Genomic DNA, 57,671 nt, shown 5'->3' on the forward strand with positions numbered 1-57,671 from the left:
TCTCGATGGCCAAGGCCATGCCGGTCTGGCGGATTTCGGCAACGTGAGCATGATCGGCCAGGTGCGCAGTGGCGGTGGCCATGCGCGTGGCCAGGGCCTTGTTGGCCTCGATCACCTTGTCTTGCTGGAAAATGTCCAGGGTCGCCAGCGCCGCAGCGCACGCCAGCGGGTTGCCGGTGTAGCTGTGCGAGTGCAGGAACGCGCGCAGGGTCGGGTAGTCGTCATAGAACGCCTGGTAGACCTTGTCGGTGGTCAGGCAGGCGGCCAGCGGCAGGTAGCCACCGGTCAGGGCCTTGGACAGGCACAGGAAGTCTGGCCGGATGCCGGCCTGTTCGCAGGCGAACATCGTGCCGGTACGGCCAAAGCCCACGGCAATTTCATCGTGGATCAGGTGCACGTCGTAGCGGTCGCAGGCCTCGCGCAGCAGCTTGAGGTACACCGGGTGGTACATGCGCATGCCGCCGGCCCCCTGGATCAGCGGCTCGACGATCACGGCGCTGATCGAGGCGTGGTGCTCGGCCAAGGTCTGCTCCATGGCGGCGAACATGTTGCGCGAGTGCTCTTCCCAGCTCATGCCCTCTGGGCGCAGGTAGCAGTCGGGGCTAGGCACCTTGATCGTGTCCAGCAGCAACGCCTTGTAGGTTTCGGTGAACAGCGGCACATCACCTACCGACATGGCGGCGATGGTTTCGCCGTGGTAGCTGTTGGTCAGGGTGACGAAGCGCTTCTTGTCCGGTTTGCCGACGTTCTGCCAGTAGTGGAAGCTCATCTTCAGCGCTACTTCGATGCAGGACGAGCCGTTGTCGGCGTAGAACACCCGGTCGAGACCGGCCGGGGTCATGGCCACCAGGCGCTCGGACAGCTCGATGACCGGCTGATGGCTGAAACCGGCCAGGATCACGTGCTCCAGTTGGTCGACCTGGTCCTTGATGCGCTGGTTGATGCGCGGGTTGGCGTGGCCGAACACATTGACCCACCAACTGCTCACCGCGTCCAGGTAGCGTTTGCCTTCGAAGTCCTCCAGCCACACGCCTTCGCCGCGCTTGATCGGGATCAGCGGCAGCTGCTCGTGGTCTTTCATCTGGGTGCAGGGGTGCCACAGAACCTTGAGGTCGCGTTGCATCCACTGATCATTGAGGCCCATGGGCACTTCTCCTGGCTTTGCGGCGTGGTTCGACCGCGTAAGCCTAAGCAATGCGGCAAGGCAGGACAACCGCTGCCTTTCAATGGCGGTGGGTGCCGGTCCATTCGAGCCGCCGGATGTGCACGGTACCGGCCTGCGAAGTGGAGATGGTCAGGCGGCGGAAGGGGCCGTCGATCACCTGGTGGTAGGGGTTCGTGGCGATGGGGCCAGGGCGCAGGTCGCGAAACCCGCTGCCTTCCACGGTGAGCCAGTAGAAGTTGCGCGGTATCGGGGTGGCCAGGTCGCAATCTACTCTTTCAGCATCGAACAGCATGTGCAGGTCGTCGCAGAGAAAGTCGCTGACTACGTAGTATTCCAGGCGCAGGCACTCGACTTCCTGGGCGAACACGATTTCCACGTCGCTGTGTTCCCCGATGACCAGTTCGGTACCGTCTTCACCCCTGAACGCTTCATGAAAGCCGGTCCATGAGGTGCTGTTGGAGCGGATACTCAGGCCGGAGGCTGTATGCAGCGTCTTTTTGTGCCACAGAAACTGCCGTTCGACGTGTTGGAAGTGCTCCTCGAAGATCATGCGCATGCCCTCCTGGCGGGGCTTCTGGCCAGTTTCGCCAGCTTCGCCTGCCGCCGTGTGACATGGCTACTGGCAAAAATGTCAGTTGCCAAAAGGACTTGATGTCACTGCGCTGGCAGGGTGGTCGGACCTGACGTATTCTTAACGCATCGTCCCGGGGCATTCCTGCCTCTCCCCGTTTGTAACCTCTGACTCGGAGTCCGCCGACATGGCTGCTGCTTGGGTGCGCCTGTGCGCGTTGGTATTGATTGGTGTCTCCAGCGGCGCCGCGCTGGCTAAGGACAAGACGCCCACGGCGATTGTCGTGGGTGGCGGCCTGGCGGGCCTGACGGCAGCGTACGAGCTGCAGAACAAAGGCTGGCAGGTGACCCTGCTGGAAGCCAAGTCGGGCATGGGCGGGCGTTCTGGCCTGGCCACCAGCGAGTGGATCGGCAATGCCAAGGCGCAACCGGTGCTCAACCAGTACCTTGACCGTTTCAAGCTTGAAACACTGCCGGCACCGGAGTTCGTGCGTACACCCGGTTACCTGATCGACGGTGAGTACTTCAGCGCCGCCGACCTGGCCACCAAGCAACCGGCTACTGCCGAAGCGCTCAAGCGCTACGAGAAAACCCTCGATGACCTGGCCCGTTCGATCGATGACCCGCTGAACCCGCAGGCAACCAGCACGCTGTTCGCCCTCGACCAGATCAACGTCTCCACCTGGCTGGACAAACTGCAACTGCCTGCGACCGCCCGTCAGTTGGTCAACCAGCAGATCCGTACCCGTTACGATGAACCGTCGCGCCTCTCGCTGCTGTATTTCGCCCAGCAGAACCGTGTGTACCGCGGTGTCAGCGACCGTGACCTGCGTGCCGCGCGCCTGCCCGGTGGCAGCCCGGTGCTGGCCCAGGCCTTCGTCAAGCAGCTGAAGACCATCAAGACCAGCTCGCCGGTCACCGCCATCGTCCAGGACAAGGATGGCGTAACGGTAAAAGTCGGCAGCGTCGGCTACCAGGCTGATTACCTGGTCATGGCCGTGCCGCTGCGTGCCCTGGCCAAGATCCAGATGACCCCGGGCCTGGACACTCAGCACGTGGCGGCGCTCAGAGGCACCAACTATGGCTGGCGCGACCAGCTGATGCTCAAGTTCAAGAAGCCCGTGTGGGAAAGCCGCGCGCGCATGTCGGGCGAAATCTTCAGTAACGCCGGCCTCGGCATGCTGTGGATCGAGCCAGCGCTCAAGGGCGGCGCCAACGTGGTGATCAACCTTTCCGGCGACAACGCCCGCTTGCTGCAGGCGTTCGGCGACAAGCAGATGGTCGATCAGGTGCTGATCCGCCTGCATGCGTTCTACCCGCAGGCCCGTGGTGCCTTCACCGGTTACGAGGTCAAGCGCTACAGCACTGACGCCGGTACCGGCGGCGCTTACCTGGCCTATGGCCCGGGGCAGATCAGCAAATACTGGCGCCTGTGGGAGCGCCCGGTGCAGCGCATCACCTTTGCCGGTGAACACACCGATGCCCTGTACCCGGGCACACTGGAAGGCGCCCTGCGCAGTGGCCAGCGTGCGGCCAGCCAAGCACAGGACCTGTTGGCCGGGAAGTCGTTCGACCCCGCCAAGGCGGTGCCGGTTGCGGCGGCAGCTGCAGCAGGTGCAGCTGCGGCCAAGGACAGCAAGGGCGGGTTCTTCTCCAATATGTTTGGTGGTTCGTCCGACAAGGCCGACAAGGCTGATAAACCGCCGGTCAAGGCTGAGCCGAAGCAGGCCGAAGAGTCCAGGCAGGACAAGCCAGGTTTCTTCAAACGCCTGTTTGGCGGGGCGGATACGCCAGAGGTGAAGGCTGAGCCAATCGCCAAGGCAGAGGAAGTGGCGCCGGCACCTGCGCCTGCTCCCCAGGCCGCGCCAGCTCCGGCAGCGCCTGCACCTGTCACCAAGGAAGCGGCAGCCAAGCCTGCGGCAACCAAGGCTGCCCCGGCCAAGCATGCGCCGGCGCGCAAGCCGGCCGAAACGAAGAAGGCAACTGCCAAATCCGAGCCGACCAAGAAACCTGTGGCCAGTAGCCAGGCCAAGGCTGGCTGATTGATCGACAGTGCCGGCCTCTTCGCAGCACAAGGCTGCTCCTACAGGCACCGCATACCCCTGTAGGAGCAGCCTTGTGCTGCGAAGAGGCCTGTACTGGCATCCTCTACTTCCCCGACTATCGTTAATGTTTCCTTAATGGCAAGCTTACAGAATACATATCGGATTTCTCGATAAACCGAAGCAACTTTTTCCGCTTTTCTTCGATACGTTACGCGTTAGTCTGTGCACAGCTTTCACGGGGATACACGCCAACATGCAACTGCGCAATTCACCTTCTCGCTACGGCGTGGTCAGCATCATCCTGCACTGGGGCGTGGCGCTGGCAGTCTTCGGCCTGTTCGGCCTGGGCCTGTGGATGGTCGGCCTCGACTATTACAGCCCTTGGCGCAAAGCCGGCCCGGACCTGCACAAAAGCATCGGCCTGGTGTTGCTGGCGGTGATGCTGCTGCGGGTAGTCTGGCGTTTCATCAGCCCGCCACCACCGGCCCCCGCCAACCATGGCGCAGTCACACGCCTGGCGGCCAAGCTTGGCCACCTGGCCCTGTACCTGGGTCTGTTTGCGGTAATGGCTGCCGGATACCTGATTTCTACCGCCGACGGCGTCGGCATTCCGGTGTTTGGCCTGTTCGAAGTGCCGGCACTGATCAGCGACCTGCCTGACCAGGCAGATGTTGCGGGTGTGATTCATCTTTGGCTGGCCTGGGGCCTGGTGATTTTTGCCGTGCTGCATGCCCTGGCAGCGCTCAAGCACCATTTCATCGACCGTGACGCGACCCTGACTCGAATGTTGGGCCGCAAAGCTTGACTCTCCACCACAATTGCATAGGAAGGAAATAAGGATGTTGAAAAAGACTTTTGCCGCTCTGGCGCTCGGTACCGCTCTGCTTTCCGCCGGCCAGGTCATGGCTGCCGAGTACAAGATCGACAAGGAAGGCCAGCACGCGTTCGTCGACTGGAAAATCAGCCACCTGGGCTACAGCTTCATCCACGGTACCTTCAAGGACTTCGACGGCAACTTCACTTGGGACAGCGCCAAGCCAGAAGCCAGCAAGATCAGCGTCGACCTGAAAACCGCCAGCCTGTGGTCGAACCACGCCGAGCGTGACAAGCACATTGCCAGCGCCGATTTCCTCGACGTGAAGAAGTACCCTGAAGCCAAGTTCGTCTCCACCGCCGTCAAGTCGACTGGCGAAAAGACTGCTGACGTGACCGGCGACCTGACCCTGCACGGCGTGACCAAGCCGGTCACCTTCAAGGCTACCTTCAACGGTGAAGGCAAGGACCCATGGGGCGGTGAGCGCGCTGGTTTCAACGCCACCACTACCCTCAACCTGAACGACTTCGGCATCAAGGGCCCAGGCGCGACTTCGCAGACCCTGGACCTGGATATCAGTGTTGAAGGTGTGAAGCAGAAGTAATCTGCTTTAAGTGAAAGACCGAGGGGGCTGCTTCGCAGCCCGTTCGCGGCACAAGGCCGCTCCTACAGGTATTGCGCAGTATGTAAAATCTGCGCAATACCTGTAGGAGCGGCCTTGTGCCGCGAACGGGCCGCAAAGCGGCCCCCTCATGCTTTCTATCAGCCCTTGCGGGTCAGTAGCGCCGGGCGCTCACCGCGCGGGCGGCTTGGCAGGTCATCCAGTTGCTCAGGTGTCGGGAAACGGTCGAGTTTGGATTCCTTGCGGATGATCACTGGCTGTTTTTCCGGCTGGCGCTGGTTGCTCACGGCCGGCTCTTGCCGGGCAGAATCGTCACGGTTCGGGCGACCACGGCCACCGCCGCCATCACGACGGGCACCGCCACCGTTGTTGGCGCGGGGCGGGCGTTTTTCGCCGCCGGCACTGCCACCATTGCGTTGCTGGCCGCCACTGCGAGCCTGGCCCTGGCCCCCGGTGTTGCTGCGTTGGCCGGTACCCTGGGCTTGGCCAGCACCACCGCCTGGGCGGCGATTGCGGCCCTGGTTCTTGCCTTGGTACGGGCTGACATAGTCGGCACGGTTGCCGAAGTTGTCGACGTCGTCGTCCAGGAATACTTCCGGGTCGCGGTTACCCTGTGCTTTAGGCTCGCTGCTGGCCTGCTGCTGTGGCTGGCGCGGCTTTTTGTCACGCGGTTTACGCGGCTGCTGTTGCTTGTCGCCGCTCTTTTCCTTGTCGGCCGGCTTGTCGGCAGCCTGTGGCTTGGCCCTGCCTTTATCCTTGCCTTTGTCCTTGCGGCCGCCGTTGGAGTCTTTACCCCCTTCGCCACGGGCCTGCTGGTTGCGACCGCCACGGCCGTTGCCCTGCGGGCGCTCGCGTACTTCGGGTTTCTCGGCTTCCACCTGGCTGGCGTCAAAGCCCATCAGGTCGCCGTCCGCGATCTTCTGCCGGGTCACCCGCTCGATGCTCTTGAGCAGCTTTTCTTCATCCGGTGCGACCAGCGAAATGGCCTCGCCCGAACGACCGGCGCGGCCAGTACGACCGATACGGTGTACGTAATCTTCCTCGACATTCGGCAGCTCGAAGTTGACCACGTGGGGCAACTGGTCGATGTCCAGGCCGCGGGCGGCGATGTCGGTGGCGACCAGTACGCGCACGCTGTTGGCCTTGAAGTCGGCCAGGGCCTTGGTGCGGGCGTTCTGGCTCTTGTTGCCGTGAATCGCGGCGGCGGTCAGGCCTTGTTTTTCAAGGTACTCGGCCAGGCGGTTGGCGCCGTGCTTGGTACGGGTGAACACCAATACCTGTTCCCAGGCACCCAGGGTGATCAGGTGTGCCAGCAGCGCACGCTTGTGGCTGGCGGGCAGGCGGTAGACGCGCTGCTCGATACGCTCGACGGTGGTGTTCGGCGGTGTCACCTCGATACGCTCCGGGTTGTGCAGGAGCTTGTCGGCGAGGTCGGTGATGTCCTTGGAGAAGGTGGCCGAGAACAGCAGGTTCTGGCGCTTGGATGGCAGGCGTGCCAGTACCTTCTTGACGTCGTGGATGAAGCCCATGTCGAGCATGCGGTCGGCTTCGTCGAGCACCAGGATTTCCACGTGGGCCAGGTCGACCTTGCCTTGGCCGGCCAGGTCGAGCAGGCGGCCCGGGCAGGCAACCAGCACGTCAACGCCTTTGGCAATCGCCTGGACCTGCGGGTTCATGCCAACGCCGCCAAAGATGCAGGCGCTGACCAGTGGCAGGTCACGGGCATAGACCTTGAAGCTGTCGTGCACCTGGGCTGCCAGCTCGCGGGTCGGGGTCAGGACGAGCACGCGCGGTTGGCGCGGGCCGTGACGCTGCGACTTGTCGGGGTGGCCGGCCGGGAACAGGCGCTCGAGAATCGGCAGGGCGAAGCCGCCGGTTTTACCAGTACCTGTCTGTGCGGCAACCATCAGGTCGCGGCCTTGCAACACGGCGGGAATCGCCCGCTGTTGCACGGGGGTCGGCTGGGTATAGCCCGCAGCCTCGATAGCGCGGACAAGAGCCTCGGAGAGACCGAGGGAAGCAAAGGACATGGGCGATCCTGTTCTCGTGTGGGCTGGGCCCGTTGGGATGTTCTGCCTGGCGCGACGGGCATCGGTGGGATGCGATCGCGTCCGGTCCAGCTGGGCTTTCACTGCACATCCGGGAAACGGAGGGGAACGCCAGGGGGCGTCGGTGCCGATCGGGATGCCTGTTGCGAGGCCGAGCGTCCGGGCGTGAGCCGGGCGGGAAGGCCCGAGTATAACAGAGCTATCGCGCTGTGCTGCTTTCCTGCTGCTCAACGGCGTTGAGAATGTTTCCGATGTCGCCTGTGTACCGGTGGCTTATGGCGGCAAAGGCCGGTTCCTGCTTGAAACGCTGCAGTTCTTCGGCAAAGGCCAGGGCCAGTGTTTCGCGCCCCGGTTTGCGCACCAGCCCCAGGTACTGGGCCTGGCGGTTGATCACCAGCGGCAGTTCCTCGACTTGCTGCTCCATGCCCAGCTGCTGGATCAGGTAATGCCCGACCACGCGGTCGGTGATTGCCAGGTCGATACGGCCCAGCAGCAGTTTGCCGAAGTTGGCTTCCTGTGTCGGCGCCGCTTCACGTCGAAAATGCGTGGCCAGGTTGAACGCAGCGCCATAGGCGTAGCCGGGCGAGGTGCCTACGGTGAGGCCTGTGAGGTCTTCAGGCCCGGCCACGGCATGGCGGCGTGCACGGGCCTGGAACAGCACGAACTCGACCTCCGACAAGGGCTCGGGGGCGTACACCAGATAGGGGCGCCGGGTTTCGCTCTGGAAGATGTCCAGAATGCCGTCGGCCAGACCTTGCTCGATCATTGCCAGGCAGCGCTTCCACGGCAGGAACTGCCATTCCACTTCGACACCCAGGCGTTTTAATACCTCGGTGGTGACTTCGTAGTCGATACCGCGTGGTTGGCCATCGTGCTGATAAATGTAGGGCGCCCAGTCATCGGATACCAGGCGCAGGCGCTCGCCCAGGGCCAACGGGCTCAGGCAGGCGAGCAGCAGGATCCAGAACAGGCGGGCGACGAGTGGCATGGCCGGAGATTACGCGCTCGGCCGAATCAAGGCCAGAGGCCTGATATTCAAAGCGGCCGCGATCTTGTGGGGTAATTGTCCTGCTCAGATACTGATCTGCGGGAGCGGGCATGCCCGCTCCCGCAGGGACGATGTAAGGCAATGGGGTGGCGGGCGTATCAGCCTTGCGATGCTCTGAGCAGATGCACCTCGATCTCTTTGCGCCGTTCGCCCAACGACAGGCGCAACCCCGGGTGGCGCAAGCACTGGCGCAGTTGCTCGGGCTGCATCTGGCCATGACGGGCATTGAGGTTCTCCAGGGCCTTGTCCCACCAGGCCGGCGCGCAGGCGAGGTCGAATTCGTTGGGGTAGGGGTAGCACCCATACAACAGCTCGCGGGCAAACTGGCGTTCGTGGCGCGGCAGGGTCAGGCTCAGCGCCTTGTAGCCCAGGCGGTGCAGGGCAGGCGGCCGTGGTAGCTGGTCATTGACCAAGGCGACGTCGGCCAGCGCCGCCTGGCTCAGCGGGTCATGGCCGTGCTTGCGCAACCAGGCCTGGATCTTGGCGCGGAACTGCGCCTTGCGGCTCCAGTAGTGGTGAATGACATCGGTGCACTCGGCCAGCTCTAGTTTGCGGTAGGCCGCCACCGCCAGGCAGAACTCTTCGAGTGTGTACGCCTCGCGCGCCAGCGGGTGGAACTCGTCCATCATGTCGATGGAACGGTCCAGGGTGCTGGCGTCCGCTGCTGTGAGGCCGATTACCCCAGAGTTGACCAGTGGCATCTGGCAGTCGGCCAGGCCCCGGGCTTGCAATATGGACAGCAGGCTCTTGTACAGCAGGCACTTCTGGTTCGCACCATAGCGTGGGCCGATGGCATTGCACAGCAGCTTGCCAGGGGCCACCCGGGCGAACAGCTGCAGCGGCGATGTGCGGAAGAAGGTGTCGGTGTCGATCAGCACGGCCAGCGGGTGTTGCTGCAGCACTTGGCGCAGCAGTACATGCTTGCTGCGAAAATGATAACCGTGTGGGGCGTTCCATGCCTGGCGCGTGGCTTCGTCCAGCAAGTGGACCGTGACGGGCAGCCTGGCGTAGGGCTGCGGGTTGTCGGTGTATACCTGGATGTCCATGGCTTCGCCTGCTGCCGGCCCCAGGTGGGCGAGGGCGCTGACGATGCTGAAGCAGGCTTCCTGATGGTAGGTTGCCGGACCAAAAGCCAGGTAGACAAGTTGTGGGCGCGATGGCTGGGGATGCTGCATGGCTGGCAAGACCTGTAACCCGGAAATGAATAAGGCTTTAGTCTATGACCAAAGCCTTAATCATTTCTTAAGCAGACTTTGCCAAAAAGTTTCAGCGCGGCAGCTTCAGGTTGTTCCAGATCGCCAGGCTTGGCTCGGCCTGGTTCAAGGTGTAGAAGTGCAGGCCCGGTGCGCCGCCTTGCAGCAGCTGTTCGCACATGCGGGTAATCACTTCTTCGCCAAATGCCTGGATGCTGGCGGTGTCGTCGGCATAGGCTTCCAGCTGCTTGCGGATCCAGCGCGGGATCTCGGCGCCACAGGCGTCGGAGAAGCGCGCCAGCTTGCTGTAGTTGGTGATCGGCATGATGCCGGGTACCACCGGGATGTCCACGCCCAGCTTCTGTGTGCGCTCGACGAAGTAGAAGTAGCTGTCGGCGTTGAAGAAGTACTGGGTGATGGCGCTGTCGGCGCCAGCCTTGACCTTGTGCACGAAGTTGGCCAGGTCGGTTTCGAAATTGCGCGCCTGTGGGTGCATTTCCGGGTAAGCGGCCACTTCCAGGTGGAAGTGGTCAGCTGTTTCCTGGCGGATGAACTCGACCAGGTCACTGGCGTAGCGCAGTTCGCCACTGGCCATGCCCATGCCCGATGGCAGGTCGCCACGCAGGGCGACGATGCGCTTGATGCCGGCAGCCTTGTATTCCGCCAGCAGGGCGCGCAAGTCGTCCTTGGAGTCGCCCACGCACGACAGGTGCGGTGCGGCCGGTACCTTCACTTCGCTTTCCAGCTGCAGCACGGTGTTCAGCGTGCGGTCGCGGGTCGAGCCACCGGCACCGTAGGTGCAGGAGAAGAAGTCCGGGTTGTAGGTGGCCAGCTGGCGGGCGACGCCCATCAGCTTTTCGTGACCGGCGTCGGTCTTGGTCGGGAAGAACTCGAAACTGTAGCGGCGTTCTTGTGACATTACTCGTTCCTCAAGCAGCCTGCTTCAAGCGGCAGGCTGCAAGTAAAAGCCAGGGCGGTGTGGGCCGGCCTGGCTTGGGCATCGTTGCGAAGCGTTGCCTGCGACTACTTAGTAGCGGTAGGCGTGCGGCTTGAACGGGCCCTCGACGGTCACGCCGATGTAGTCGGCTTGCTGCTTGGTCAGCTTGGTAACCACGCCGCCGAAGCCGCGGACCATTTCCAGGGCCACTTCTTCGTCGAGTTTCTTCGGCAGTACTTCAACAGTCAGGCGCTCGGCTTTCTTCTCGGCCGACAGGTCGGCGTACTTCTGCTCGAACAGGAAGATCTGTGCCAGCACCTGGTTGGCGAACGAACCGTCCATGATGCGGCTTGGGTGGCCAGTGGCGTTACCCAGGTTGACCAGACGGCCTTCGGCCAGCAGGATCAGGTAGTCGTCGTTCTGCGGGTCGAAGCTGCCAGCGCCGGTACGGTGGATCTTGTGTACCTGCGGCTTGACCTCTTCCCAGGCCCAGTTCTTGCGCATGAAGGCGGTGTCGATCTCATTGTCGAAGTGGCCGATGTTGCAGACCACGGCACGCTTCTTCAGGGCCTTGAGCATGTTGGCATCGCAGACGTTGACGTTACCGGTGGTGGTGACGATCAGGTCGATCTTGCCCAGCAGGGCCTTGTCGATGCTGGCTTCGGTGCCGTCGTTGATACCGTCGATGAACGGCGAGACCAGCTCGAAGCCGTCCATGCAGGCTTGCATGGCGCAGATCGGGTCAACTTCGGTGACCTTGACGATCATGCCTTCCTGACGCAGGGACTGGGCCGAGCCCTTGCCCACGTCACCGTAGCCGATAACCAGGGCCTGCTTGCCCGACAGCAGGTGGTCGGTACCACGCTTGATGGCATCGTTCAGGCTGTGACGGCAGCCGTACTTGTTGTCGTTCTTGCTCTTGGTGACCGAGTCGTTGACGTTGATCGCCGGGACTTTCAGCTCGCCCTTGGCCAGCATGTCCAGCAGGCGGTGTACGCCGGTGGTGGTCTCTTCGGTCACGCCGTGCACGCGGTCCAGTACCTGCGGGTACTTCTTGTGCAGCAGTTCGGTCAGGTCACCACCGTCGTCGAGGATCATGTTGGCGTCCCATGGCTGGCCATCTTTCAGGATGGTCTGCTCCAGGCACCACTCGTACTCTTCTTCGGTTTCACCTTTCCAGGCGAACACCGGGATACCGGCGGCGGCGATCGAAGCGGCGGCCTGGTCTTGAGTCGAGAAAATGTTGCAGGACGACCAGCGCACTTCGGCACCCAGGGCAACCAGGGTTTCGATCAGCACGGCGGTCTGGATGGTCATGTGGATGCAGCCCAGGATCTTCGCACCCTTGAGCGGTTGCTCGGCCAGGTACTTGCGACGCAGGCCCATCAGCGCAGGCATTTCCGATTCGGCAATAATGGTTTCGCGACGGCCCCAGGCGGCCAGGGAGATGTCGGCGACTTTGTAATCGGTAAAACCAGCAGGCATGTTTGCAGCGCTCATGAGAGCCTCCATTCGTAATGTGCGAATGGGCGCCGTTGTGCGTTAAGCGCTCGCGGGAGCGAGCAACGCCCCATCCGAGCCTGACAGGCCTAGCCTGCTGCAGCGCCCCTCGGACAGGTGGCGGGCATGGCACCGCTGTGGGCAACCATGTAAAACGGCGCAGATTATAGCTGCCCCCGCCGGCTTGCCCAAGGTTTTCCGTCGATTAATCGCGACGATAGTCGATGTTCAATGGAGCGAAGGCAGCCGCTCTGCCATCATTGCTACACGTTAGCCAAGCAGGTCAGGAGTACAGATGAACTTTCACACCCGCAAGTGGGTTAAACCCGAAGACCTCAACCCCAATGGCACCCTGTTCGGTGGCAGCCTGTTGCGCTGGATCGACGAAGAGGCGGCCATCTACGCCATCGTCCAGCTGGGCAACCAGCGCGTCGTGACCAAATACATATCGGAAATCAACTTCGTCAGTGCTTCGCGCCAGGGTGACATCATCGAGCTGGGCATCACTGCCACAGAGTTCGGCCGCACCTCGATCACCCTCAAGTGCGAAGTGCGCAACAAGATCACCCGCAAGAGCATTCTGACCGTCGACAAGATGGTGTTCGTCAATCTCGGTGAAGACGGCTTGCCGGCAGCGCACGGGCGCACCGAGATCAAGTATGTCCAGGACCAGTTCCCGGATTCGGCAGTCGAGTGACGATTTTCTGGGGCCGCAAAGCGGCCCCGGCATTCTCAAGGCTGGGCGCTGACCTTGCGCACCACCCGCCCGATGCTCAAGCCCTGCACCAGGATCGACGACAACACCACGATGTAGGTGATCGACAGCAGCAGGTCACGCTCCGCGCCCAGTGGCAGCGACAGCGCCAGTGCCACCGACACCCCGCCACGCAGGCCGCCCCAGGTCAGCACCCGCACCGTGCCTTTGGGCACCGGGCGCCAGCGGCGCAGCAACACAATGGCCGGGGCCACGGTCAGCAGCCTCGACAGCAGCACCGCCAGCGCCAGCACACTGCCGGCCGCCAGGTGCATCCAGTTGAACGGCAACAGCAGCAGCTCCAGGCCGATCAGCGCGAACAGCAGGGCGTTGAGCATGTCATCGATCAGCTCCCAGAAACCGTCCATGTAGCGACGGGTCATGTCGTTCATCGCCAGGTTGCGGCCCAGGTTGCCGATGATCAGGCCGGCCACCACCATGGCGATCGGCGCAGAGACGTGCAGCTCGTAACACATGGCCGAGCCGCCGATGACCAGCGCCAGGGTCAGCATGACTTCCACCTGGTACTGCTCGATGCTCTTGATCATGCGGTAGGTGGCGTAGCCGATCAGGCCACCAAACACCACGCCGCCTATGGCCTCGCGGGCGAACAGGATCGCCGTGTCGGTCATGCTCGGCGTTTCACCCAGCTGAATGATGCCCAGCAACACGGTGAACACCACCACCGCGGTGCCATCGTTGAACAGCGACTCACCGACGATGGTGGTTTTCAGCGGTTTGGAGGCGTTGGCGGTACGCAGCGCGCCCAGCACGGCAATCGGGTCGGTAGGCGAGATCAGCGCACCGAACAGCAGGCAGTAGATCAGCGGCACTTGCCAGCCGAACATCGCGAATACCCAGTGCGACAGGTAACCGATGACCACGGTGGCAATCAGCACCCCGATTGTCGCGAGCAAACCGATCGGCCAGCGGTAACTGCGCAGATCGCTGAGGTTCACGTGCAGTGCGCCGGCAAACAGCAGGAACGCCAGCATCCAGTGCATCAACAGGTCGTTGAAATCGATCTGGTTCATCAGCCCTTCGACGCGTTCTTCCAGGCCAGGGAAGCCGATCAGGCTCAGGCCCTGCAGCATCAGGGAGAACAGCAGTGCCGTAACCATCACGCCGATGGCGGGGGGCAGGCCGATGAAGCGGTAATTTACATAGGTGAGGAGGGTGGTGAGGCAGATAAACGCGGCAACTAATTCAAGCATCCCGAATCCTGTGACAGTGGCTTCCAAGTCGTTACCCGAATGGCTCGGGCAGTTCTTTGATGACCTGGCGCGGGGTTCGGGACACAAGGTTTGACCCAATTAGTCCAAATCGTTCCCATGTAAGGGGCTGCTGCGCAGCCCAATCGCCGGCAAGCCAGCTCCCACATGTAGGGCATCATCCTTGAAAGCGGCGCGGTCAATGTGGGAGCTGGCTTGCCGGCGATTGGGCCGCACAGCGGCCCCTGAACGCTATATATTCACATCAATAAAAAGCCATTAAGGATAAGAAGGCGTGTTGGCAACATCCCTGGTGCTGGTCGCCGCCTTGCTGCATGCGACCTGGAATACCCTGATCAAATTCAGCGGCGAGCGCTTGCTGGTGATCGCCAGCATGGACACGGTGGCCCTGGTGTTCGCGGTGCTGGCGGTATCCTTCGTCGATGTGCCGCCAGCTGAAATATGGCCCTGGTTGATAGCATCAGCGTTGGCCGAGCAGCTGTACCGCTACCTGCTGATCAAGGCCTACCGCGTGGGCGACCTGGGGCTGGTCTATCCTCTGATGCGCGGGCTGTCGCCGCTGGTGGTGCTGGGGCTGACCCTGGCCTTCGCCGGGGAGTCGCTGAGCCAGCAGCAGATCATCGGTATCCTGTTGATCCCCTGTGGAATGGCCTGCCTGTTGTGGCAGGGCGGCGGCGGTGAGCGGCTGCCCTGGTCGATGTTACCGGTGGTTGCGTTGATTGGCCTGTGCATTGGTTGCTACACCTGGTTCGACGGCCAGGCCGTGCGACTGTGGGGCAAACCATGGGATTACCTGGTGTGGCTGACCCTGCTCAGTGCTTGGCAATTTCCGTTGTTGGCTGGCATAGCGCGGCGGGCGCCGTTTGTACTGTTCTGGCGTACCCAATGGCGCCTGGGGCTGGCGGTAGGGTTCTGCGTATTGTTCAGCTATGCCCTGGTGTTGTGGGCCATGCACCTGGGGTCGGTGGCCGAGGCGGCCGCGTTGCGGGAGTTGAGCGTGATCCTGGTGGTGGTGCTGGGTATGCGCTACCTCAAAGAACCTTTTGGCGGGCCGAGACTCCTAGCTTGCGGGCTGGTCCTGGCAGGCATGCTGGTGATGAAGCTCTAACCCATTATCGAACAAGGAGTCTGAGCATGACCGTTGCCCTGTGGTGCATCCTGATCGCGCTGCTGCTGAACCCGCTGTGTGCCTTGATCGCCAAGGTGGCCAGCGGCCGGTTCGGCCTCAAGGACAATCACGACCCGCGAGCCTTCCTTGATACCTTGTCGGGCTTGCCACGGCGTGCCCATGCGGCGCAGCAGAATGGCTACGAGGCATTCCCGGCGTTTGCGGCTGCGGTGCTGGTGGCGGATATCGTCGGTAATGCCGAGCAGGTGACGCAGGATGTGCTGGGGGTGATGTACATCACCAGCCGCTTGCTTTACATCATCTGCTACCTGGCCGATTGGGCGGCCTTGCGCTCGCTGGTGTGGTTTGCCGGGTTGGCAATTATCGTGTCGTTCTTCGTGGTTTCCATCTGAAACCGCGTTGCCTTCTTCGCGGGCTTGCCCGCGAAGAAGGCAACACCGATCAAGGTACCTTAGGTACCTCAGGTAGTGGCTGGCCTTTAGGCCAGAGCATCCAGATCTGCCCCTGCTGCTTCATGTTCCCCGCCAGCTCGCCGGCTTCCGGCCCGGTGCCCCAGAACAGGTCGGCACGCACTTCACCCGCAATCGCCCCACCAGTGTCCTGCGCACCCACCGGGCGCACCACTGGCGAGCCGTCCGGGCGCGTGGTGGAAAGCCACAACAGGCTGCCCAGCGGAATTACCTTGCGGTCGATCGCCACGCTGTAGCCGGCGGTGAGCGGTACGTTCAAGGAACCGCGCGGGCCTTCGTTGCTGTCCGGGCGGGTGCTGAAGAATACGTAGCTGGGGTTGCTGGCCAGCAGTTCCGGTACGCGCTGCGGGTTGGCCTGGGCCCAGGCATGAATCGCACCCATGCTCACTTCTTCTTTTTTCAACTGGCCCTGCTCCACCAGCCAGCGGCCAATCGGCCGGTAGGGGTGGCCGTTCTGATCGGCGTAGCCCAGACGCAGCTGACGGCCGTCTTCCAGTTGTACCCGGCCCGAACCCTGGATCTGCAGGAATTGCAGGTCCATCGGGTCGGTCAGCCAGGCCAGCACCGGTGCCTTGACGCCGTTACGGTTGATCACTTCGGCAGTGTCGTATGGTTTGAGGACCCGGCCATCGAGCCGACCACGCAGGCGCTTGCCCTTCAGCTCGGGGTATACGCTGGCCAGGTCGACCACGATCATGTCATCCGGGGGGCCGTAAACCGCCACATGGTTGGTCGCCGATTGGCTCAGGCTGCCGGGGTAGACCGGCTCGTAGTAACCGGTAATCAGGCCGTTGGCATTGTTCTCGGCGGAGCGCAGGCCATAAACCTGCAGATTCTGCTCAAGGAAGGTACGCACCTGGGCAGCGCTCGCCGTGTCGCTGCCGGCCGCTTCGCAGGTGGCGGCCCACACCGGGTCGCGCTTGAGCTTCTCACAGCCGCTGCGCCAGGCGTAGAAACCGGCCAGCAGGTCTTCGTCGCTGACTGCGGGGAGGTCTTTCCAGGTGGCCGGGGCGTAGGTGGCGATGGCGTGGGGCTCGGGCTTGGCGCCTTCGCCGCCGTTGCAGCCGGCCAGCAAAGCCAGCACTGGGAGTGTCCAGGCCAGGTGGCGCAGGGCAGATGTCATGTGTGCATTCCTGTCATGGGCGAACATGAAAATTCGCCCCTGTTTTTTATGTGGCTATTGGTGTTTGGCCCTTGGGCAGCGATACTGGCCGCCCATTTGCGTAGGCCGAAGTGAGCGTGATGTTGAAGCGATTGACCGTTGTTTTGCTGGCCGCCCTGGCCCTGAGTGGTTGTGACCGGGTTGACCCGAACTCGCCACTGGGCAAACGCAAGGTGATATTCAAGGACATGCTCAAGACCAGTGAAGACCTGGGCGGCATGCTGCGTGGCCGGTTGCCGTTCGACGGGCTGAAGTTTGCCGACGGTGCGCTGAAGCTGGACAGCCTGTCGCATCAACCCTGGCAGCACTTTCCGCAGGTGCGCGATGGCGGTGACAGTGCCGCGCGCGCAGAGGTATGGGAGCGTCAGGCGCGTTTTCATGACCTGGCCCGGCAGCTGGAAAGCGTCACGGGCGAACTGGTCGATGTCAGCCGCAGCCAGCCGCTGGACGCTGCACAGCTGAAAGCGCCGATGGACAAGGTCGAAGCGGCGTGCAAGGCGTGCCATACCGAGTTTCGTAATCATTGATGGCCTGCTGTGGCCTCATCGCCGGCAAGCCAGCTCCCACAGGTACTGCGCAGTAATTGAAGGCAGTGTGATACCTGTGGGAGCTGGCTTGCCGACGATGAGGCCAGTAAGGGCAACGCAAATCGCTGTTAGCGATCCAGATCGTCCACGGCTTCCTGCAGCTCCTTACGCGATTCTGCAAGCTTGTCCTTGCGCTTGTTGATCTTCTCCGCGTCGCCTTTTTTCTCGGCTTTCTTCAGGTCTTTTTCCCGCTGCGCCACTTCGTGACGTGCATCCAGCACCTTCTGCTCACGCTCTTTGCGCAGGCTCGCGTCGGTGCAGTTGTCCACGCCACGCAGTGCTTCCTCCAGCCCGGCGACCTGGTCGCTGTTGCCGTGGTCGCGGGCGATTTTCAACTGGTTCTCGATGGCGCTGCGCTTGGCGGCGCAACCGGTCAGGCCTGGGTCCGGCTGGGCCGCTTGTACAGCTCCCGCAGCCAAACCCAGTGATGCGAGCAGGATAAGAGTCGAAATGCGTTTCATGAAAAGCCTCCTGAACGGGGCGGGGCAGCAAAAGTTGGTGGAAATCCTGCCTTGGTTTTGCCCATTTAGGAACCCTTGGTGAGGTTTTCGGCTTGAATCTCGGGTTTTTCCTACGAGCTAAATGGTAAAAAATCATTGCTCAATGCGCTGGGGGCTCGCGGGGAACCCCTCTATGCCGGTTTTCGCCAACCGTGCAGCAACGGCCTGCACCTCAGGGGCCGCGAAGAAATCCACAAGTTGGCGCGAGCGTTTTGCGCCGATGCCGGGCACGGTTTGCCATTGCCCGGTACTGCGTGACGCCAGCTCTGCCCAGTCGCCTGTCAGTTGTTGGTGCTTGCTGACGGGCGCGCCAATGCCGCGCAGCCACTGATCGAAGGGGCGTGAGCGCGCTTGGTCGAAGCTGCCCAGCAGCTGTGCCGCCGTCAGGCTGCTTATGCCGGGTACTTGCTGCAGGCGCTCGGCATCGAGATGCAGCCAGTCGGTCATCGACGTTACCAGGCCCGCTTCGACCAGCCGGCGCCATGTGCCGGGCCCGGTACGCGGCAAGGCCAGGCCTTGTTTTCCGCCAAGCCAGGCAAGCCGGGCAATGAATTGCTCTTCACAGCCTTCGCTGGCCTGCCAGCAGCTGTGGGCATGATGCTGGTCGGGTGCAGGCACGGCCAGTGGCTGGCGCTCGACAGCGCGGTGCACGACGTGGTCCAGACGTGGAATGGTCAGCCCGGCCAGGCTGATGGCCACCTGGTCGCCGGGGCGGATATCCAAGGCTTGCCAGCGCCCCAGCGAGCCAAGGCTTACCTGGGAAATGCGCCGGTCATCGAGGGTTACCGGCTGCACATGCACAATGGGCGTGACCCTGCCGGTGCGGCCAACCCTAAAGCGCACGTCGCGCACCTCGGCCAAGGCTTGCACATAGGGGTATTTCCAGGCCGCGATCCAGTATGGCGCCTTGGCTTGCCAGCGCTGCGCGGGCGGCCGGCTGCCCTGGCGCAGGATCACACCATCGGTGGCAAAGGGCAGGGGGGAGCGGTACCAGTGCTCACGCCAGTGTGCTGCGTCCTCCAGCGTGTCGATGGCGATGCTGTAACGCAGGCTGTCCGGGAACCCCAGTTGTGCCAGCTGTGCGAGGCGTTCTGCTTGTTGCCCGGGGCCCTGCGGCCAGCTCCACACGAACAGGCCGATCGTGTCCGCTTGCTCGGCGGACAGTTGCTTGCGTGCGAGCAGCCCGGCCACGGTGCCGCGGGCGTTGGCACTGCCTGCCTTGGCTTGTACGTGTTCGTTCAGGCGCAGATACAGCTCACCTTGCAAGTGCAGGTCTACCGGCATGGGCAACTGTCGGGTGATTGCGCCGAGTTCTGGAATGTGTCGGCTCCAGTCATGGCCGTGTACACCGTCACCCCGGCTGGTCAGCTGTACCAATCGGCCCTGCTGGTAAGTGAGGGAAACTGCAACACCGTCGACCTTGGGCTGTACCCACACGCCGGTCTTGCCGGCCATCCATCGCGCCACGGCCTGGCGGTCTGCCAGCTTGTCGACGCCGGTATGCGGCACTGGGTGGGGGACCGGGCCGCGAGCGCTGGCCAAGGCGGAGGTGCTGCTGCCAACCGCGAAGCACTGCTGCAGGTGATTCAGGCGCTGGCGGCTTTGGTCGTACAGTTCATCGGCGACCAGGGCAACACCTTGGCGATGGTAGTGCTCGTCCCATCGGGCAAGCGTGGCGCGCAATTGCGCAACTTCGGACCTGGCCTGTTGCGGCTTCCAGTCGGGGCATGAGGTGGCGCTGGCCAGTGGGGTGTGTAGCGCAAACAGCAGGACAAGCAGCAGGTAAGGCATGGCCAGCATCCTTGCATGGCGGGTGAGTCCTCCAGCCTAGGCAGCTTCGCAGGCGCTTGCCGCCGCGCGATTGTCAGCCGATATGTCACAAAAAAGCCCCTGCCGATTGCTCTGCAGGGGCTTTCGTCTGGCGCTGCAGGAAAACTTACAGGCCGGCAGCGTCACGCAGCGACTGGGCGCGGTCGGTGCGCTCCCAGGTGAAGGTGGTGAAGGTGTCGTCGCCGACAGTCTTCTGCTGCGGGGTACGGCCGAAGTGGCCGTAGGCAGCGGTTTCCTGGTACATCGGGTGCAGCAGGTCGAGCATGGTGGTGATGGCGTATGGACGCAGGTCGAAGCACTCACGCACCAGCTGGATGATCTTGTCGTCGGAGACCTTGCCGGTGCCGAAGGTGTTGATCGAGATGGAGGTCGGCTGGGCCACGCCAATGGCGTACGACACCTGGATCTCGCAGCGCTCGGCCAGGCCGGCGGCAACGATGTTCTTGGCTACGTAGCGGCCGGCGTAGGCAGCGGAACGGTCGACCTTGGACGGGTCCTTGCCGGAGAACGCGCCACCACCGTGGCGGGCCATGCCGCCGTAGGAGTCGACGATGATCTTGCGGCCGGTCAGGCCACAGTCACCCACCGGGCCACCGATGATGAAGTTGCCGGTCGGGTTGATGTGGTACTGGGTGCCCTTGTGCAGCAACTCGGCAGGCAGGGTGTGCTTGACGATCAGCTCCATCACGGCTTCTTGCAGATCTTTCTGCGACACTTCCGGGTTGTGCTGGGTCGACAGCACCACGGCGTCGATACCGACTACCTTGCCGTTTTCGTAGCGGCAGGTGACCTGCGACTTGGCATCTGGGCGCAGCCACGGCAGCAGGCCGGACTTGCGCGCTTCGGCCTGGCGCTCGACCAGACGGTGCGAGAAGCAGATCGGTGCCGGCATCAGCACTTCGGTTTCGTTGCTGGCATAGCCGAACATCAGGCCCTGGTCACCGGCGCCCTGGTCTTCTGGCTTGGAGCGGTCCACGCCCTGGGCGATGTCCACCGACTGCTTGCCGATGATGTTCATCACGGCGCAGGTGGCGCCGTCGAAGCCGACGTCCGAGCTGTTGTAGCCGATGTCGATGATGACCTTGCGCACCAGGTCTTCAAGGTCGACCCAGGCCGAAGTGGTGACTTCGCCGGCGATGATGGCGACACCGGTCTTGACCAGGGTTTCGCACGCTACGCGGGCGTATTTGTCCTGAGCGATGATGGCATCAAGGACGGCGTCCGAAATCTGGTCGGCGATCTTGTCCGGATGCCCTTCGGACACGGACTCGGAGGTGAAAAGGGAGTATTCGCTCATCTCGAAGGTTCCTGAAATTTACCGATGGTGTATGTCGCCAGCCGTCCGCTGGAAATGGCGGACCTGGATCTGGAAACCGTTACGCAAGCCCACGTACAGGCTGTCCCCATGGGCCAGCCCGGCAGCGTTGGCCCAGCGGGCCAGGTCGTCCTGTTCAAAGCCAAGCCACAGGTCGCCGCAGGCGTCCCGCGCCCACCCCTGGTCATGGCTGCACAATTCGGTGACCAGCAGGCTACCGCCTGCCTTCACCCGTTTGGCCAACTGGCGCAAGGCCAGGGCCGGGTCGCTGAAATGGTGCAGCACCATGTTCAGCACAACGCAGTCGGCGGCCACATCCGTTGCACCCAGTGCATCGGCCAACTGCAGGTTCACGTTGTCGAGCCCCTCGCGCTGGCACACTTGGCGCGCCAGTTCGAGCATGGTCGGGCTGTTGTCCAGGGCGGTCACCTGGGCGAAGCGCCGGGCCAGGTCGGGGAGGAAGCCGCCGTCACCGGGGCCGACCTCCAGGGCGCTGGCGGTCGGGTCGAAATGCAGTTTGTCGAGTAGCGCAAGCAGGCTTTCGCGGTACTGTGGCAGGCCGGCGATCAGGTCTTGCTGAGCGCGAAACTTTTCTTCAACGCGCAGGAAGAAGTCCTGGCTGGTGGCCGCACGGCGCTGCTGCACCTGGGCGATCCGCGCCTGCACATCTGGCGGCAGGACCAGGTCGTCGACTTCATCGAGCAGCGCCGCATGCAGCCGACCGCCCAGGCGCAGGCCGTCGGGCAGGGCACGGCGATAGAAGATGGCGTTACCTTCGCGGCGGGTTGCCACCAGCTCGGCCTGGGCCAGCACCTTCAGGTGGTGGCTCATGCCCGACTGGCCGATGTCGAAGATCTGCGCCAGCTCCAGCACGCCGAACGAATCGTTGGCCAGTGCGCGCAAAACATTCAGGCGCAGCGCATCGCCACTGGCTTTGCACAGGGCGGCCAATGCTTCGCGTTGCTCGGGAATCGATTGCGCACGGAGGTTCATGGGGCGGCAGTCTAGACAGGCATCGATGCCCTAGCAAGGCCAATATCAAAAAGTTTTGATATTGGGTGATAGGCGGAGCGGTTAACCCGGTTTTGCCCCGAATTGAATGCCAATCACAGGAAAATCCCCCGACTGCGACCATACGTCATTGCCCCAAGCCCCCCCAGTGGGCGAAAATGGCCGCCTTTTTCGTAACACTACCTATTCAAGCCCCCAGGAGATCAGCGATGCCCAGCCGTCGTGAACGTGCCAACGCCATTCGTGCACTCAGCATGGATGCCGTGCAAAAGGCCAACAGCGGCCATCCAGGTGCCCCCATGGGCATGGCGGATATCGCCGAAGTGCTTTGGCGCGACTATCTGAAGCACAACCCGAGCAACCCGAGTTTCGCCGACCGTGACCGCTTCGTGCTGTCCAACGGCCACGGCTCGATGCTGATCTACTCGCTGCTGCACCTGACCGGCTACGACGTCACCATCGATGACCTCAAATCGTTCCGCCAGCTGCACAGCCGTACCCCGGGCCACCCGGAGTTCGGCTACACCCCGGGTGTGGAGACCACCACCGGCCCGCTGGGCCAAGGCCTGGCCAACGCCGTGGGCTTCGCCCTGGCCGAGAAGGTACTGGGCGCCCAGTTCAACCGTGAAGGCCACAACGTCGTCGACCACAACACCTACGTGTTCCTGGGCGACGGCTGCATGATGGAAGGCATCTCCCACGAAGTCGCCTCGCTGGCCGGCACCCTGGGCCTGAACAAGCTGGTTGCCTTCTACGACGACAACGGCATCTCCATCGACGGTGAAGTGGAAGGCTGGTTCACCGACGACACGCCGAAGCGTTTCGAGTCCTACAACTGGCTGGTGATCCGCAACGTCAATGGCCACGACGCCGACGAGATCCGTACCGCCATCGACACCGCCCGCAAGAGCGATCGCCCGACCCTGATCTGCTGCAAGACCATCATCGGTTTCGGTTCGCCGAACAAGCAGGGCAAGGAAGACTGCCACGGTGCTCCGCTGGGCAACGACGAAATCGCCCTGGCGCGCAAGGAACTGAACTGGAACCACGGTCCGTTCGAAGTCCCTGCGGACATCTACGCCGAGTGGGATGCCAAGCAAGCCGGTGCCAAGGTGGAAGCGGAATGGAACACGCGTTTCGACGCTTACGCTGCTGCCTTCCCGGAACTGGCCAGCGAGCTCAAGCGCCGCCTGAGCGGTGAGCTGCCAGCCGACTTCGCGGAAAAAGCCGCTGCCTATATTGCTGAAGTCGCGGCCAAGGGCGAGACCATTGCCAGCCGCAAGGCCAGCCAGAACACCCTGAACGCCTTCGGCCCGCTGCTGCCGGAACTGCTGGGCGGCTCGGCCGACCTGGCCGGCTCCAACCTGACCCTGTGGAAAGGTTGCAAGGGCGTCAGCCATGAAGATGCCAATGGCAACTACATGTACTACGGCGTGCGCGAGTTCGGCATGACCGCCATCATGAACGGCGTTGCCCTGCACGGTGGCCTGGTGCCTTACGGCGCGACCTTCCTGATGTTCATGGAATACGCCCGCAACGCCGTGCGCATGTCTGCCCTGATGAAGCAGCGTGTGATCCACGTCTACACCCACGACTCCATCGGCCTGGGCGAAGACGGCCCGACTCACCAGCCGATCGAGCAGCTGGCCAGCCTGCGCTGCACGCCGAACCTGGACACCTGGCGCCCCGCTGACGCCGTTGAGTCGGCGGTTTCCTGGAAGCACGCCCTGGAGCGCAAGGATGGCCCTTCGGCGCTGATCTTCTCGCGTCAGAACCTGCAGCACCAGGACCGCGACGCCCAGCAGATCGCTGACATCGCCCGTGGCGGTTACGTGCTGAAAGACTGTGCTGGCGAGCCTGAGCTGATCCTGATCGCCACCGGTTCCGAAGTGGGCCTTGCCGTTCAGGCGTTCGACAAACTGACCGAGCAAGGCCGCAAGGTGCGCGTCGTGTCGATGCCAAGCACTAGCGTGTTCGACGCCCAGGACGCTGCCTACAAGCAGTCCGTGCTGCCGTTGGAAGTGGGGGCGCGCATCGCCATCGAAGCCGCCCATGCCGACTTCTGGTACAAGTACGTCGGCCTGGAAGGTCGTATCATTGGCATGACCACCTACGGTGAGTCGGCCCCGGCCTCTGCACTGTTCGAAGAATTCGGTTTCACCCTGGAGAACATCCTGGGCACTGCCGAAGAGCTGCTGGAAGACTGATACAAGGAAGGCGAGGGCCTTTGGCCCTCGTTCGCGGCACAAGGCCGCTCCTACAGGGTATTGCATACGCCGTCCCCTGTAGGAGCGGCCTTGTGCCGCGAATGGGCCGCGCAGCGGCCCCGTTCAACTGCCGGAGTTCAAGAGCTACCTATGTCCCACCTGCGTCCCTACAAAGTTGCACTCAACGGTTATGGCCGCATCGGCCGCTGTGTCCTGCGCGCGCTGTTCGAGCGGGGGGCGAAGGCCGGTTTCGAGATCGTCGCGCTGAACGACCTGGCCGACCAGGCCAGCCTGGAATACCTGACACGCTTCGACTCCACCCACGGGCGGTTCCCCGGTGAGGTGAAAGTCGACGGCGACTGTCTGCATATCAATGGCGACTGCGTGAAGGTAATGCGCAGTGCCACCCCCGAAGGCATCGACTGGGCCTCGCTGGGTATCGACCTGGTACTGGAGTGCTCGGGTGCCTATAACACCCGTGCCGATGGCCAGCGTTTCCTCGACGCCGGCGCGCCACGTGTGCTGTTCTCGCAGCCCATGGCCAGCGAGGCCGACGTTGACGCCACGGTGGTCTACGGTATCAATCAGGCCTGCCTGACCGGCAGCGAACGCCTGGTGTCCAATGCCTCGTGTACCACCAACTGCGGCGTGCCGCTGCTACGTGTGCTGGACCAGGCGTTCGGCATCGAGTACGTGCAGATCACCACCATCCACTCGGCGATGAACGACCAGCCGGTAATCGACGCCTACCACCACGAAGACCTGCGCCGCACGCGTTCGGCCTTCCAGTCGGTGATCCCGGTGTCCACTGGTCTGGCACGTGGCATCGAGCGCCTGCTCCCGGAACTTGCCGGGCGAATCCAGGCCAAAGCGGTACGTGTACCGACCGTCAACGTCTCGTGCCTGGACATCACCCTGCAGACCGCCCGCGACACCAGTGCGGCCGAGGTCAACCGGGTGCTGCGCGAGGCCGCGCTGGAAGGCCCGCTGAAAGGCTTGCTGGCCTACACCGAGCTGCCGCACGCCAGCTGTGATTTCAACCATGACCCGCATTCGGCGATTGTCGATGCCAGCCAGACCCGCGTTTCCGGCCCCCGCCTGGTGAACCTGCTGGCCTGGTTCGACAACGAATGGGGTTTTGCCAACCGTATGCTCGACGTTGCCGAACACTTTCTGCACGTCGTTCACCCAACCCGCAACAAACAGCCCTGAAGGACTGCATTCATGACCGTGTTGAAGATGACCGACCTCGACCTGCAAGGTAAGCGCGTACTGATCCGCGAAGACCTCAACGTGCCTGTGAAGGACGGTGTGGTAACCAGCGACGCGCGTATCCTGGCAGCGCTGCCGACCATCAAGCTGGCCCTGGAGAAGGGCGCGGCGGTAATGGTCTGCTCGCACCTGGGCCGCCCGACCGAAGGTGAATTCTCTGCCGAGAACAGCCTCAAGCCGGTTGCCGACTACCTGAGCAAGGCCCTTGGCCGTGACGTGCCACTGGTTGCCGACTACCTGGAGGGTGTCGCGGTACAGGCCGGTGAGCTGGTGCTGTTCGAGAACGTGCGCTTCAACAAGGGCGAGAAAAAGAACGCCGACGAGCTGGCGCAGAAGTACGCTGCCCTGTGTGACGTGTTCGTCATGGACGCCTTCGGCACCGCCCACCGCGCCGAAGGTTCCACTCACGGTGTAGCCAAGTTTGCCAAAGTCGCTGCTGCAGGCCCGCTGCTGGCTGCTGAACTGGACGCCCTGGGCAAGGCCCTGAAGGCCCCGGCCAAGCCAATGGCAGCCATCGTTGCCGGTTCCAAGGTATCGACCAAGCTGGACGTACTGAACAGCCTGAGCTCGGTCTGCGACCAACTGATCGTTGGTGGCGGGATTGCCAACACCTTCCTGGCCGCTGCTGGCCACCCGGTTGGCAAGTCCCTGTACGAGCCTGACCTGGTCGACACCGCCAAGGCCATCGCCGCCAAGGTCAGCGTGCCGCTGCCCGTCGACGTGGTGGTTGCCAAGGAGTTCGCCGAGAGCGCCGAAGCTACCGTCAAGGCCATCGCCGACGTTGCTGCCGACGACATGATCCTGGACATCGGCCCGCAAACTGCAGCCAACTTCGCCGAGCTGCTGAAGTCGTCGAAGACCATCCTGTGGAACGGCCCGGTCGGCGTGTTCGAGTTCGACCAGTTCGGCAACGGCACCAAGGTGCTGGCAAAAGCCATTGCCGAGAGCGCAGCGTTCTCCATCGCCGGTGGCGGTGACACCCTGGCAGCCATCGACAAATATGGCGTCAGCGAGCAAATCTCCTACATTTCTACCGGTGGTGGTGCTTTCCTCGAGTTCGTCGAGGGCAAGGTCCTGCCAGCGGTGGCAATCCTGGAAGAGCGGGCCAAGGCCTGATGACGTCGGCGCTTGGCAAAGGGAGTGGCCTGATGGTCAAGCAATTGCCTGTGATGATGCTGGCTGGCCTGCTGAGCGCCTGCTCTGGCAGCCCGGCCTCGGATGGCGACCCGGCGCATCCGCCCAAGGGTGGTTGCTACCAGTCCGAGTGGCAGGCCGAAACCGTGCCGGTCATCAGCAAGCGCGTGGGCCCGGAAGGCCTGGAAAAGTACGACGAAGACCACCAGCGCAAGGCGCCGGGTTGCCCTTGACCCCGGCGTTTCGTCGGGCCAGGCAACCAAGCGACCGCTGTGTGGTCATCTAGAGGATATGTAATGAAAGCGCTTTTGGCCGTAACGGCCCTGGCGACACTGGCAGGATGCTCACTGCTGCAGCCGGCGCAAACCGCCCCGGCAGACAACTGGACCCGTTGGGTCTGCGACACCCAGGCCGAAGTGCTGTGGCGCTTCGCCGATGCACAACGCGACCAGGTCGACGTACGCCTTGGCGGCGGTGACCAGGTCTACCGGCTCAAGTCCGAGCCGGGTGCTTCGGGTGCGCTGTACAGCGATGGCATGCTGGCCTTCCACACCAAGGGCGAAGAAGGCCTGGTGTACTGGGTGGCAACCAACGATCTGATTGGGCGGGGCTGCAAGGCACCGTGACTGGCCGGGCCGCGTGAATGGCCCACACTACTTGAACAGCAACCGCCCCTGCGGCAGGCTTGCACGAAACAAACGACGCTTGTCGGGAGAGAGATACACAATGGCACTCATTAGCATGCGCCAGATGCTGGACCACGCCGCCGAGTTCGGTTACGGCGTACCAGCTTTCAACGTCAACAACCTTGAGCAGATGCGCGCCATCATGGAAGCGGCTGACAAGACCGACTCCCCGGTGATCGTCCAGGCCTCGGCCGGTGCCCGCAAATACGCCGGTGCCCCGTTCCTGCGTCACCTGATCCTGGCTGCGATCGAAGAATTCCCGCACATCCCGGTGTGCATGCACCAGGACCACGGCACCAGCCCTGACGTCTGCCAGCGCTCCATCCAGCTGGGCTTCAGCTCGGTGATGATGGACGGTTCGCTGGGCGAAGACGGCAAGACCCCGACCGACTACGAGTACAACGTCCGCGTTACTCAGCAGACCGTTGCCATGGCGCACGCCTGCGGCGTTTCGGTAGAAGGCGAGCTGGGCTGCCTGGGTTCGCTGGAAACCGGCATGGCCGGTGAAGAAGACGGCATCGGCGCCGAAGGCGTGCTGGACCACAGCCAGATGCTGACCGATCCGGAAGAAGCGGCCGACTTCGTCAAGAAGACCCAGGTCGACGCCCTGGCGATCGCCATCGGTACCAGCCACGGTGCCTACAAGTTCACCAAGCCACCTACCGGTGACGTGCTGGCCATCGACCGCATCAAGGAAATCCACAAGCGCATCCCCAACACCCACCTGGTGATGCACGGTTCTTCCTCGGTACCGCAAGAGTGGCTGGCGATCATCAACCAGTACGGCGGCGACATCAAGGAAACCTACGGTGTACCGGTCGAAGAGATCGTTGAAGGCATCAAGCACGGCGTGCGCAAGGTCAACATCGACACCGACCTGCGTCTGGCTTCCACCGGTGCAATGCGTCGCTTGATGGCGCAGAACCCGAGCGAGTTCGACCCACGCAAGTTCTTCGGTGAAACCGTCAAAGCCATGCGTGACGTGTGCATCGCCCGTTACGAAGCCTTCGGCACCGCGGGTAATGCCTCGAAGATCAAGCCGATCTCCCTGGAAGGCATGTACCAGCGCTACCTGAAAGGTGAGCTGGCCGCCAAGGTCAACTGATCGACCGGCAGCCGTAAAAAACCCGCAGTGATGCGGGTTTTTTTTGGGGCGACAAAAAGCCGGAGGATAAATCCGGCAGACCGACCGTTAGTCGGCTACCGTACAGTTGAACCGCTGATAGCGTTCTGATTGCATTGCGTGTTACCACCTCAGGTCTAGAGTACTAATGGATCCAACCGTATTTTGAAGTCGGTCACATAATCGAGAAGCAGCATGGATGGCGCTCAAGCTCAAGTTCAACCACAGCCACTGGATGGCTGCTCGGTTCTACTGGTGGTAGATGACTACCCGGAGAACCTTATCAGCATGCGGGCGTTGCTGGCCCGGCAGGATTGGCAAGTGTTGACGGCAAGCTCGGGGACAGAAGCCTTGAGTGCGTTGCTCGAACACGATGTCGACCTGGTCTTGCTGGATGTACAGATGCCGGAGATGGATGGTTTCGAAGTCGCCCGGCTGATGCGTGGCAGCCAGCGCACCCGGCTGACACCCATCATATTCCTCACCGCCAACGAACAGTCCGAAGCCGCCGTGCTCAAAGGGTACGCCAGCGGCGCTGTGGACTACATGTTCAAACCGTTCGACCCGCAAATTCTCAAGCCCAAGGTCCAGGCCTTGCTCGATCAGCAACGCAACCGGCGCATGCTGCAGCGCCTGACGCGCGAACTGGAAGCGGCCAGGGCGTTCAATGCGTCGATCCTGGAGAATGCCGCCGAAGGCATCCTGGTGGTGGATGCCCAGGGCATCATCAGTTTTGCCAACCCGGCCATTTCACGCTTGCTGTCTGCCCCGATGCAGCAACTGCAGGGCGTGCACCTGCTCGACCTGGTGCAACTGACCAGTGCCAGCCTGTGGGGTGATTCTGACTTCTACCAGGCCTACCTGGGGCGGCGTATCTTCCGGGTGCATGATGCCCAGCTGCGTACCCCCGGCGGCGAACTGGTGCCGGTGGCGTTGTCCTGCGCACCGCTGCCGGCTGACCAGCAGGCCATGGTGGTCACCGTGCTGGACATGTCGGTGGTGCGCAACCTCCACCAGCAGCTGGAATACCAGGCCGTGACCGACCCGCTCACCGGCCTGCTCAACCGCCGCGGTTTCTACCAGGCTGCCGAAGGTGCGCTGCTGCGCAACGAGCGCTCGGACAAGGCGCAGGCGTTGATGTACATGGACCTGGATGGCTTCAAGCGCATCAACGACTCGTTGGGCCACGACACCGGTGACCGCGTCCTGCGCTGGGTGGGCGAGCAACTCAAGGATTGCCTGGGCAGCGAGGCCTTGCTGGCACGCATGGGAGGGGATGAATTCACCGCGCTTTTCGACAGCCTGCCCTATCCCGAACAGGCCGGGCGCTATGCCGAGAAACTGCTTGAGCGTATTTCCATCAGCCACCAGATCGAAGGGCTGGATGTGTGCCTTGGGGTCAGCATCGGCATCGCCACCTTCCCGGACTGCGGGGCCAATGTGGAAGGCCTGCTGCGCGCAGCCGATGCGGCGATGTACGCCGCCAAGCAGGCCGGGCGCCAGCAGTACCGTTTCTACGACCAGGAGCTCAACGGCCGGGCGCGTTCGCGGCTGATGCTGGAAGACAGTGTGCGCGCCGCCATCGAGCAGCAGGACTTCACCTTGGTGTACCAGCCGCAGGTGTCCTTCATTGATGGCCGACTGCGTGGCTTCGAGGCCTTGTTGCGCTGGCAGCACCCCAGCGTCGGCGACGTGCCGCCGGGGCTGTTCATTCCATTGCTGGAAGAAGCCCGCCTGATCAACCGCCTGGCCAGCTGGATCTACCGCCAGGGGGCCGCCCAGCGCCACGCCTGGTACGACCGGTTTCCCGCCGACCTTGTGCTTGGCATCAGCCTGAGCCGCGCGCAGTTTGTCATGCCCGGCCTGGTAGAGGAGTTGCAGCGGGTGATCCAGCTTTACCAGCTGGACCCGGCGCAGCTGGAGGTGGAAGTCGCGGAAACTTCGCTGATGTACAACATCGATGCGGCGGTCAAACAGATACACCGCTTGCGCGAGCTGGGGGTGCGGGTGGCCCTGGACGATTTTGGCGCCGGCGACTGCTCGTTGCGCATGCTGCGTGACTTGCCGATCGACACCTTGAAGCTCGACCGCCACCTGGTGGCGCGCTTGCCCGATTCGGCAGTGGATGCTGCCCTGGTCCGCAGCGTCATCGGCCTGTGCGCCGACTACGGCATCACAGTGATCGCCGAGGGTGTGGAAACCCCGGCCCAGGCGGCTTGGCTGAAGGCCAATGGTTGCGAATACGTGCAGGGTTTCCTGGTGGCGTACCCGATGACCGCGGCGGATGCCAGCGGCTTCCCGGCGATTTTCTCCTGGCCTGGCCCGTGATTGGCTAGAATCGGCATTCGTTACGCCGAATGCAGCGCCATGACCGTATTACGTTACTTGCAAGCCTACCCCCCGCACCTGCAAGAGCAGGTGCGGCAGATGATCGACAGCGACCGCCTGGGCGAATACCTCCAGCGCCGCTATCCCGACCGCCATGACGTGCAAAGCGACAAGGCGCTGTACGGCTATGCCCAGGACCTGCGCCAGCAATACCTGCGCAGTGCGCCGAACCTGGACAAGGTGCTGTTCGACAACCGCCTCGACCTGACCCATCGGGCCCTGGGCCTGAACACGGCGGTTTCGCGGGTGCAGGGCGGCAAGCTCAAGGCGAAGAAGGAAATCCGCATTGCCTCGCTGTTCAAGGAAGCTGCGCCGCAGTTCTTGCGCATGATCGTGGTGCACGAACTGGCGCACCTGCGCGAGCGCGATCACAACAAGGCGTTCTACCAGCTCTGCCAGCACATGGAGCCGGACTACCACCAACTGGAATTCGACCTGCGCGTCTACCTGACCTATCGGGAGCTGCCAGGCAACTGCTAAGGACCCCGCAGCATGGAAGTGAGCAAGACCAAGAGCAGCTTCTACCGTCGCCTGTACGTCGCCTGGCTGATCGACAGCCAGACCGCGACCAGCGTGCCCGCCCTGATGGAGGCCACCGGCATGCCGCGGCGCACGGCCCAGGACACCATCGCCGCCCTGGCCGACCTGGACATCGTCTGCGAGTTCGAACAGCAGGAAGGCGCACGCAACCACGCCGGGCATTACCGCATTCATGACTGGGGGGCGATCGACAAGCAGTGGATCATCCGCCATCTGCGGCAGATCCGCGAAGTGCTGGGTTACCCCTGAAGCATTTGGGGCCCAGGCCTGTGCGGAACCTGTGGCAGCTGGCTTGCCGGCGAAAGGGGGGCAAAGCACCCCCGGCAATGTCAGCCTTTGCGCATCCCGATGTGCGGGATGTCATCTTCAAGATGTTCCTCGCCCACCACCGCAAACCCATGGCGGGCATAAAACTCCTGCAAATGCGCCTGCGCCGACAGGTAAACCGGTACTCCCGGCCAGCAATGCTCTGCCGCCTCCAGCCCCTTGAGCAGCAACGGGTGCCCCAGTTTCAGGCCGCGCGCTTCGGGGGCGGTCACCACCCGCCCGATAACCACATCCCCGCCCTGGGACTGCGGGTCGAGCAAGCGCAGATAAGCCACCAGCTTGTCGTCCTGCCAGGCCATCAGGTGCACGGTATCGCCGCTCAGGTCCTGGCCATCGACTTCCTGGTACGCGCAGCGCTGTTCGACCACAAACACTTCGGTGCGCAACTGCAGAATGGCGTAGAGCTGCTCCTTGCCGAGGTCGGTGTGGTGCTTGCAGAGCCAGTCGATGGACATGGGCGAACTCCTTGAGTGGGTAGTCGATCATCGCACGTCGTCGGTGCTTCGGCCAAAATAGAGGCTAAATGACACTATTGGCCGCTGCCCTTGGTAACAGCTTTGTGTAATCTCTTCGGCAGTGTGTGCCCACCATTGCGAAAGGACTTGAGCATGCGGCCACTGCTTTGTGTTCTGGGATTACTGGCAATGCTGGGGGCCACGGCCGCCCCGGGTCACGACAAGCTACGCCTGGTGGCTGACAACTGGCCACCGTTCACGGATGCCAATATGCCGGGCGGCGGCCTGGCGACCAGCATCGTCACCACGGCGCTGGCCCGTGCCGGCTACACCAGCAGCTATGAAGAAGCGCCCTGGGCGCGGGCGCTGCTGGGGGTAGGTGAAGGGCGCTACGACATACTGATCAATGCCTGGTACAACGACTCGCGCACCAACATCGGGCAGTTTTCCAGTGCCTACCTGACTAACCGCATTCGCCTGCTGCAACGCACGGGCGAAGCGTTCCACTACAAAGGCCAGTCGGATCTGTACCCCTACACCATCGCCGTAGTGCGTGATTACGCCTATTCACCGGAATTCGACGGCGATACCCGCCTGCACAAGGTGCCGGTGCGCAACTTTTCGTCGGCGGTACGCATGCTGGCGGCAGGGCGGGTGAACCTGGCGGTGGAAGACGAGTACGTGGCCCGCTACAACCTGCAGCGTGAGCCGCAGGAAGTGCGTGATGGGGTAATGCTGGTGGAGCCGCCGCTGGGGGAGAACACCCTGCATATCCTGGTGAGCCTGAAGCACCCGGAGCATAAGCGCATTGTCGAGCGTTTCGAGCAGGCCATCGCGGCGATGAAGGCCGATGGCAGCTATGACCGGCTGTTGCGCCAGCATGGCTTCTGATCTGTATCGCCTGTGCTGGCCTCTTCGCGGGCACAGGCAACAAAGCAATCAGGCCGGCGCACCTTCCTTGATCAGGTGTGCCGCCAAGGTCCGCAACGGCCCCAACTGCCGGCAAATCAACGCCAACTGTGTCTGCACCAACCGCTGATGTTCATCCAGCTCTTCCGGCATCTGCTCCAGCGCATTGGCCAGCGCCTCTTCGGCATCGCTGTGAATCGCCACCGGTAGCCGTGCGGCCAGGCCGTTGGCAATCTCGTCCAGGCTGCTGGCCAGGCTTTGCCCGGCGCCCTCGATCAACTGCTCCTGCACCTCTGCCGGCAAGGCCGTGTCACGGTGCGCGCCCAGCCCCGAGAGGTAGCTGAGCAAGGTGTGCGACAGCACCAGGAAGCGGAAGCCGACGTCGGCTTCCTTACGGAAGTGCCCAGGCTCCATCAGCATGTTGGCCAAGGTCGTGGACAGCGCGGCGTCGGCGTTATGGGCGTTGCGCCGGGCCAGGCGGTAGGCCAGGTCGTCGCGCTTGCCGTGGGCATACTGCTGCATGATCTGGCGCAGGTACACGCTGGCGCAGGCCAGGGTATTGGCCAGCGCCTTGTTCAACCGTCGCCCTTGCCAGTCCGGCAGGAACAGGAACACCGCCAGGATGGCGATCAGGCTGCCCACCAGGGTATCGAACAGGCGCGGCAGGAACAGGCCGTAGCCATCGCCGATCTGGTTGAAGCAGAACAGCACCATCAGGGTGATCGCGGCGGTGGCCAGGGTGTAGCGGGTGGTGCGGTTGACGAAGAACACCACCCCGGCAACCACGGCGAACAGCGACTGGATGACCGGGTTGGGGAACAGGTCGAACAACGCCCAGCCCACTGTCAGGCCAACGGCGGTGCCGAAGATTCGCTGCACCAGCTTACGCCGGGTTGCACCGTAGTTGGGCTGGCACACGAACAGCGTGGTCAGGATGATCCAGTACCCCTGGGTCGGGTGGATCAGGTGCACCATGCCGTAGCCGATCGACAGCGCCAGCGGCAGGCGCAGGGCGTGACGGAACAACAGCGAAGTCGGCGTGAGCTGGGTGCGCAGGCGCTTCCACACGTCCTTCAGCGAGCGTGGCGAGCGGTCGAGCAGGCTGCTGTCGCTGGCATCGGCCAGGCTGTCCGGGTTGCTGGCGGCGCTTAGCAGGCGGTCCAGTGTTGCCAGGTTGGCGGCCAGTGCCCGCAGCGAACGCAACAGGCTGCGCCAGGCCGGGTTGTTCTGGAGGCGCAGGTGCTCCAGCGAGGCGTTGAGGTCTTCGAGGGCTTCTGGATAACCACTGGCCAGCACAAACGGCTGGCGCAGGCGGATCGAGCGGGCCAGCTCCTGGCAGGACGAGCCTTGTTTACGCAGCAGGCGCTGGCAGCGGAACATCACGTCGCTGTGGAAAAACGCTTCGGTCAGGCCGTTGTAGGGGTAGTGCGAGGCACTGACTCGCTCGTGAATGTCCTGGGCCAGGAAGTACAGTTTGAGGTAGCGGCTGACCTTGGAGTTCGGCTGGCTGTTGCCCACGCGGTGCAGGATGATCTCCTTGGCTGCGTTGAGCGCTGCCACCACCTTGCCGTTCTGCTGGGCCAGCTCCAGGCGCCGGGCCTCGACGTCGAGGGTGCGGATGGGCTCGAACAGGCTGGCCTTGAGCTTGAGGTAGCTGCCCAGTTCGAAGAACAGCTTGGCCAGGCTCTGCTGCACCGGCTGGTTGGAAAACAACGCCTGCCAAAGTACTGAAAGCAGCCCGTACCAGGCCGCACCGGCCACCAGCAACAGTGGCTCGTGCCAGAAGTCCGTCACTTGGCCACCGCGCTGGTCCACACCGATCATGGTGTAAACCGCCGTGATGAGTGTCGCCGAGGCAATCGCACCATAGCGCTCGCCCAAGGCGCCGAGCATGGTCAGGCCGAACGCCGCCAAGGCCAAGGCGATGGCGAAGATCCAGGGGTAGGGGAACAGTAACTCGACCGCCAGCGCAGCGATGGCGAAACACACCAAGGTAACGGCCAGGGCGCTGAGGCGGCCCTGCCAGCTGTCGTCGGTCTCGGCCAGGGCGCTGGCGATGATGCCGAGGAACAGCGGAATCAGCAGGGCCATCTCGTTCTGGTACCAGCACAGGGCCAGGCTGCCGGTGAGGGCGATGGTGACCCGGATGCTGTAGCTGAACTTGTCTTGGCCCCACAGGCGACGCAGTGACTGACGGAACGAGCTCGATGACATGATGGCCTGCTAGGCAGTGAGCGAAGAATGCAGTGCAGCACGGGCCAGCAAGAAGCGTTCCGTGCTGCTGAATGGATTCTACTCTACACGAACTGCGCCGCGGCGTTGGCCGATGCCCAGGCCCACTGGAAGTTGAAACCGCCCAGGTGGCCAGTGACATCCAGCACTTCCCCGATGAAGTACAGCCCCGGGCTTTTCAGCGATTCCATGGTCTTGGACGACACTTCGCGGGTATCCACGCCGCCCAAGGTCACTTCGGCGGTGCGGTAGCCTTCGGTGCCGGCCGGCACCACTTGCCAGTTCGCCAGTTTTTCGGCGATTTGCGCCAGTTCCGCCGGGGTGTACTGCTTCATCGGCCTGGACTCGAACCATTGCTCGGCCAGCAGGTTGGCCAGCTTGCGGGTGAATACCTCGCCCAGCACGGTCTTCAGTTCGGCGTTGGCACGTTCGGCCTGCATCTGCTGCAGCCAGGTGAGCGCATCGCGGTCCGGCAGCAGGTTGATTTCGACCGTGTCACCGGCTTCCCAGAACGACGAAATCTGCAGGATCGCCGGGCCGCTCAGCCCGCGGTGGGTGAACAGCAGGTTCTCGCGGAAGCTGGTGCCGTTGCAGCTGGCGGTGCAGTCCAGCGAGGTGCCGGACAACTCGGTGCACAGTGCCTTGAGCTGGGGCTCGGTGATGGTGAACGGCACCAGCCCGGCGCGGGTAGGCAGCAGGGTGTGGCCAAACTGGCGCGCCACCTGGTAGCCGAAGCCGGTGGCGCCCAGGGTCGGGATCGACAGGCCCCCGGTGGCGATCACCAGCGACTGGCAGGCGAACTGGCCGCCGCTGGTCTGCAGCAGGTAGCCGCTTTCGGTCTTCTCGATGTGTTCGATGCTGGTGTGCATGCGGATCTCGGCGCCGGCCTCGTCGCATTCGGCCAGCAGCATGTCGAGGATGTCGCTGGCCTTGTTGTCGCAGAACAGCTGGCCGAGCTTCTTCTCGTGGTAGGCCACGCCATGTTTGCACACCAGCTCGATGAAGTCCCATTGGGTGTAGCGGGCCAGGGCCGACTTGCAGAAGTGCGCATTGTGCGACAGGAAGTTGGCTGGCTCGGTGTACATGTTGGTGAAGTTGCAGCGCCCGCCGCCGGACATGAGGATTTTCTTGCCCGGCTTGTTGGCGTGGTCGAGCAGCAGCACCCGGCGGCCACGGCGGGCGCTGAGCTGGGCGCACATCAGGCCGGCGGCGCCGGCGCCGAGGATGATCACGTCGGTGGAGTGCACGGTGTTACCTCATGGGTAGTTTGGGGCCGCTGTGCGGCCCATCGCCGGCAAGCCAGCTCCCACAGGCCCTGCACAAGCATGAGGCCTGTGGTGGTCCTGTGGGAGCTGGCTTGCCGGCGATGGGCTACAGAGCAGCCCCAAAAAATGTCAGAGAATACGGACTTTCAGGGCGCGGCCCTTGATCTTGCCGCTGTTCAGCCGCTGCATGGCCTGCTTGGCGAGCGCGCGCTCTACGGCAACAAACGCCTGGAAGTCGAAGATGGCGATCTTGCCCACCTGCTTGCCCGGGATGCCGGCATCACCGGTCAGCGCACCAAGAATATCCCCTGGGCGCAGTTTGTCCTTGCGGCCTGCGGCAATGCACAGCGTGGTCATCACCGGCAGCAACGGTTCACCGCCCTTGTTCTTCAAGCTGTCCAGCGAGTCCCAGCGCAGCGGGCTTTTCTGCAGGTCTTCGATGGCCTGGGCGCGGTGGCCTTCTGCCGGTGCCACCAGGCTTACCGCCACACCTTTCTCGCCAGCACGGCCGGTACGGCCCACGCGGTGCACGTGGATTTCCGCATCACGCGCCAGCTCCACGTTGATGACCATGTCCAGGCCATCGATATCCAGGCCGCGTGCGGCCACGTCGGTGGCCACCAGCACCGAGCTGCTGCGGTTGGCGAACATGGCCAGTACCTGGTCACGGTCGCGCTGCTCCAGGTCACCGTGCAGCGCCTGGGCGACGATGCCCTTGGCCGTCAGGTGGGCAACCACGTCCTCGCACTGCTGCTTGGTGAAGCAGAACGCCACGCAGGATTGCGGGCGGTAGTGGCCGAGCACACGGGTGACGGCTTCAAGGCGGTGCTGTGGGTCGATCTCGATGAAGCTCTGTTCGATCTGGTTATCGGTGTGCAGGCTCTCGACCTTGACCTGCTGCGGGTTACGCATGAAATCGGCGGCCAACTGCTTGATGCCGGACGGGTAGGTGGCCGAGAACAGCAGGGTCTGGCGGCGCGATGGGGTCTTGCCGATGATGCTGGCGATGGCGTCGAAGAAACCCATGTCGAGCATGCGGTCGGCTTCGTCCAGCACCAGCGTGTTCAGGCCGTCGAGCACCAGGGTGCCTTTGTCCAGGTGCTGCTGGATGCGCCCCGGGGTACCGACGATGATGTGCGCACCGTGCTCCAGCGAAGCGATCTGCGGGCCCAGCGAAACGCCACCGCACAGGGTGAGGATCTTGATGTTGTCCTCGGCGCGGGCCAGGCGGCGCAGCTCTTTGGCCACCTGGTCGGCGAGCTCGCGGGTAGGGCACAGCACCAGCGCCTGGCAGCCGAAGTAGCGCGGGTTGATCGGGTTCAGCAGGCCGATGCCGAAGGCGGCGGTCTTGCCGCTGCCGGTCTTGGCCTGGGCGATCAGGTCCTGACCCTTGAGGATGACGGGCAGGCTCTGGGCCTGGATCGGCGTCATCGAGGCATAGCCGAGGGCGTCCAGGTTCGCCAGCATGGCGGCGGACAACGGCAAAGTTGCAAAGGCGGTGGATTCGGTGGTCACGAGGCGGGCCTGCGTTGCGAAGCGAAAAAATGCCGCACAGTCTACCAGCCTCGTGGCCATTCGCCCTACGGTTCCATGTGTTGTTCCGGACGACGGGCACGCCTTCCGTCCGTCGGCGCCAGTTGCAGGAAGATCGCTGCCGCCAGCATGGCCATCACGCCGATGGTGACAAACGTCAACTGGAAGGCGCCGAGGGTGCTTTCCACACCCTCGGCGCTACCGGCGGCGGTAAAGCCTCCAAGCAAGGCGCCGGCACAGGCCACGCCCAGGCTCAGCGCCAATTGTGCGACCACCGACAGCAGGCTGTTGCCGCTGCTGGCGCTGGCGTCATCGAGGTCGATCAGGGTTACCGTGTTCATGGCCGTGAACTGCATGGAGTTGACCGCGCCCAGCAGGCCCAGCTGGATCAGCAGCACTGCGTAGGGTGTCTGCTCATCGACCAGGCCGAGGCTGGCCAGCAGCAGGCCCAGCAACAAGGTGTTGCCGGTGAGGATGATGCGGTAGCCGAAGCGCTCGATCAGCGGCCTTGCGACAGACTTGGCCAGCATGGCCGCTGCCGCCAGCGGGATCATGCTCATACCGGCCTGGGCGGGTGAGTAGCCCAGTGCCACCTGCAGCAGCAACGGCACCAGGAACGGCAGTGCGCCGCTGCCCAGGCGGGCGAACAGGTTGCCGAGGATGCCGATGGCGAAGGTCCGCACGCGGAACAGGCTGGGCGAGAACAGCGGCTCCGGGTCGCGCCCGGCGCGCAGCCAGTAGGCGGCCAGGCAGGCCATGCCGGCGAACAGCAGCAACATCACCCGCAGGTGCGGCAGGTGCAACTCGCCCAGGCCTTCCATGGCGATGGTGATCAATACCATCGCTGCGCCAAACAACAGGAACCCCGGGCCGTCGAACGAGGTTCGCTCGGCACCGCGCAGGTCCGGGATGAATTTCCAGACGGCAATGCAGCCGATCAGGCCGACTGGAAGGTTGAGCAGGAAGATCCAGTGCCAGCTGAGGATTTCCACCAGCCAGCCGCCGACGGTTGGCCCCAGCAGTGGGCCGAGCAGGCCAGGGATGGTGATGAAACTCATGATCCGCACCAGCTCGCTGCGCGGGTAGGCGCGCAGCACCACCAGCCGCCCGACCGGCAGCATCAGTGCACCGCCCAGGCCCTGGACGACGCGGGCGAAGATCAGGAAGCCGAGGCTGTTGGCTGCGGCGCACAGCAGCGAGCCGAAGCTGAACAGCAGGATGGCGCTGAAGAAGATGCGCTTGGTGCCAAAACGGTCTGCAATCCAGCCCGAGGCGGGGATCAGCAGGGCCACCGTGAGCATGTAGGCGATGATCACACCCTGCATGCGCAGCGGGTCTTCGGCCAGCGAGCGGGCCATGGCCGGCAGCGCGGTGTTGAGGATGGTGCCGTCCAGGGATTGCATGAAGAAAGCGATGGCCACCACCCAGGGGATCCAGCGGGCGGTGACGGGGTCCAGCGGGGTGCGCTCAGGCATGACTTCCTCGTTTGTCAGTGCCGCCCCTTTCGCGGCTAAAGCCGCGAAAGGGGCGGCAAGTCCAGTCACAATGTCAGGGTCAGGCCTTTGACCAGTGCCCCGGGCAAATGGCTCGACCCGGTACTGCGCTGGCCATAGGTACTGGTCGACAAGATCATCTCGCGCTCCTGGGTCAGGTCCTCCAGCTGGTTGCCCAGCAAACTGTACAGGCTGTCATCGAAGCGCATGGTGCTCACCGGCCCCTGGATCTGCCCGTTTTCCACCCAGAAGGTGGCGAAGCGGGTCAGCCCGGTCATGCGTGCTGCCGGCAGGTCAGAGTAGTTCAGGTACCACAGGTTGCTGATGTACAGCCCGGTGCCAAGCCGCTCAAGGACCTGCTCATTGGCCAGGTTGCCCGGCGCCAGGCTGAGCGCGCAGGGCGACTCGTAGCTGTCGGCGCCATTGGCCAGTAGCTCGAACTCGACCGCGCTGCGTGCGCAGATCAAGCGTTGCTGCGCGGCGCCTTGCTGGATCAACGGCACATCCAGGCGTGGCGCCCCTTCATCGGAAAACGCCGGGCTCAGCGAGCCGCTGACCTGCTCGGTGAAGCTCACTAGCGGGCTTAACCGTGCATCGCCGTTGTACAGGCGCTGCAAGGCGCTGTTGCCGGTGGCGAGGGCCTGTGCGGAAAAACCGCCCCAGCACAGCATGCCGGCGATTTCGTCCATGGCCGCAGGCGCCAGGTAGGCTCGGTAGCTGCCAGGCTTGAGGGTAACTGCCGGGCGGCCAAGGAAGCCCAGTTGTTCACGTGCCTGGCGCAGGCGCTCGGTGAAGTCGTCGGCGCTCCACCGCTGGCCGGCGTAGTTGGCCTTCACCGCCTGGCCGTTTTCGTGGAACAGGCTCCAGTCAAAGTTGAAGCTGTTGGCCTGGTGCCAGCCAAAGGCCCCGAACGAACTGGCAAAGCCCCGGCAGATCGGGCCGGCGGCGTAGATGCCGACCAGGTCCAGGTTGCCAGCTTCACGGTCGAGCAGGGCCAGTACTTCGTCCAGTGCGGGCAGGGGATGGTCCAGCAGGCTGTGGCTGTGCCAGGCGCATTCGTCCAGGCGCAGGTACGGGTCGAGGGCCAGCAACGGCAAGGTCTGGCGCAGTTGCTGAAGGGCATCGCTCAGGCGCTGGCGGTCTAGTTGCATGTCGCCACTCAAGGTCACCTGCTGTTCCGCCTGGCGGCCATCGCGCACCAGCCGCAGTTGCGCGCTTGCCTGGCTCACTTCACCGGCCTGGCGCACCTTGGCGTGGTTGAACCGCACGAACTGCGACTGTTCTGCGCTGTAGCCGAGGGTGAACTGCTCGCCTGCTTGCAGGGCAGCGCGTACATCCCCGACAAGCGTTTCGAAAGCGTGCTTCATCAGGCGTCTCCTCCGAATACATCGATCTGGCTGAATACGCAGGCCGGCGAGGCATGGCCGACCCGCACCACCTGGTTAGGTTCGCCTTTGCCACAGTTGGGCGTGCCCAGTACCTGGAAGGTGCTGCGGTCGCCGACGGCCGACAGGTTGCGCCAGAACTGCGCGGAGATCCCACGGTAGTTGGGGTTCTTGACGATGCCCTTGAGCTCGCCGTTTTCAATCAACTGGCCATGTTCACAGCCGAACTGGAACTTGTTGCGCGCATCATCGATGGACCACGAGCGGTTGGTACGCATCAGGATGCCGTGCTCGATGCCTTGCACCAGTTGCTCCAGGCTCTGATCACCCGGTTCGATGTTGAGGTTGGCCATGCGGTCGATCGGTGCACGGTTCCAGCCACAGGCGCGGCTGTTGGCCACGCCGTCCAGGCCAGAACGGAACTGCGACAGCGCGCCGCCCAGTGGGCGCAGCAGCAGGCCGTCGCGGATCAGGAACTGCTTGCTGGCCGGGGTGCCGTCATCATCAAAGCTGTAGCTGGCCAGTTCTTCGCCGATGGTCGGGTCAAAGGTCACGTTCAACAGGCTGGAACCGTACTGCAGGTGGCCGAAGTCGCTGGCTTTGACGAAGCTGGTGCCCGCGTAGTTGCGCTCGTCGCCGAGGATGCGGTCCATCTCCAGCGGGTGGCCGATGGACTCGTGGATCTGCAGCATCATCTGGTCGGGCATCAGCAGCAGGTCGCGCGGGCCGCTGGGGGTGTTGGGGGCCAGCAGCAGTTGCAGTGCCTCGTCGGCCACCTGCCGGGCGGCGCCGACCAGCCCGCAGCGCTCGATGATCTCGAAACCGCCCTGCTGGCCGAAGTTGTCGCGGCCCAGGCTGCGGCTCTGGCTGTCCTGGCCATCGCTGGCGGTTACGCCCAGCCCCGGGAACAGGAAACGCTGTGCGTGGCGCAGTTCGGCGCCCGCGGAGTTCAGGTAGGTTTGCTCGACCAGGCTCAGGCCCAGACTGGCCTGCCAGTCCACCAGGCGGCTGTCCTTGGGCACGCTGGCCGATTCGGCAGCGAGCAGGCCAAGGCAGTCGGCGAGGGAGGGGACGGGCTGGTCGAAGTTGGGCGAGATATGGTCGTGGCGTGCGCTGGTCACCGGCTGGTTGCGCAGGTCCAGCAGGCTGTGTCGTGCAATCTGCCGGGCCAGCGCCTCGGCTTGTTCCAATGCGCGTTGCAGGCCAGCCTGGGAGAGGTCGGCGGTGGCCGCGTAGGCCTCCACGCCATTGACCCGCACGGTGAGCATGGCGCCTTCGTCCTGGCTGAAGAACGGCGGTTCGGCAACGTTGCGGCGAACCGACAGCGCCTGGTGCGACTGTTTCACATGGCGCAGGGAAAACAACTCGGCCGTACTGCGCAGCGCGGCAAAGCGCTGGCGCAGCAGGGCGCTGGAATCGAACATGCAAAAGCCTCCGTGTACACGGTGGCTCCCCCTTAGAACCACTCGTCCTGCATGGTGAGGCAAGTGTTGTCGCGCGCCTCTAGCAATGCCAGCTCATTATGGCAGCCCGGTACTTCCCAGGTCAGGAAATAACGCGCGGCCTGCAGCTTGCCCTGATAGAAGTCGCGATCGGCAGGGTGACCTTTCTGCAGGCCAAGCTCGGCGTGAATGGCCTGTTCCAGCCAGCGCCAGCCGATCACGCAATGGCCGAAGGCCTTGAGGTACAAGGCCGAGTTTGCCAGGGCACCCGCGACTTCGCCTTGGGCCATGTCGCCGAGCAGGGCCAGTGTCACGCCCTGTAGGCGGTTGACCAGATGCTCCAGTGGCTGGCGCAGTGGGTCGAGTTTGGGGTGGTGGCTTGCACGTTCGCCTGTGGTGGCGATCAGGCGGATCAGTTGCTTGAGCCCGGCACCTTGGTTCTGTGCCAGCTTGCGGCCGAGCAAGTCGAGCGACTGGATGCCTTCGGTGCCCTCGTGTATCGGGTTCAGGCGATTGTCGCGGTAGTACTGTTCCACCGGGTATTCGCGGGTATAGCCGTGGCCACCGAGGATCTGGATTGCCAGTTCGTTGGCCTTGAGGCAGAACGTCGAGGGCCACGACTTGACGATCGGGGTCAGCAGGTCGAGCAGCGCCTGCGCTTGTGTGCGGGACGTTTCGTCATCGGCGGTGTGGGTATCGTCGAACAGGCGCGCGGCGTAAAGGCCCAGGTCGAAGGCGCCTTCCACGTACGCCTTCTGTGCCAGCAGCATACGTTTCACATCGGTGTGCGCGATGATCGGCACCGCCGGGCTGAGCGGGTCCTTGCTGTCCGGCAGCCGGCCTTGCGGCCGTTGGCGGGCATATTCCAGCGAGTACAGGTAGCCGGCGTATCCGAGCATCACCGCGCCCATGCCAACGCCGATGCGCGCCTCGTTCATCATCTGGAACATGCAGGCCAGGCCCTGATGCGGCTGGCCGACCAGGTACCCGACGCACTGGCCGTTGTCGCCGAAGTTCAGCGCAGTGGAGGTAGTGCCGCGCCAGCCCATCTTGTGGAACAGCCCGGCCAGCAGTACATCGTTGCGCGGGCCAGGGCTGCCGTCGGGGTTTACGTGGTACTTGGGCACGATGAACAGCGAGATGCCTTTCACCCCGGGGGGTGCGTCCGGCAGCTTGGCCAGCACCATGTGCACGATGTTTTCCGACAGTTCGTGGTCGCCACCGGAGATGAAGATCTTGTTGCCCTTGAGCCGGTAGCTGCCGTCGCCCGCAGGTTCGGCACGGGTGCGGATGTCGGCCAGAGACGAGCCTGCGTGGGGTTCGGTCAGGGCCATGGTGCCAAAGAAGCGGCCCTCGATCATCGGCTGGAGGAACAGGCGTTTCTGTTCGTCTGTGCCGAAGCTCTCGATCAGGTTGGCCGCGCCCATGGTCAGGAACGGGTAGGCCGTGGTGCCGGCGTTGGCGGCCTGGAAGTGTGCGAAGCACGCCTGCGAGACCAGGCTGGGCAGCTGCATGCCGCCGACCTCGAAGTCGCGATTGGCGTTGAGGAAGCCGGCCTTGAGGAAGGCATCGACGGCAGGCTTGACCTCAGGGATCAGTTCAGCGCGGCCGTCCACGTAGCGCGGCTCGTTTTCGTCGGCCTTGCGGTTGTGCGGGGCGAAGTACTTTTCGGCGATGGTGCGGGCGGTGGTCAGTGCCGCGTCGAAGGTTTCGCGGCTGTGCTCGGCGAAGCGCGGGCGCTGGGTGAGGGCTTGGGCGTCGAGCACTTCGTAGAGCTCGAAGGCCAGGTTGCGGGGGCTGAGCAGGGTCTCGGGCATGGTGGCGGTCCTGAGGCGGGATGCTGCGAGTGTAGGGAATCGGGTGGGGTGGGGGGAGGTTAATAGGTTTGGGTGATATGGGTTTAGAACGGGTGGGGCATACAGGTGCTTGCCTTGATGTTTTCTGCGCCTGTGAGACCGAGCGCCGCCCGCGCGGCGCTTCGCAGCACAAGGCTGCTCCTACATCTGTTTCGGGCCAGTTAAGCCTGTGGCAGGCGCGCGCGACCGCTTTGTTTGTACGACGCGATTTCGCGCCATGCACCAAGGGGGTCGCGCGCAATTCCCCAGGAATAATTGGCCCGAAACAGATGTAGGAGCAGCCTTGTGCTGCGAAGCGCCGCGCGGGCGGCGCTCGATCTCACAGGCGCCAAACATCTCAAGATATGCGCCCATAAAAAAGGAGAGCCGAAGCTCCCCTTTTTTATCAACAGCAATCAGCCAATGGTCATCAAGCTGGCATTACCCCCCGCCGCCGCAGTGTTCACACTCACCGCCCGCTCAATCACCAACCGCTCGAGCGCAATCTGGTGATCCCCGCTGGACAGCCCGTGCACACCGACGATCGCACCAGCACGCTTGGCCACCTGCTGGCACACGCTGCGCAGCTGGTCCGAGTCGCCATGGTGAATCACGGCGTCGAACGCCACGTCATCCTTGTTCCAGTCCGCCACCAGCTTGACCTTGGCCTGCAGCTCACGCGGCAGACGGGCACGCAGGGCCTTGCCCGGTTCGCTGTCAGCCCACACCGCCGAGCTACCAACGGCCAGTACGGCAGCCAGTTGCGCCAGCAGGTCAGCGTCGTTGTCGGCCAGGCACAGAACGTGCTCACGCGGCAGGATGGTGTAGCTGTTGCGCTCGCCGGTCGGGCCTGGCAGCAGGCGGGCGATGCCGCTCTGCGACTGGCTGGCGAACTGGTCGCACAGCGCAGCCAGGTCGGCCAGCTGGTTGCTCTGGGCCCAGGCCTTCAGGCCGTGCAGTGGCTTGACCAGCTGTTCGTGCAGGGTGCGGTCTGGCTTGCCTTCGCCATCCTGCTGCTGGAAGTGGCGGCCAATCGCGTCGGCCGGGCGGGTCGACAGCAGGCGGTACAGGTACAGCGGGCCGCCGGCTTTAGGGCCGGTGCCAGACAGGCCTTCACCACCGAATGGCTGCACGCCCACCACTGCACCGACGATGTTGCGGTTGACGTACATGTTGCCGGCATTGGCGTTTTCCACCACCTTGGCGATGGTCTCGTCGATGCGGGTGTGCACGCCGAGGGTCAGGCCGTAGCCGGAGGCGTTGATCTGCTCGATCAGTTGGTCCAGGTTGCGGCGGTTGTAACGCACCACGTGCAGCACCGGGCCGAAAATTTCACGCTTCAGCTCGTCGAAGCTTTCCAGCTCGATCAGGGTCGGCATCACGAAGGTGCCACGTTTGACCTCGGCAGCATCGGCAATGGCCACTTGATACACCGCGCGGCCTTTCTCACGCATGCCCTGGATGTGCTTCTCGATGCCGGCCTTGGCTTCGGCATCGATCACCGGGCCAATGTCCACGGCCAGGCGGTCCGGGCAGCCCAGGCGGCTTTCGGCCATGGCGCCCTTGAGCATTTCGATCACGCGGTCGGCGGAGTCTTCCTGCAGGCACAGCACGCGCAGGGCCGAGCAACGCTGGCCGGCACTGTCGAAGGCCGAGGACACCACGTCGATCACCACCTGCTCGGTCAGTGCCGAGGAGTCGACGATCATCGCGTTCTGGCCACCGGTTTCGGCGATCAGCGGGATCGGACGGCCCTGGTTGTCCAGGCGGCCGGCGACGTTGCGCTGCAGCAGGCGGGCAACCTCGGTGGAACCGGTGAACATCACGCCTTTGACGCGTTCGTCACCAACCAGGCCGGCACCGACGGTTTCGCCACGGCCCGGCAGCAGTTGCAGCACGCCCTCGGGGATGCCGGCTTCCAGCAGCAGGCGCACGGCCTGGGCGGCAATCAGCGGGGTTTGTTCGGCTGGCTTGGCCAGCACCGGGTTGCCGGCAGCCAGGGCCGCAGCTACCTGGCCGGTGAAGATCGCCAGCGGGAAGTTCCACGGGCTGATGCACACCACCGCGCCCAACGGGCGGTGGGCGTCGTTGCTGAAGTCGTTGCGTGCCTGCACGGCGTAGTAGCGCAGGAAGTCAACGGCTTCACGCACTTCGGCGATGGCGTTGGCGAAGGTCTTGCCGGCCTCGCGGATGAGCAGGCCCATCAACGGCTGGATTTCGGCCTCCATCAGGTCGGCGGTGCGTTCCAGAATGGCAGCACGCTCGGCGGGCGGGGTGGCCTGCCAGATCGGCGCGGCGTTCAGTGCGCACTGGATGGCGTTGTCGACGTCGGCAACGGTGGCTTCCTGCACATGGCCGACCACGTCGCGATGATCCGCCGGGTTCAGTACCGGCGCGGCAGCGCTTTCACTGGCGGCGCAGGCCAGCAGCGGGGCGGCCTTCCAGTCGTTGTGAGCGGTGGCCAGCATGGCGCAGGACAGCGACGCCAGGCGGTGTTCGTTGGCCATGTCGATGCCGGCCGAGTTGGCCCGCTCGGTGCCATACAGGTCGCGCGGTAGCGGGATACGCGGGTGTGGCAGGCCGATGTTGCCTTCCTGGGTGCCCATGCGCTCGATACTGGCGACCGGGTCGGCGACCAGTTCCTGGATGGAAATCGAGTGGTCGGCGATGCGGTTGACGAACGAGGTGTTGGCGCCGTTTTCCAGCAGGCGACGCACCAGGTAGGCCAGCAGCGTTTCGTGGGTGCCGACCGGTGCATAGACGCGGCACGGACGGTTCAGCTTGCCATCGGCAATCTTGCCGACCACTTGCTCGTACAGCGGCTCGCCCATGCCGTGCAGGCACTGGAACTCGTACTGGCCCGGGTAGTAGTTCTGCCCGGCAATGTGGTAGATGGCCGAGAGAGTGTGGGCGTTGTGGGTGGCGAACTGCGGGTAGATGGCTTCTGGCACGGCCAGCAGCTTGCGGGCGCAGGCGACGTAGGACACGTCGGTGTACACCTTGCGGGTGTAGACCGGGTAGCCTTCCAGGCCCTCGACCTGGGCGCGCTTGATCTCGCTGTCCCAGTAGGCGCCTTTCACCAGGCGGATCATCAGGCGGTGGCGGCTGCGCTTGGCCAGGTCGATGACGTAGTCGATCACGTACGGGCAGCGCTTCTGGTAGGCCTGGATGACAAAGCCGATCCCGTTCCAGCCCGCCAGCGACGGCTCGAAGCACAGGCGCTCCAGCAGGTCGAGCGACAGCTCCAGGCGGTCGGCTTCTTCGGCGTCGATGTTCAGGCCGATGTCGTACTGCTTGGCCAGCAGGGTCAGCGACAGCAGGCGCGGGTACAGCTCTTCCATCACGCGCTCGTACTGGGCGCGGCTGTAGCGCGGGTGCAGTGCCGACAGCTTGATCGAGATGCCCGGGCCTTCATAGATGCCGCGGCCATGGGAGGCCTTGCCAATCGAGTGGATGGCCTGCTCGTAGGACGCCAGGTACTTCTGCGCATCGTGCTCGGTAAGCGCGGCTTCGCCGAGCATGTCGTAGGAATAGCGGAAACCCTTGGCCTCAAAGCGGCTGGCATTGGCCAGTGCTTCGGCGATGGTCTCGCCAGTGACGAACTGCTCGCCCATCAGGCGCATGGCCATGTCGACGCCCTTGCGGATCATCGGCTCGCCGCTCTTGCCGATGATGCGCGTGAGCGAGGAGGTAAGGCCGGATTCGTTGTGGGTGCTGACCAGCTTGCCGGTCAGCAGCAGGCCCCAGGTGGCGGCGTTGACGAACAGCGACGGGCTGTTGCCCAGGTGCGGCTGCCAGTTGCCGGTGCTGATCTTGTCGCGGATCAGCGCGTCACGGGTGCCCTTGTCGGGGATACGCAGCAGGGCTTCGGCCAGGCACATCAGCGCCACGCCTTCCTGGGACGACAGCGAGAACTCCTGCAGCAGGCCCTGGACGATGCCGGCACGGCCGCCAGCGCTCTTCTGGTTGCGCAGTTTTTCGGCGATGCCAGCGGCCAGCTTGTTGGTGGCCTCGGCCAGCGGTGCGCTCAGGCGCGCCTGCTCCAGCAGCATTGGTACCACTTCCTGCTCGGGACGGCGGTAGGCGGCGGTGATCGCCGAACGTAGTACCGACTGTGGCAGGATGCTTTCGGCAAATTCAAGGAAGCACTGGTGGCTGTGGTCGGCCTGAACATCACCGGCATCATCAGCCAGGCTGGTGGCGTGGCCGTTGAGTTCGGTCAGGGTGGCACCACCCTCGAGCTTCTCCAGGTAATTGAAGATCGCTTGCTTGATCAACCAGTGCGGCGTGCGGTCAATCGACTGCGCAGCTGCCTTGAGTCGCTCACGGGTCGGGTCATCGAGTTTGACCCCAAGGGTGGTCGTCGCCATTTCTTATCCTCGTTATTGCCACGGCTGTGGCCTAAGCTGGCGCCAAGAGTAGCTGTAGGACAATTCGGGTGCAACCAGGTGCAACCCGAATTTTTTGTGTAAAAGGTGCAACTCGTCTGACAGACATTTCCACACCCTGAAAAGGGGCGTTTCCGGTTCGTTTTGATCTGAAAAACCGGCTTGATGCGCCAAAAAGGAGCAAAAAAGTGGCTTTTACAAAAAATGCTCAAGCGGGTGCAACTTGTAAAAGAAAAATGGTTGCACCTGCTTTGCGTTGTTGCATAGGATTCGCCGCCTGGGTGCAACCGCCATGGCTGCGGTTGTGCATGAGATAAAAACAAACGCCAGGGCACACGCATGGGCAATCCACTAACGATCACTTTCGTGGTCTACATCGCGGCAATGGTGCTGATCGGCTTCGCGGCCTATCGCGCCACCAACAACCTTTCCGATTACATTCTGGGCGGTCGCAGCCTGGGTAGCGTGGTCACCGCGCTGTCCGCCGGCGCATCCGACATGAGCGGCTGGCTGCTGATGGGCCTGCCGGGCGCCATCTACTTCTCGGGCCTGTCCGAGGCCTGGATCGCCATCGGCCTGACCGTTGGTGCTTACCTCAACTGGCTGTTCGTGGCCGGCCGGCTGCGCGTGCAGACCGAGCACAACGGTGATGCGCTGACCCTGCCTGACTACTTCGCCAGCCGTTTCGAAGACAATAGCGGCTTGCTGCGTATCATTTCGGCGATCGTCATCCTGGTGTTCTTCACCATTTACTGCGCCTCTGGCATCGTTGCCGGTGCCCGTCTGTTCGAAAGCACCTTTGGCATGCCGTACGAGACTGCCCTGTGGGCTGGCGCCGCAGCTACCATCGCCTACACCTTCGTTGGTGGCTTCCTGGCGGTGAGCTGGACCGATACGGTGCAGGCTTCGCTGATGATCTTCGCGCTGATCCTGACCCCGGTGATCGTGCTGATTTCCACGGGCGGCTTCGACACCACTTTTGCTGCCATCGAAGCGGTGAACCCGGCCAACTTCGACATGTTCAAAGGTGCCACCTTCATCGGCATCATCTCGCTGATGGGTTGGGGCCTGGGCTACTTCGGCCAGCCGCACATCCTGGCGCGCTTCATGGCCGCCGATTCGGTGAAGTCGATTGCCAATGCCCGCCGCATCTCCATGACCTGGATGATCCTGTGCCTGGCCGGTACCTGCGCCGTGGGCTTCTTCGGCATCGCCTACTTCTCGGCCAACCCTGACCTGGCAGGCCCGGTCACCGAGAACCATGAGCGTGTCTTCATCGAGCTGGCCAAGATCCTGTTCAACCCATGGATCGCCGGCGTGCTGCTGTCGGCTATTCTGGCGGCGGTGATGAGCACCCTGAGCTGCCAGCTGCTGGTGTGCTCAAGCGCCCTGACCGAAGACTTCTACAAGGCCTTCCTGCGCAAGAACGCTTCGCAGGTCGAGCTGGTGTGGGTCGGTCGGCTGATGGTACTGGCCGTGGCACTGATTGCCATCGCCATGGCTGCCAACCCGGAAAACCGCGTGCTGGGCCTGGTGGCTTATGCCTGGGCCGGCTTCGGTGCGGCCTTCGGTCCGGTGGTGCTGATTTCGGTGCTGTGGAAAGGCATGACCCGTAACGGCGCGCTGGCCGGTATCGTGGTTGGTGCACTGACCGTGATCCTGTGGAAGCAGATCGATACCTGGGGCCTGTACGAAATCATCCCGGGCTTCCTGCTGGCGAGCATCGCCATTGTTCTGGTGAGCAAGCTGGGCAGCCCGTCGAAAGCGATGGTGCAGCGCTTCGAGACTGCCGACGCGGCGTATCACGCTGACAAGTAATACCCGTTGAATCGGCGTTGCCTTCTTCGCGGGCTAGCCCGCTCCCACAGGTACTGCGCAGGGTTCTGAGAACTGTGCAGGCCCTGTGGGGGCGGGTTTACCCGCCAAGCAGGCGCCGCCGATCAGCAGCCAGGCCTGACTCCGCCTGCAAGGCAAGGTAAACTTGCCGCCTTCGCAGGAGTTGCCATGAACTATCGTCACGCCTTCCACGCCGGCAACCACGCCGACGTCCTCAAACACATCGTGCTGACCCGCCTCATCGCCTTGATGTCGCGCAAGGAGCAGCCGTTCGCCTACATCGATACCCACGCAGGGCTCGGTCTGTACGACCTGCAAGGCGACCAGGCAACCCGCACCGGCGAGTACCTGGAGGGCGTCGCCCGTCTGTGGGGTCGTGATGATGTGCCGGCCATGGCTGCCGATTACCTGCGCGTCATCAAGCGGCTGAACGCCGATGGTGAGCTGCGTTACTACCCCGGTTCGCCCGAACTGGCGCGCCGCCTGATGCGTCAGCAAGATCGCGCGCTGCTCAACGAAAAGCACCCTGAAGACGGGCCGCTGCTCAAAGAGAACATGAAAAAAGACCCGCGTGTGGTCGTGCACCTGGGCGAAGGCTGGCATGTGCCCAGGGCCCTGCTGCCGGTGCAGGAAAAGCGCGCGATCATGCTGATCGACCCGCCGTTCGAGCAGGCCGATGAGCTCAAACGCTGCACCAATTCCATGAAAGAGGCGATCAGCCGCATGCGCCAGACCGTCGCGGCCATCTGGTACCCGATCAAGGACCAGCGCTCGCTGACGCGTTATTACCAGGACCTGACCAGCACCGGCGCGCCGAAGCTGCTGCGGGTCGAGCTGTATGTGCACCACCAGGATAGCCCGCAGGGCCTCAATGGTTCGGGTCTGGCCATCGCCAACCCGCCGTGGGGCCTGGAGGAAGAGCTCAAGGAGCTTCTGCCGTGGCTCGCCAAGGAGCTGGCCCAGACGGACGGTAGCTATCGCATGGACTGGCTCATCGCCGAATAATAATGCTTGCCTGTACTGGCCTCATCGCCGGCAAGCCAGCTCCCACAAGTACCGCATCTCCCTTGAGGTAGCGGTGTTCCTGTGGGAGCTGGCTTGCCGGCGATGAGGTCAGTACAGGTTGCCGCGTTGCGCGCATGTTTGCGTTATAATCCCGCCCTTTAGCCGCCACCCGCCCAAGAGGCCGCTGGCGCATTTTTACCGAATGAAGAGGCTAATCCCTTGGCATTGACGATTCTTGGCCTGTCCGGCGCCCTTAGCCATGACCCTTCCGCGGCCCTGTACATTGACGGCAAGCTGATTGCCGCCGCCGAAGAAGAGCGCTTCGTGCGTGACAAGCATGCGAAGAACCGCATGCCCTACGAGTCGGCGAAGTTCTGCCTGGAGCAGGCAGGCATCAAGCCGTCCGACGTCGACGTGGTAGCCATCCCGTTCGCCCCGATCAGCCTGTTCGGCAAGGCGCGCTGGCACTATGCCAAGCGTTACTGGTACGCCCCGGATCGCGCCCTCGACGCCATCCTGATGGGCAACCGTCGCTACAAGCGCTACCGCAAGAAGATCGTCTGGTGCCTGGAGCAGCTGGGCTTCGACCCGAAAAAGGTCAAGATCGAGCCAGTCGAGCACCACTTGGCCCACGCCTCCAGTGCCTACCACTGCTCGGGCTTCAAGGAAAAAACCGCGATCCTCGGCATTGACGGTAAAGGCGAATACGCCACCACCTTCTTTGGCTACGGCGAAAACGGCAAGATCCACAAGATCAAGGAATTCTTCGACCCGGACTCCCTGGGCGGCTTGTATGGCGCAATCACCGAGTTCCTCGGCTTCGAGATGCTCGACGGCGAGTTCAAGGTCATGGGCATGGCGCCATATGGCGACGCCAGCAAGTACGACTTCTCGCGCCTGGCCAGCTTCGAAAACGGCGAGCTGGTGATCAACACCGAGTACGCCAACGTCATCGGCTTGCGTCGCTATAAAGAGAAGGGCAAGGGGTTCTACTTCTCGCCAAAGCTGATCGAATGGCTGGGCCCCAAGCGCGAAGGCGATATCGCCGACGAGCCTTACATTCATTACGCGGCCAGCATGCAGGCGCTGTTCGAGAAGCTGGCGCTGCAGATGATCGACCACTACCTGGGCGACACCCTGCGTGAAACCGGTAAGCTGGCCTTCGCCGGCGGCTGTGCGCTGAACGTCAAGCTCAACCAGAAGATCATTGCCCGCCCGGACGTGAAAGAACTGTTTGTGCAGCCGGCCTCTGGCGACGCCGGTACTGCTGTCGGCGCGGCCGCCTATGTTTCCCACGCCCGTGGCGTACCGGTCGAGAAGATGGAACACGTCTACCTCGGCCCGTCGTACTCCAACGAAGACGTGATCGCGGCCTGCGCCCGGCACCCGAACCAGCCGAAGTGGCGCAAGCTCGACAACATGCCGCAGCAGATCGCCCAGATCATGGTCGATGGCAACCCGGTGGCCTGGTTCCAGGGCCGCATGGAGTTCGGCCCGCGTGCCCTGGGTGGCCGTTCGATCATTGGCTGCCCAAGCGTCGAAGGCGTGGCTGACCGCATCAACCACCAGATCAAGTTCCGCGAGCGCTGGAGACCTTTCTGCCCGTCGATGCTCGACACCGTCGCCCCGCAGATGATCAAGGTCGACCACCCGGCGCCGTTCATGACCTTCACCTTCGAAGTGGCTGAAGAGTGGAAGACCCGCGTACCGGAAGTGGTGCACGAGGACGGTACTTCGCGTGCACAGGTGCTCAAGCGCGAGTACAACCCGCGCTACTACGACATGATGAAAGCGCTGGAAGACCTGACCGGCAACGGCGTGTCGCTGAACACCTCGCTGAACCGCCGCGGTGAACCGATGATCTGCTCGCCGACCGACGCCCTGAACATGTTCTTCGGCTCGGACCTGCAGTACCTGATCATGGAAGACATCCTGGTTGTGAAGGACGGCGCGGCCGCGTATGACCAGCCGCTCTGAACCGCGCATCCTGCAGTTCTGCCATGGCTATGACGGGCCGTTCCTCGACTGCGCCCGTCAGTACGCCAGCCTGTTCCAGGGGCGTGGCTACCAGGTCACCACGGTGTTCCTCACCGGTGCAGCCGACCCGCTGGTAGCGGCCGGCTGCGCATCGGACGAGGTCCTCTTCCTGGAGTTCAGCTCCAAGGCTGTGCGTGGCCTGAAGCTCGGTGCCATTCGTGCCTTGCGGCGCATCGCGGCCGAGCGCAACTTCGCCTTCTGCATTGCCCACCGCTTCAAGCCCATCTACGTGGCCCTGCTGGGTACCGGCCTGCCGGTCATTGGCGTGCACCATGCCTTTGGCGACTATGAGCGCAAAGGCCGTCGGCTGTTCGCCAACCTGTTCAGCAAGCGCCTGAGCCTGCTGGGCGTGTCGGACGCGGTGCGCGACGACATGCGCCGCTGCCTGCCACAGTGGCCGGCCGAGCGCATCCAGACCCTTTACAACCGCATCGACATCGACGCCCTGCAAACAGCCCTGGTGCCGCGCGTCGAGGCACGCCAGGCCCTGGGCCTGGCTGCCCAGGCGTGGGTCGTCGGCAACGTCGGGCGCCTGCACCCGGACAAGGACCAGGCCACGCTGTTGCGTGGTTTTGCCCAGGCCCTGCCCGCGCTGCCGGCCGGTGCGCGTCTGGCGATCCTTGGCAAGGGCCGGCTGGAAGCCGAACTCAAGGCCCTGGCCGCCGAGCTGGGCATTGCCGGGGAGGTGGACTTCCTGGGCCAGGTGCCGGATGCACGCCGCTATTTCCAGGCCTTCGACGTGTTCGCCCTGAGCTCCGACCATGAGCCGTTCGGCATGGTCCTGCTCGAAGCCATGGTTGCCGGCGTGCCGGTGCTGGCCACGGCCTGTGGCGGGGCCCGCGAAGTGGTCGAGGGTGTGGGTGTGCTGTTCCCGCTAGGCGATGCCGCACAGTTGGCCCACGGGCTGAAGCACATGGCCACGCTGGACGCTGAACAGCGTCAGGCCTGTGCCGGGCACATGCTGCAGCGCCTGCATGAACGCTTCTCCGATCAAGCTGTACGCGAGGCCTTCTGGCAGCTGCCGCAAGTACGTGCGCTGGTGGGGCAGGCCTGATGCTCAATCGTATCCAGGCCTTCCGTGAGCGCGGTTGGCAAACCATCGACGCCCAGGCTTATGCCGAGGCATGGGGGCGTTTTGGTGGCAGTGTTGCCACCCATCCGCTGGTGGTCGAGCAACTGGCTGACCTGGCGCAGATCCCGGTGCGTTACCTGGGCTGGTACCAGGCCGGCGAACTGAAAGCCGCCATCCCGACTTGGGGGCGCCACCTGGCGCTGGCCAAGGACGTGCTCAAACGTGCCGGCAAAAAAGCCCTGTTCGACCTGGGCAATGCCGAAATCATCCTGCCAGCGGCGGCCGATGCCGCTGCACCGTTGCGCCATACCGCACGCTACCTGTCCGAACTGTGCCAGGGCCGTTTCAGCGGCCTCAAGGCGCAGAAGGAACAGCTGGCGATGGCGCGGGCGCACGAAGACCTGTCGAAGAAATTCCGCTACAACCAGCGCCGCGAACTGCGCCTGCTGGAAGAGGCGGGTGGCGTGGTACGCCCGATCAGCGACTTCAGTGCGCAGGAAATCGCCAGCATGTACTGCGACCTGTTCCAGCGCCGCTGGGGCTTCCCGGCCACCGGTGCCGAACGCATGGCCGAGGTGCTGGAGCGCCTGCGCGAGCTGCTGATCGGCTCGGTGCTGATGCTGGATGGCAAGCCGATTGCCATTCAGCTGGTGTACCGCGTCGAAGCGCCGGGATGGGTCAGTGTCGAGTACATCAATGGCGGTGTAGACCCGGAAACCAAGGCCTTCAGCCCCGGCAGCGTATTGAGCTTCCTCAATACCCAGGCCGCCTGGGAAGATGCCCGGGCGCGCAACAAGCCATTGCGCTTCTCGTTTGGCCGTGCCGACCGCGAATACAAGGACCGTTGGTGCAACCCTGTGCCGGTGTATCAGGCGTGAGCCGCAAGCAGCAGTTGCTCAAGCGCCATCGGCGCAACAAGCGCCTGGGCTTGCTGACCGGCCTGGTCGCGCTGATCGCCCTCGGTGTATTGGCCTGGTGGTGGCTGCCGCTGTTGCTGTTGCCGCTGCTCTGGGCCGCCCACGAGGCCTGGTTTGCCGACCACCTGTTCTATGCGCCAGGCGAGGACTACGCCTACGATTTTGGTGAACAGGCGCGGGAAGTTCCTGCCAGCCTGCACGATGGGCTGCTCAAGGCTGACTGCGCATTGCAGGGCGATGAAACCCTTGTGCTGGAGCTGCGGGTAAAAGGCAGCTGGCTCGGGCGGTTCTTCGACCCGCAGGTTGTGCTGGTGGCGGCTGAGCAGGCCGACCGGCAAACCTTCGAGCGTGGCGTCGATGGCGTGCGATTCCTCAACCTGACCGGCCTGGCTGCGCCACTGCAAGCCGGCACGTTGCGCCTGCGTGGTCGTCATTGCCGGCTGCTGGGCGAGCCGCGTCTGTGGATAACCCCGGCGGTCGAACTGCAGCGGCGCCGGGTGATGGTGATTGCGCCGCATGCCGACGACGCCGAGCTGGCTGCCTATGGCCTTTACAGCCAGGCGGATGAAACCTGGGTAGTGACGCTGACCGCCGGTGAAATCGAGGCCGAGCACTACCAGCAGATGGGCTTGGCCAAGGCCGAGGCAGCGCGCCTGAAGGGTCGCCTGCGCGCCTGGGACAGCATCGCGGTGCCGCGCTGGGCCGGTGTGCCGGAGTCGCGTTGCGTGCAACTGGGTTACTTCTGCCTGCAACTGCCTGCCATGCAGGCAGCGCCCGACCAGCCGGCAGCCTCCCGTGAAGCTGACCTCGCCGATATCCGCGTGTTCCGCCAGTTCAACCCGTTCCCGCTGCCGGGCGATCGCGATGGCGCGCCAACCTGGCACAACCTGCTGGCCGACCTGCGTGCCCTGTTGGAAATGGCCAAGCCAGAAGTACTGGTGATGCCCCACCCGCAGCTCGACCCGCACCCTGATCACATCTGTGCACAAGCAGCAGTGCTTGAAGCCTTGCAAGGCCTGGCCTGGCAGCCACAAACCCTGCTGTGCTACGCCAACCACCTGCATGATAACGACCGCTGGCCCATGGGCGACAGCGGCGATGGCGTGGCCTTGCCTCCGCAGTTGAGTGCTGCGCAGGCCTGGGCACCTTGCAGCCTGGTGCTGGACCTGGCTACCCAGCATGACAAGGCCATGGCCCTGGGCATGATGCACGACCTGCAGCCGCCCGCGCCGTTCAAGCGCCGCCTGCGCCGCTTGCTGCAACGCTGGCTGGCCGGGCGGCGGCCGTCGCCTTACGGGGAGAACGAGTTCTTCCGCAAGGCCGTGCGCCGACACGAGCTGTTCTGGCGGCGCGAGCTGTAAGCACGCCCCATGGTTGACCGCGATGGCGCAGAGCGCCCAAGGAAAGCAATGAAAGTCCTATTTCTGGTGCAGAAGGAACAGCGGGCGATTCTCGACCGCCTGTACGATGGCGTCGCGGCCAACTGCGAGTGCGACCTGCGTTGGCTGACCAGCGAAGACCAGCGCAACCTGCGTCGCTATTTCAAGCGCGAAGTGCAGGTCGAGCGCTATGACCGCATCGTGTTCTTCCTGCGCTTCAAGCAGGAAATCCGCCAAGTGGCCTTCATCCGCACCGTACCGAACCTGGTGATCCTCGAGCACGACGCCTACCAGAACTACATTCCGTGCAAGTACACCGGCAAATTCAGCGCTCATTACCGCCAATTGCCATGGGCACGGGTGATCAGCTCTGGCTACATGGTCAGCGAGCGCCTGCGCCAGGAAGGTTTCGATGCGGTGTTCGTGCCCAAGGGCTATGACGAGCAGTTGCTCGCCGACCAAGGGCGTGAGCGCGACATCGAACTGGCCTTCGTCGGCAGTGTCAACAGCGTGGCCTACAGCGGTCGCAAGGCGCTGCTGGACGAGTTGGGGCAGGTCGAGAACCTGCTGGTAACCCGTACCAAGTCGGGTGATGACTATTGCAACACGCTCAACCGTATTCGTTTCTTCGTCAGTGCCGACGTCGGCATGGGCGAATACATGATCAAGAACTTCGAAGCCATGGCCTGTGGTTGCGTGTTGCTGGCGTACGACCAGGGCGAGGAAGAAAACCGCGCATTGGGCCTGCAGGACATGCACAACGTGGTGTTCTATGACAACATCCCGACCCTTCAGGAAAAGCTCCGCCGTTTGCGTGCAGACCCTGAACTGGCCCGGCAGATTGCAGAAAATGGCCGCCATCTGGCGGTTTCCCGTTTC

46 protein-coding genes and 1 riboswitch (2 of these 47 only partly in view) are annotated in these 57,671 nt (G+C 63.5%); of the genes, 24 read left to right on the forward strand and 22 right to left on the reverse strand.

Annotated elements, in window-relative coordinates; genetic code table 11:
- On the reverse strand, positions 1-1,144 hold the 5' portion of the coding sequence (locus SB756_RS14795; protein WP_410911027.1) for an adenosylmethionine--8-amino-7-oxononanoate transaminase. The gene continues 263 nt to the left of window position 1, outside the view; only the first 1,144 of its 1,407 coding nucleotides appear in the window; its start codon is at positions 1,142-1,144; its stop codon lies beyond the left edge, outside the window.
- A gap of 79 nt (positions 1,145-1,223) precedes the next feature.
- Positions 1,224-1,715: a hypothetical protein gene (locus tag SB756_RS14800; RefSeq protein WP_410911057.1), complete on the reverse strand. Its 492-nt coding sequence runs from the start codon at positions 1,713-1,715 to the stop codon at positions 1,224-1,226.
- A 208-nt stretch (positions 1,716-1,923) separates the two neighbouring features.
- Here SB756_RS14800 and SB756_RS14805 point away from each other — a divergent pair, with 208 nt between their 5' ends.
- From SB756_RS14805 to SB756_RS14815, 3 genes are all read left to right on the forward strand, one after another.
- Complete coding sequence (locus SB756_RS14805; protein WP_341796955.1) at positions 1,924-3,777, forward strand: flavin monoamine oxidase family protein; 1,854 nt, start codon at positions 1,924-1,926, stop codon at positions 3,775-3,777.
- Between the two features lie 256 nt (positions 3,778-4,033).
- Positions 4,034-4,585, forward strand: a complete 552-nt coding sequence (locus SB756_RS14810) for a cytochrome b (protein ID WP_019471547.1) — start codon at positions 4,034-4,036, stop codon at positions 4,583-4,585.
- Between the two features lie 34 nt (positions 4,586-4,619).
- Positions 4,620-5,198, forward strand: a complete 579-nt coding sequence (locus SB756_RS14815) for a YceI family protein (protein ID WP_341796954.1) — start codon at positions 4,620-4,622, stop codon at positions 5,196-5,198.
- Positions 5,199-5,356: 158 nt separating this feature from the next.
- Here SB756_RS14815 and SB756_RS14820 read toward each other — a convergent pair whose 3' ends face one another.
- The 5 genes from SB756_RS14820 to ahcY all read right to left on the reverse strand — a co-directional run bounded on the left by SB756_RS14820 (position 5,357) and on the right by ahcY (position 11,942).
- Positions 5,357-7,246 carry a DEAD/DEAH box helicase gene (locus SB756_RS14820; protein WP_341796953.1) on the reverse strand — a complete coding sequence of 630 codons (1,890 nt, stop codon included), beginning with the start codon at positions 7,244-7,246 and terminating at the stop codon, positions 5,357-5,359.
- Between the two features lie 217 nt (positions 7,247-7,463).
- Positions 7,464-8,252, reverse strand: a complete 789-nt coding sequence (locus SB756_RS14825) for a substrate-binding periplasmic protein (protein ID WP_341796952.1) — start codon at positions 8,250-8,252, stop codon at positions 7,464-7,466.
- Positions 8,253-8,410: 158 nt separating this feature from the next.
- Positions 8,411-9,487, reverse strand: a complete 1,077-nt coding sequence (locus SB756_RS14830; protein ID WP_341796951.1) for a hypothetical protein — start codon at positions 9,485-9,487, stop codon at positions 8,411-8,413.
- Between the two features lie 91 nt (positions 9,488-9,578).
- Entirely contained in the window at positions 9,579-10,424 is an 846-nt protein-coding gene (gene metF, locus SB756_RS14835) for a methylenetetrahydrofolate reductase [NAD(P)H] (protein WP_341796950.1), read from the reverse strand.
- Between the two features lie 108 nt (positions 10,425-10,532).
- Positions 10,533-11,942, reverse strand: a complete 1,410-nt coding sequence (ahcY, locus tag SB756_RS14840; RefSeq protein ID WP_410911028.1) for an adenosylhomocysteinase — start codon at positions 11,940-11,942, stop codon at positions 10,533-10,535.
- 20 nt (positions 11,943-11,962) lie between these two features.
- A riboswitch (S-adenosyl-L-homocysteine riboswitch) is annotated at positions 11,963-12,059 on the reverse strand.
- A gap of 178 nt (positions 12,060-12,237) precedes the next feature.
- On the opposite strand from ahcY, the gene SB756_RS14845 reads away from it, so the two are divergent.
- Complete coding sequence (locus SB756_RS14845) at positions 12,238-12,639, forward strand: acyl-CoA thioesterase (protein WP_016501956.1); 402 nt, start codon at positions 12,238-12,240, stop codon at positions 12,637-12,639.
- Between the two features lie 35 nt (positions 12,640-12,674).
- Here the strand turns inward: SB756_RS14845 and SB756_RS14850 are convergent, their stop codons facing one another.
- Positions 12,675-13,910, reverse strand: coding sequence for a cation:proton antiporter (locus SB756_RS14850; RefSeq protein WP_049272981.1), 1,236 nt, complete (start codon positions 13,908-13,910; stop codon positions 12,675-12,677).
- Between the two features lie 292 nt (positions 13,911-14,202).
- On the opposite strand from SB756_RS14850, the gene SB756_RS14855 reads away from it, so the two are divergent.
- A complete protein-coding gene (locus SB756_RS14855) occupies positions 14,203-15,036 on the forward strand; it encodes an EamA family transporter (protein WP_410911029.1) in 834 nt (277 codons plus the stop codon).
- Between the two features lie 26 nt (positions 15,037-15,062).
- Complete coding sequence (locus SB756_RS14860) at positions 15,063-15,449, forward strand: MAPEG family protein (protein WP_016501953.1); 387 nt, start codon at positions 15,063-15,065, stop codon at positions 15,447-15,449.
- Between the two features lie 49 nt (positions 15,450-15,498).
- On the opposite strand, the gene SB756_RS14865 is transcribed toward SB756_RS14860, so the two are convergent.
- The gene (locus SB756_RS14865) at positions 15,499-16,650 is read right to left on the reverse strand and encodes a murein transglycosylase A (RefSeq protein WP_341796947.1); all 1,152 of its coding nucleotides are present in this window, start codon (positions 16,648-16,650) and stop codon (positions 15,499-15,501) included.
- A 119-nt stretch (positions 16,651-16,769) separates the two neighbouring features.
- Here SB756_RS14865 and SB756_RS14870 point away from each other — a divergent pair, with 119 nt between their 5' ends.
- Positions 16,770-17,216 (forward strand): c-type cytochrome, encoded by a 447-nt coding sequence (locus SB756_RS14870; protein ID WP_016501951.1) that lies wholly within the window; start codon positions 16,770-16,772, stop codon positions 17,214-17,216.
- 128 nt (positions 17,217-17,344) lie between these two features.
- On the opposite strand, the gene SB756_RS14875 is transcribed toward SB756_RS14870, so the two are convergent.
- From SB756_RS14875 to SB756_RS14890, 4 genes are all read right to left on the reverse strand, one after another.
- Positions 17,345-17,737 (reverse strand): DUF1090 domain-containing protein, encoded by a 393-nt coding sequence (locus SB756_RS14875; protein WP_063423366.1) that lies wholly within the window; start codon positions 17,735-17,737, stop codon positions 17,345-17,347.
- A gap of 132 nt (positions 17,738-17,869) precedes the next feature.
- The gene (gene ligB / locus SB756_RS14880; protein ID WP_341796946.1) at positions 17,870-19,567 is read right to left on the reverse strand and encodes an NAD-dependent DNA ligase LigB; all 1,698 of its coding nucleotides are present in this window, start codon (positions 19,565-19,567) and stop codon (positions 17,870-17,872) included.
- A gap of 145 nt (positions 19,568-19,712) precedes the next feature.
- A complete protein-coding gene (gene metK, locus SB756_RS14885; RefSeq protein ID WP_003249375.1) occupies positions 19,713-20,903 on the reverse strand; it encodes a methionine adenosyltransferase in 1,191 nt (396 codons plus the stop codon).
- Positions 20,904-20,921: 18 nt separating this feature from the next.
- Positions 20,922-21,914 carry an ArsR/SmtB family transcription factor gene (locus SB756_RS14890; protein ID WP_410911030.1) on the reverse strand — a complete coding sequence of 331 codons (993 nt, stop codon included), beginning with the start codon at positions 21,912-21,914 and terminating at the stop codon, positions 20,922-20,924.
- Positions 21,915-22,141: 227 nt separating this feature from the next.
- On the opposite strand from SB756_RS14890, the gene tkt reads away from it, so the two are divergent.
- The 9 genes from tkt to SB756_RS14935 all read left to right on the forward strand — a co-directional run bounded on the left by tkt (position 22,142) and on the right by SB756_RS14935 (position 31,531).
- A complete protein-coding gene (gene tkt / locus SB756_RS14895) occupies positions 22,142-24,139 on the forward strand; it encodes a transketolase (RefSeq protein ID WP_341796945.1) in 1,998 nt (665 codons plus the stop codon).
- Between the two features lie 150 nt (positions 24,140-24,289).
- Positions 24,290-25,351 (forward strand): erythrose-4-phosphate dehydrogenase, encoded by a 1,062-nt coding sequence (gene epd / locus SB756_RS14900; protein WP_049272988.1) that lies wholly within the window; start codon positions 24,290-24,292, stop codon positions 25,349-25,351.
- Between the two features lie 12 nt (positions 25,352-25,363).
- The gene (locus tag SB756_RS14905) at positions 25,364-26,527 is read left to right on the forward strand and encodes a phosphoglycerate kinase (RefSeq protein WP_341796944.1); all 1,164 of its coding nucleotides are present in this window, start codon (positions 25,364-25,366) and stop codon (positions 26,525-26,527) included.
- Positions 26,527-26,778: a hypothetical protein gene (locus tag SB756_RS14910; protein ID WP_016489511.1), complete on the forward strand. Its 252-nt coding sequence runs from the start codon at positions 26,527-26,529 to the stop codon at positions 26,776-26,778. Before SB756_RS14905 ends, SB756_RS14910 begins: the two co-directional genes overlap by 1 nt.
- 63 nt (positions 26,779-26,841) lie before the next feature.
- Positions 26,842-27,171 carry an MliC family protein gene (locus SB756_RS14915; RefSeq protein ID WP_410911031.1) on the forward strand — a complete coding sequence of 110 codons (330 nt, stop codon included), beginning with the start codon at positions 26,842-26,844 and terminating at the stop codon, positions 27,169-27,171.
- A 100-nt stretch (positions 27,172-27,271) separates the two neighbouring features.
- Positions 27,272-28,336 (forward strand): class II fructose-bisphosphate aldolase, encoded by a 1,065-nt coding sequence (gene fba, locus SB756_RS14920; protein ID WP_016501943.1) that lies wholly within the window; start codon positions 27,272-27,274, stop codon positions 28,334-28,336.
- Positions 28,337-28,549: 213 nt separating this feature from the next.
- The gene (locus SB756_RS14925) at positions 28,550-30,682 is read left to right on the forward strand and encodes a putative bifunctional diguanylate cyclase/phosphodiesterase (RefSeq protein ID WP_410911032.1); all 2,133 of its coding nucleotides are present in this window, start codon (positions 28,550-28,552) and stop codon (positions 30,680-30,682) included.
- Positions 30,683-30,721: 39 nt separating this feature from the next.
- Positions 30,722-31,222, forward strand: coding sequence for a M48 family metallopeptidase (locus tag SB756_RS14930; RefSeq protein WP_051099874.1), 501 nt, complete (start codon positions 30,722-30,724; stop codon positions 31,220-31,222).
- Positions 31,223-31,234: 12 nt separating this feature from the next.
- Complete coding sequence (locus SB756_RS14935) at positions 31,235-31,531, forward strand: helix-turn-helix domain-containing protein (RefSeq protein ID WP_003249396.1); 297 nt, start codon at positions 31,235-31,237, stop codon at positions 31,529-31,531.
- Positions 31,532-31,611: 80 nt separating this feature from the next.
- Here SB756_RS14935 and SB756_RS14940 read toward each other — a convergent pair whose 3' ends face one another.
- Positions 31,612-32,064, reverse strand: a complete 453-nt coding sequence (locus tag SB756_RS14940; protein WP_410911033.1) for a GNAT family N-acetyltransferase — start codon at positions 32,062-32,064, stop codon at positions 31,612-31,614.
- A gap of 153 nt (positions 32,065-32,217) precedes the next feature.
- Between SB756_RS14940 and SB756_RS14945 the strand changes: the two genes are divergently transcribed.
- Positions 32,218-32,955: a substrate-binding periplasmic protein gene (locus SB756_RS14945; RefSeq protein ID WP_341796941.1), complete on the forward strand. Its 738-nt coding sequence runs from the start codon at positions 32,218-32,220 to the stop codon at positions 32,953-32,955.
- 48 nt (positions 32,956-33,003) lie between these two features.
- Here SB756_RS14945 and yccS read toward each other — a convergent pair whose 3' ends face one another.
- The 8 genes from yccS to putA form a co-directional block, all read right to left on the reverse strand.
- A complete protein-coding gene (gene yccS, locus SB756_RS14950) occupies positions 33,004-35,187 on the reverse strand; it encodes a YccS family putative transporter (RefSeq protein WP_341796940.1) in 2,184 nt (727 codons plus the stop codon).
- A gap of 83 nt (positions 35,188-35,270) precedes the next feature.
- Positions 35,271-36,452 carry an NAD(P)/FAD-dependent oxidoreductase gene (locus SB756_RS14955; protein WP_016489502.1) on the reverse strand — a complete coding sequence of 394 codons (1,182 nt, stop codon included), beginning with the start codon at positions 36,450-36,452 and terminating at the stop codon, positions 35,271-35,273.
- A 147-nt stretch (positions 36,453-36,599) separates the two neighbouring features.
- Complete coding sequence (gene dbpA / locus SB756_RS14960; protein WP_231995348.1) at positions 36,600-37,937, reverse strand: ATP-dependent RNA helicase DbpA; 1,338 nt, start codon at positions 37,935-37,937, stop codon at positions 36,600-36,602.
- 113 nt (positions 37,938-38,050) lie between these two features.
- Positions 38,051-39,478 carry a multidrug transporter subunit MdtD gene (gene mdtD / locus SB756_RS14965; protein WP_061202575.1) on the reverse strand — a complete coding sequence of 476 codons (1,428 nt, stop codon included), beginning with the start codon at positions 39,476-39,478 and terminating at the stop codon, positions 38,051-38,053.
- Positions 39,479-39,543: 65 nt separating this feature from the next.
- Positions 39,544-40,863, reverse strand: a complete 1,320-nt coding sequence (locus SB756_RS14970; RefSeq protein WP_410911034.1) for a TldD/PmbA family protein — start codon at positions 40,861-40,863, stop codon at positions 39,544-39,546.
- Entirely contained in the window at positions 40,863-42,305 is a 1,443-nt protein-coding gene (locus SB756_RS14975; protein ID WP_341796938.1) for a TldD/PmbA family protein, read from the reverse strand. Before SB756_RS14975 ends, SB756_RS14970 begins: the two co-directional genes overlap by 1 nt.
- Positions 42,306-42,337: 32 nt before the next feature.
- The gene (locus SB756_RS14980) at positions 42,338-44,140 is read right to left on the reverse strand and encodes an acyl-CoA dehydrogenase (RefSeq protein WP_341796937.1); all 1,803 of its coding nucleotides are present in this window, start codon (positions 44,138-44,140) and stop codon (positions 42,338-42,340) included.
- Positions 44,141-44,574: 434 nt separating this feature from the next.
- On the reverse strand, positions 44,575-48,528 hold the full coding sequence (gene putA / locus SB756_RS14985; RefSeq protein WP_410911035.1) for a trifunctional transcriptional regulator/proline dehydrogenase/L-glutamate gamma-semialdehyde dehydrogenase: 3,954 nt from the start codon (positions 48,526-48,528) through the stop codon (positions 44,575-44,577).
- Positions 48,529-48,885: 357 nt separating this feature from the next.
- Here putA and putP point away from each other — a divergent pair, with 357 nt between their 5' ends.
- The 7 genes from putP to SB756_RS15020 form a co-directional block, all read left to right on the forward strand.
- Positions 48,886-50,364 carry a sodium/proline symporter PutP gene (gene putP / locus SB756_RS14990; RefSeq protein ID WP_341796935.1) on the forward strand — a complete coding sequence of 493 codons (1,479 nt, stop codon included), beginning with the start codon at positions 48,886-48,888 and terminating at the stop codon, positions 50,362-50,364.
- Positions 50,365-50,550: 186 nt separating this feature from the next.
- Positions 50,551-51,387 carry a 23S rRNA (adenine(2030)-N(6))-methyltransferase RlmJ gene (locus SB756_RS14995; RefSeq protein ID WP_016501929.1) on the forward strand — a complete coding sequence of 279 codons (837 nt, stop codon included), beginning with the start codon at positions 50,551-50,553 and terminating at the stop codon, positions 51,385-51,387.
- Between the two features lie 219 nt (positions 51,388-51,606).
- Positions 51,607-53,364: a carbamoyltransferase gene (locus SB756_RS15000; protein WP_264360982.1), complete on the forward strand. Its 1,758-nt coding sequence runs from the start codon at positions 51,607-51,609 to the stop codon at positions 53,362-53,364.
- A complete protein-coding gene (locus tag SB756_RS15005; RefSeq protein WP_341796934.1) occupies positions 53,348-54,478 on the forward strand; it encodes a glycosyltransferase in 1,131 nt (376 codons plus the stop codon). The genes SB756_RS15000 and SB756_RS15005 overlap by 17 nt, the downstream gene beginning before the upstream one ends.
- The gene (locus tag SB756_RS15010) at positions 54,478-55,374 is read left to right on the forward strand and encodes an antimicrobial resistance protein Mig-14 (protein ID WP_410911036.1); all 897 of its coding nucleotides are present in this window, start codon (positions 54,478-54,480) and stop codon (positions 55,372-55,374) included. The genes SB756_RS15005 and SB756_RS15010 overlap by 1 nt, the downstream gene beginning before the upstream one ends.
- The gene (locus SB756_RS15015; protein WP_410911037.1) at positions 55,371-56,774 is read left to right on the forward strand and encodes a PIG-L deacetylase family protein; all 1,404 of its coding nucleotides are present in this window, start codon (positions 55,371-55,373) and stop codon (positions 56,772-56,774) included. The genes SB756_RS15010 and SB756_RS15015 overlap by 4 nt, the downstream gene beginning before the upstream one ends.
- Positions 56,775-56,822: 48 nt before the next feature.
- Positions 56,823-57,671, forward strand: the 5' portion of a protein-coding gene (locus tag SB756_RS15020; RefSeq protein ID WP_410911038.1) for a glycosyltransferase. It continues 108 nt past the right edge of the window; 849 of the gene's 957 nt are visible here — the first part of the coding sequence; its start codon is at positions 56,823-56,825; the stop codon falls past the right edge of the window.

It is taken from the genome of Pseudomonas sp. SIMBA_068 (assembly GCF_046534705.1).
Taxonomy (GTDB): domain Bacteria; phylum Pseudomonadota; class Gammaproteobacteria; order Pseudomonadales; family Pseudomonadaceae; genus Aquipseudomonas; species Aquipseudomonas putida.

Bases quoted from the DNA above. Each gene is read 5' to 3' on its own strand.
- SB756_RS14800 (WP_410911057.1), bottom strand. From the start codon at position 1,715: ATGATCTTCGAGGAGCACTTCCAACACGTCGAACGGCAGTTTCTGTGG.
- SB756_RS14805 (WP_341796955.1), top strand. From the start codon at position 1,924: ATGGCTGCTGCTTGGGTGCGCCTGTGCGCGTTGGTATTGATTGGTGTC.
- SB756_RS14810 (WP_019471547.1), top strand. From the start codon at position 4,034: ATGCAACTGCGCAATTCACCTTCTCGCTACGGCGTGGTCAGCATCATC.
- SB756_RS14815 (WP_341796954.1), top strand. From the start codon at position 4,620: ATGTTGAAAAAGACTTTTGCCGCTCTGGCGCTCGGTACCGCTCTGCTT.
- SB756_RS14820 (WP_341796953.1), bottom strand. From the start codon at position 7,246: ATGTCCTTTGCTTCCCTCGGTCTCTCCGAGGCTCTTGTCCGCGCTATC.
- SB756_RS14825 (WP_341796952.1), bottom strand. From the start codon at position 8,252: ATGCCACTCGTCGCCCGCCTGTTCTGGATCCTGCTGCTCGCCTGCCTG.
- SB756_RS14830 (WP_341796951.1), bottom strand. From the start codon at position 9,487: ATGCAGCATCCCCAGCCATCGCGCCCACAACTTGTCTACCTGGCTTTT.
- metF (WP_341796950.1), bottom strand. From the start codon at position 10,424: ATGTCACAAGAACGCCGCTACAGTTTCGAGTTCTTCCCGACCAAGACC.
- ahcY (WP_410911028.1), bottom strand. From the start codon at position 11,942: ATGAGCGCTGCAAACATGCCTGCTGGTTTTACCGATTACAAAGTCGCC.
- SB756_RS14845 (WP_016501956.1), top strand. From the start codon at position 12,238: ATGAACTTTCACACCCGCAAGTGGGTTAAACCCGAAGACCTCAACCCC.
- SB756_RS14850 (WP_049272981.1), bottom strand. From the start codon at position 13,910: ATGCTTGAATTAGTTGCCGCGTTTATCTGCCTCACCACCCTCCTCACC.
- SB756_RS14860 (WP_016501953.1), top strand. From the start codon at position 15,063: ATGACCGTTGCCCTGTGGTGCATCCTGATCGCGCTGCTGCTGAACCCG.
- SB756_RS14865 (WP_341796947.1), bottom strand. From the start codon at position 16,650: ATGACATCTGCCCTGCGCCACCTGGCCTGGACACTCCCAGTGCTGGCT.
- SB756_RS14870 (WP_016501951.1), top strand. From the start codon at position 16,770: ATGTTGAAGCGATTGACCGTTGTTTTGCTGGCCGCCCTGGCCCTGAGT.
- SB756_RS14875 (WP_063423366.1), bottom strand. From the start codon at position 17,737: ATGAAACGCATTTCGACTCTTATCCTGCTCGCATCACTGGGTTTGGCT.
- ligB (WP_341796946.1), bottom strand. From the start codon at position 19,567: ATGCCTTACCTGCTGCTTGTCCTGCTGTTTGCGCTACACACCCCACTG.
- metK (WP_003249375.1), bottom strand. From the start codon at position 20,903: ATGAGCGAATACTCCCTTTTCACCTCCGAGTCCGTGTCCGAAGGGCAT.
- SB756_RS14890 (WP_410911030.1), bottom strand. From the start codon at position 21,914: ATGAACCTCCGTGCGCAATCGATTCCCGAGCAACGCGAAGCATTGGCC.
- tkt (WP_341796945.1), top strand. From the start codon at position 22,142: ATGCCCAGCCGTCGTGAACGTGCCAACGCCATTCGTGCACTCAGCATG.
- epd (WP_049272988.1), top strand. From the start codon at position 24,290: ATGTCCCACCTGCGTCCCTACAAAGTTGCACTCAACGGTTATGGCCGC.
- SB756_RS14905 (WP_341796944.1), top strand. From the start codon at position 25,364: ATGACCGTGTTGAAGATGACCGACCTCGACCTGCAAGGTAAGCGCGTA.
- SB756_RS14910 (WP_016489511.1), top strand. From the start codon at position 26,527: ATGACGTCGGCGCTTGGCAAAGGGAGTGGCCTGATGGTCAAGCAATTG.
- SB756_RS14915 (WP_410911031.1), top strand. From the start codon at position 26,842: ATGAAAGCGCTTTTGGCCGTAACGGCCCTGGCGACACTGGCAGGATGC.
- fba (WP_016501943.1), top strand. From the start codon at position 27,272: ATGGCACTCATTAGCATGCGCCAGATGCTGGACCACGCCGCCGAGTTC.
- SB756_RS14925 (WP_410911032.1), top strand. From the start codon at position 28,550: ATGGATGGCGCTCAAGCTCAAGTTCAACCACAGCCACTGGATGGCTGC.
- SB756_RS14930 (WP_051099874.1), top strand. From the start codon at position 30,722: ATGACCGTATTACGTTACTTGCAAGCCTACCCCCCGCACCTGCAAGAG.
- SB756_RS14935 (WP_003249396.1), top strand. From the start codon at position 31,235: ATGGAAGTGAGCAAGACCAAGAGCAGCTTCTACCGTCGCCTGTACGTC.
- SB756_RS14940 (WP_410911033.1), bottom strand. From the start codon at position 32,064: ATGTCCATCGACTGGCTCTGCAAGCACCACACCGACCTCGGCAAGGAG.
- SB756_RS14945 (WP_341796941.1), top strand. From the start codon at position 32,218: ATGCGGCCACTGCTTTGTGTTCTGGGATTACTGGCAATGCTGGGGGCC.
- yccS (WP_341796940.1), bottom strand. From the start codon at position 35,187: ATGTCATCGAGCTCGTTCCGTCAGTCACTGCGTCGCCTGTGGGGCCAA.
- dbpA (WP_231995348.1), bottom strand. From the start codon at position 37,937: ATGCTGGCGAACCTGGACGCCCTCGGCTATGCCTCGATGACGCCGATC.
- mdtD (WP_061202575.1), bottom strand. From the start codon at position 39,478: ATGCCTGAGCGCACCCCGCTGGACCCCGTCACCGCCCGCTGGATCCCC.
- SB756_RS14970 (WP_410911034.1), bottom strand. From the start codon at position 40,863: ATGAAGCACGCTTTCGAAACGCTTGTCGGGGATGTACGCGCTGCCCTG.
- SB756_RS14975 (WP_341796938.1), bottom strand. From the start codon at position 42,305: ATGTTCGATTCCAGCGCCCTGCTGCGCCAGCGCTTTGCCGCGCTGCGC.
- SB756_RS14980 (WP_341796937.1), bottom strand. From the start codon at position 44,140: ATGCCCGAGACCCTGCTCAGCCCCCGCAACCTGGCCTTCGAGCTCTAC.
- putA (WP_410911035.1), bottom strand. From the start codon at position 48,528: ATGGCGACGACCACCCTTGGGGTCAAACTCGATGACCCGACCCGTGAG.
- putP (WP_341796935.1), top strand. From the start codon at position 48,886: ATGGGCAATCCACTAACGATCACTTTCGTGGTCTACATCGCGGCAATG.
- SB756_RS14995 (WP_016501929.1), top strand. From the start codon at position 50,551: ATGAACTATCGTCACGCCTTCCACGCCGGCAACCACGCCGACGTCCTC.
- SB756_RS15005 (WP_341796934.1), top strand. From the start codon at position 53,348: ATGACCAGCCGCTCTGAACCGCGCATCCTGCAGTTCTGCCATGGCTAT.
- SB756_RS15010 (WP_410911036.1), top strand. From the start codon at position 54,478: ATGCTCAATCGTATCCAGGCCTTCCGTGAGCGCGGTTGGCAAACCATC.